The organism is Parvimonas sp. M20 (assembly GCF_035282425.1).
Taxonomy (GTDB): Bacteria; Bacillota; Clostridia; order Tissierellales; family Peptoniphilaceae; genus Parvimonas.
This window is the reverse complement of record NZ_JAYKBQ010000010.1, coordinates 1-57,671: the sequence shown is the minus strand read 5'-3', so window position 1 is coordinate 57,671 and position 57,671 is coordinate 1. Positions and strand designations below refer to the sequence as shown.

Annotated in this window: 52 protein-coding genes (1 of these 52 running past the window's edge); all 52 read right to left on the bottom strand. The window is 26.1% G+C overall.

Features of this window, described 5'->3' with window-relative positions:
• Positions 1 to 570 carry the 5' portion of a V-type ATP synthase subunit B gene (locus VJI93_RS05655; protein WP_323999783.1) on the bottom strand. Its footprint begins 801 nt before the window's first position, so only the first 570 of its 1,371 coding nucleotides appear in the window; the start codon lies at positions 568 to 570; its stop codon lies beyond the left edge, outside the window.
• Between the two features lie 9 nt (positions 571 to 579).
• Positions 580 to 2,355: a V-type ATP synthase subunit A gene (locus tag VJI93_RS05650; RefSeq protein ID WP_323999784.1), complete on the bottom strand. Its 1,776-nt coding sequence runs from the start codon at positions 2,353 to 2,355 to the stop codon at positions 580 to 582.
• 27 nt (positions 2,356 to 2,382) lie between these two features.
• On the bottom strand, positions 2,383 to 2,985 hold the full coding sequence (locus VJI93_RS05645) for a V-type ATP synthase subunit E (protein ID WP_323999785.1): 603 nt from the start codon (positions 2,983 to 2,985) through the stop codon (positions 2,383 to 2,385).
• Positions 2,986 to 2,996: 11 nt separating this feature from the next.
• Positions 2,997 to 3,305 carry a V-type ATP synthase subunit F gene (locus VJI93_RS05640; RefSeq protein ID WP_009448490.1) on the bottom strand — a complete coding sequence of 103 codons (309 nt, stop codon included), beginning with the start codon at positions 3,303 to 3,305 and terminating at the stop codon, positions 2,997 to 2,999.
• Between the two features lie 9 nt (positions 3,306 to 3,314).
• A complete protein-coding gene (locus VJI93_RS05635; RefSeq protein ID WP_323999786.1) occupies positions 3,315 to 3,737 on the bottom strand; it encodes an ATP synthase subunit C in 423 nt (140 codons plus the stop codon).
• 10 nt (positions 3,738 to 3,747) lie between these two features.
• Positions 3,748 to 5,730: a V-type ATP synthase subunit I gene (locus tag VJI93_RS05630; RefSeq protein ID WP_323999787.1), complete on the bottom strand. Its 1,983-nt coding sequence runs from the start codon at positions 5,728 to 5,730 to the stop codon at positions 3,748 to 3,750.
• Positions 5,731 to 5,750: 20 nt separating this feature from the next.
• Complete coding sequence (locus VJI93_RS05625; RefSeq protein WP_323999788.1) at positions 5,751 to 6,791, bottom strand: V-type ATPase subunit; 1,041 nt, start codon at positions 6,789 to 6,791, stop codon at positions 5,751 to 5,753.
• Positions 6,781 to 7,107 carry a hypothetical protein gene (locus tag VJI93_RS05620; protein ID WP_323999789.1) on the bottom strand — a complete coding sequence of 109 codons (327 nt, stop codon included), beginning with the start codon at positions 7,105 to 7,107 and terminating at the stop codon, positions 6,781 to 6,783. Before VJI93_RS05620 ends, VJI93_RS05625 begins: the two co-directional genes overlap by 11 nt.
• 302 nt (positions 7,108 to 7,409) lie before the next feature.
• A complete protein-coding gene (locus VJI93_RS05615; protein ID WP_323999790.1) occupies positions 7,410 to 7,667 on the bottom strand; it encodes a zinc-ribbon domain-containing protein in 258 nt (85 codons plus the stop codon).
• Between the two features lie 187 nt (positions 7,668 to 7,854).
• Entirely contained in the window at positions 7,855 to 8,334 is a 480-nt protein-coding gene (locus VJI93_RS05610; protein ID WP_323999791.1) for a hypothetical protein, read from the bottom strand.
• A gap of 37 nt (positions 8,335 to 8,371) precedes the next feature.
• The gene (locus VJI93_RS05605) at positions 8,372 to 10,084 is read right to left on the bottom strand and encodes an ATP-binding cassette domain-containing protein (protein ID WP_323999838.1); all 1,713 of its coding nucleotides are present in this window, start codon (positions 10,082 to 10,084) and stop codon (positions 8,372 to 8,374) included.
• Positions 10,056 to 11,744, bottom strand: coding sequence for an ABC transporter ATP-binding protein (locus VJI93_RS05600; protein ID WP_323999792.1), 1,689 nt, complete (start codon positions 11,742 to 11,744; stop codon positions 10,056 to 10,058). Before VJI93_RS05600 ends, VJI93_RS05605 begins: the two co-directional genes overlap by 29 nt.
• 181 nt (positions 11,745 to 11,925) lie before the next feature.
• Entirely contained in the window at positions 11,926 to 15,711 is a 3,786-nt protein-coding gene (gene addA / locus VJI93_RS05595; RefSeq protein ID WP_323999793.1) for a helicase-exonuclease AddAB subunit AddA, read from the bottom strand.
• Positions 15,711 to 19,187: a PD-(D/E)XK nuclease family protein gene (locus tag VJI93_RS05590; RefSeq protein ID WP_324009215.1), complete on the bottom strand. Its 3,477-nt coding sequence runs from the start codon at positions 19,185 to 19,187 to the stop codon at positions 15,711 to 15,713. Before VJI93_RS05590 ends, addA begins: the two co-directional genes overlap by 1 nt.
• Positions 19,188 to 19,369: 182 nt before the next feature.
• Entirely contained in the window at positions 19,370 to 20,926 is a 1,557-nt protein-coding gene (locus tag VJI93_RS05585) for an ABC transporter ATP-binding protein (protein WP_323999795.1), read from the bottom strand.
• A 250-nt stretch (positions 20,927 to 21,176) separates the two neighbouring features.
• Positions 21,177 to 21,488, bottom strand: a complete 312-nt coding sequence (locus VJI93_RS05580) for a hypothetical protein (RefSeq protein ID WP_323999796.1) — start codon at positions 21,486 to 21,488, stop codon at positions 21,177 to 21,179.
• Between the two features lie 36 nt (positions 21,489 to 21,524).
• A complete protein-coding gene (locus tag VJI93_RS05575) occupies positions 21,525 to 22,433 on the bottom strand; it encodes a hypothetical protein (protein ID WP_323999798.1) in 909 nt (302 codons plus the stop codon).
• Positions 22,434 to 22,581: 148 nt separating this feature from the next.
• Positions 22,582 to 24,414: an ABC transporter ATP-binding protein gene (locus tag VJI93_RS05570; RefSeq protein WP_323999799.1), complete on the bottom strand. Its 1,833-nt coding sequence runs from the start codon at positions 24,412 to 24,414 to the stop codon at positions 22,582 to 22,584.
• A complete protein-coding gene (locus VJI93_RS05565; protein ID WP_323999800.1) occupies positions 24,404 to 26,143 on the bottom strand; it encodes an ABC transporter ATP-binding protein in 1,740 nt (579 codons plus the stop codon). Before VJI93_RS05565 ends, VJI93_RS05570 begins: the two co-directional genes overlap by 11 nt.
• Before the next feature lie 141 nt (positions 26,144 to 26,284).
• Positions 26,285 to 26,848 carry an ATP-binding cassette domain-containing protein gene (locus tag VJI93_RS05560; protein WP_323999801.1) on the bottom strand — a complete coding sequence of 188 codons (564 nt, stop codon included), beginning with the start codon at positions 26,846 to 26,848 and terminating at the stop codon, positions 26,285 to 26,287.
• 20 nt (positions 26,849 to 26,868) lie between these two features.
• The gene (locus VJI93_RS05555; RefSeq protein WP_323999802.1) at positions 26,869 to 28,236 is read right to left on the bottom strand and encodes a hypothetical protein; all 1,368 of its coding nucleotides are present in this window, start codon (positions 28,234 to 28,236) and stop codon (positions 26,869 to 26,871) included.
• Between the two features lie 92 nt (positions 28,237 to 28,328).
• Positions 28,329 to 28,982: an HAD family hydrolase gene (locus VJI93_RS05550; RefSeq protein WP_323999803.1), complete on the bottom strand. Its 654-nt coding sequence runs from the start codon at positions 28,980 to 28,982 to the stop codon at positions 28,329 to 28,331.
• A 1-nt stretch (position 28,983) separates the two neighbouring features.
• A complete protein-coding gene (locus tag VJI93_RS05545) occupies positions 28,984 to 30,063 on the bottom strand; it encodes a hypothetical protein (RefSeq protein ID WP_004832074.1) in 1,080 nt (359 codons plus the stop codon).
• A 4-nt stretch (positions 30,064 to 30,067) separates the two neighbouring features.
• Positions 30,068 to 31,207 carry a radical SAM family heme chaperone HemW gene (gene hemW, locus VJI93_RS05540; RefSeq protein ID WP_323999805.1) on the bottom strand — a complete coding sequence of 380 codons (1,140 nt, stop codon included), beginning with the start codon at positions 31,205 to 31,207 and terminating at the stop codon, positions 30,068 to 30,070.
• A 47-nt stretch (positions 31,208 to 31,254) separates the two neighbouring features.
• The gene (lepA, locus tag VJI93_RS05535) at positions 31,255 to 33,063 is read right to left on the bottom strand and encodes a translation elongation factor 4 (RefSeq protein WP_323999806.1); all 1,809 of its coding nucleotides are present in this window, start codon (positions 33,061 to 33,063) and stop codon (positions 31,255 to 31,257) included.
• Between the two features lie 3 nt (positions 33,064 to 33,066).
• Positions 33,067 to 33,621, bottom strand: a complete 555-nt coding sequence (gene lepB, locus VJI93_RS05530; RefSeq protein WP_323999807.1) for a signal peptidase I — start codon at positions 33,619 to 33,621, stop codon at positions 33,067 to 33,069.
• 41 nt (positions 33,622 to 33,662) lie between these two features.
• Positions 33,663 to 34,199, bottom strand: a complete 537-nt coding sequence (locus tag VJI93_RS05525; RefSeq protein WP_323999808.1) for a chromate transporter — start codon at positions 34,197 to 34,199, stop codon at positions 33,663 to 33,665.
• A gap of 9 nt (positions 34,200 to 34,208) precedes the next feature.
• Positions 34,209 to 34,730, bottom strand: coding sequence for a chromate transporter (locus tag VJI93_RS05520; RefSeq protein ID WP_323999810.1), 522 nt, complete (start codon positions 34,728 to 34,730; stop codon positions 34,209 to 34,211).
• A 1-nt stretch (position 34,731) separates the two neighbouring features.
• Positions 34,732 to 35,532, bottom strand: coding sequence for a peptide chain release factor N(5)-glutamine methyltransferase (gene prmC, locus VJI93_RS05515; protein ID WP_323999812.1), 801 nt, complete (start codon positions 35,530 to 35,532; stop codon positions 34,732 to 34,734).
• 14 nt (positions 35,533 to 35,546) lie between these two features.
• The gene (locus VJI93_RS05510) at positions 35,547 to 36,038 is read right to left on the bottom strand and encodes a hypothetical protein (RefSeq protein ID WP_323999813.1); all 492 of its coding nucleotides are present in this window, start codon (positions 36,036 to 36,038) and stop codon (positions 35,547 to 35,549) included.
• A 191-nt stretch (positions 36,039 to 36,229) separates the two neighbouring features.
• Complete coding sequence (nrdR, locus tag VJI93_RS05505; protein WP_323999814.1) at positions 36,230 to 36,676, bottom strand: transcriptional regulator NrdR; 447 nt, start codon at positions 36,674 to 36,676, stop codon at positions 36,230 to 36,232.
• The gene (ftsZ, locus tag VJI93_RS05500) at positions 36,676 to 37,725 is read right to left on the bottom strand and encodes a cell division protein FtsZ (protein ID WP_323999815.1); all 1,050 of its coding nucleotides are present in this window, start codon (positions 37,723 to 37,725) and stop codon (positions 36,676 to 36,678) included. The genes nrdR and ftsZ overlap by 1 nt, the downstream gene beginning before the upstream one ends.
• A gap of 82 nt (positions 37,726 to 37,807) precedes the next feature.
• A complete protein-coding gene (locus tag VJI93_RS05495; protein ID WP_323999816.1) occupies positions 37,808 to 39,265 on the bottom strand; it encodes a cell division protein FtsQ/DivIB in 1,458 nt (485 codons plus the stop codon).
• Between the two features lie 2 nt (positions 39,266 to 39,267).
• Positions 39,268 to 40,377, bottom strand: a complete 1,110-nt coding sequence (gene murG / locus VJI93_RS05490) for an undecaprenyldiphospho-muramoylpentapeptide beta-N-acetylglucosaminyltransferase (RefSeq protein ID WP_323999817.1) — start codon at positions 40,375 to 40,377, stop codon at positions 39,268 to 39,270.
• 1 nt (position 40,378) lies between these two features.
• The gene (locus VJI93_RS05485; protein WP_323999818.1) at positions 40,379 to 41,410 is read right to left on the bottom strand and encodes an FtsW/RodA/SpoVE family cell cycle protein; all 1,032 of its coding nucleotides are present in this window, start codon (positions 41,408 to 41,410) and stop codon (positions 40,379 to 40,381) included.
• 71 nt (positions 41,411 to 41,481) lie between these two features.
• A complete protein-coding gene (murD, locus tag VJI93_RS05480) occupies positions 41,482 to 42,807 on the bottom strand; it encodes a UDP-N-acetylmuramoyl-L-alanine--D-glutamate ligase (RefSeq protein WP_323999819.1) in 1,326 nt (441 codons plus the stop codon).
• A gap of 13 nt (positions 42,808 to 42,820) precedes the next feature.
• Positions 42,821 to 43,792, bottom strand: coding sequence for a phospho-N-acetylmuramoyl-pentapeptide-transferase (mraY, locus tag VJI93_RS05475; RefSeq protein WP_323999820.1), 972 nt, complete (start codon positions 43,790 to 43,792; stop codon positions 42,821 to 42,823).
• Between the two features lie 17 nt (positions 43,793 to 43,809).
• Positions 43,810 to 46,233 carry a penicillin-binding transpeptidase domain-containing protein gene (locus VJI93_RS05470; RefSeq protein WP_323999822.1) on the bottom strand — a complete coding sequence of 808 codons (2,424 nt, stop codon included), beginning with the start codon at positions 46,231 to 46,233 and terminating at the stop codon, positions 43,810 to 43,812.
• A 29-nt stretch (positions 46,234 to 46,262) separates the two neighbouring features.
• Entirely contained in the window at positions 46,263 to 46,631 is a 369-nt protein-coding gene (locus VJI93_RS05465; protein WP_323999823.1) for a septum formation initiator family protein, read from the bottom strand.
• Positions 46,632 to 46,644: 13 nt separating this feature from the next.
• Entirely contained in the window at positions 46,645 to 47,577 is a 933-nt protein-coding gene (gene rsmH / locus VJI93_RS05460) for a 16S rRNA (cytosine(1402)-N(4))-methyltransferase RsmH (RefSeq protein WP_323999824.1), read from the bottom strand.
• Positions 47,578 to 47,588: 11 nt separating this feature from the next.
• On the bottom strand, positions 47,589 to 48,026 hold the full coding sequence (mraZ, locus tag VJI93_RS05455; protein ID WP_416384091.1) for a division/cell wall cluster transcriptional repressor MraZ: 438 nt from the start codon (positions 48,024 to 48,026) through the stop codon (positions 47,589 to 47,591).
• Between the two features lie 296 nt (positions 48,027 to 48,322).
• Positions 48,323 to 49,072, bottom strand: coding sequence for a prolipoprotein diacylglyceryl transferase (gene lgt / locus VJI93_RS05450; protein ID WP_323999825.1), 750 nt, complete (start codon positions 49,070 to 49,072; stop codon positions 48,323 to 48,325).
• An 8-nt stretch (positions 49,073 to 49,080) separates the two neighbouring features.
• On the bottom strand, positions 49,081 to 49,713 hold the full coding sequence (locus tag VJI93_RS05445; RefSeq protein WP_323999827.1) for a TIGR01906 family membrane protein: 633 nt from the start codon (positions 49,711 to 49,713) through the stop codon (positions 49,081 to 49,083).
• Between the two features lies 1 nt (position 49,714).
• On the bottom strand, positions 49,715 to 50,458 hold the full coding sequence (locus tag VJI93_RS05440; RefSeq protein WP_323999828.1) for a YebC/PmpR family DNA-binding transcriptional regulator: 744 nt from the start codon (positions 50,456 to 50,458) through the stop codon (positions 49,715 to 49,717).
• A 2-nt stretch (positions 50,459 to 50,460) separates the two neighbouring features.
• On the bottom strand, positions 50,461 to 51,168 hold the full coding sequence (gene nadE / locus VJI93_RS05435; protein WP_323999829.1) for an NAD(+) synthase: 708 nt from the start codon (positions 51,166 to 51,168) through the stop codon (positions 50,461 to 50,463).
• A gap of 154 nt (positions 51,169 to 51,322) precedes the next feature.
• Positions 51,323 to 52,213 (bottom strand): LicD family protein, encoded by an 891-nt coding sequence (locus tag VJI93_RS05430; protein WP_323999830.1) that lies wholly within the window; start codon positions 52,211 to 52,213, stop codon positions 51,323 to 51,325.
• A complete protein-coding gene (locus VJI93_RS05425; RefSeq protein WP_323999831.1) occupies positions 52,213 to 53,433 on the bottom strand; it encodes an MFS transporter in 1,221 nt (406 codons plus the stop codon). Before VJI93_RS05425 ends, VJI93_RS05430 begins: the two co-directional genes overlap by 1 nt.
• Before the next feature lie 260 nt (positions 53,434 to 53,693).
• The gene (locus tag VJI93_RS05420; RefSeq protein WP_324009214.1) at positions 53,694 to 54,644 is read right to left on the bottom strand and encodes a hypothetical protein; all 951 of its coding nucleotides are present in this window, start codon (positions 54,642 to 54,644) and stop codon (positions 53,694 to 53,696) included.
• A gap of 21 nt (positions 54,645 to 54,665) precedes the next feature.
• Entirely contained in the window at positions 54,666 to 55,226 is a 561-nt protein-coding gene (locus tag VJI93_RS05415; RefSeq protein WP_323999833.1) for an SMI1/KNR4 family protein, read from the bottom strand.
• Positions 55,227 to 55,330: 104 nt separating this feature from the next.
• Positions 55,331 to 55,843 carry a hypothetical protein gene (locus VJI93_RS05410; RefSeq protein ID WP_323999834.1) on the bottom strand — a complete coding sequence of 171 codons (513 nt, stop codon included), beginning with the start codon at positions 55,841 to 55,843 and terminating at the stop codon, positions 55,331 to 55,333.
• 26 nt (positions 55,844 to 55,869) lie between these two features.
• On the bottom strand, positions 55,870 to 56,802 hold the full coding sequence (locus tag VJI93_RS05405) for a hypothetical protein (protein WP_323999835.1): 933 nt from the start codon (positions 56,800 to 56,802) through the stop codon (positions 55,870 to 55,872).
• Positions 56,803 to 56,880: 78 nt separating this feature from the next.
• Complete coding sequence (locus VJI93_RS05400) at positions 56,881 to 57,441, bottom strand: SMI1/KNR4 family protein (RefSeq protein ID WP_323999836.1); 561 nt, start codon at positions 57,439 to 57,441, stop codon at positions 56,881 to 56,883.
• Positions 57,442 to 57,671: the final 230 nt, after the last annotated feature.

The window sequence follows — 57,671 nt, the reverse complement described above, 5'->3', positions numbered from 1 at the left end:
ATCATCATATTTAATTCCCATTCCTGCAAATACTATTGCAAATTTATCGTCAGAATTTTTTAATTTAGATTGTCTAACTATTTGAGCCGCCAATGCATTATGTGTCAAACCATTTGATGAAAATATTGGAAGTTTTTGTCCCCTAATTAAAGTAGTAAGGGTATCAATTGCAGAAATTCCAGTTTCCAAATAATCTCTTGGATATTCTCTTGCAACAGGATTCATAGGTCTTCCATTTACATTATATTTTTTCTCTGAAATAATATAATCCCCATTGTCAATTGGTTCTCCCACGCCATTAAAAGTTCTTCCTAAAATATCTTTACTAAGACAAATTTCAAGTGGAGTTCCTGTGAAAGTAACAGCAGAATTTTGTGTTGAAATTCCGGTTGTGCCTTCAAAAACTTGAGCAATTACCTTATCTCCTTGAATTCTAACAACCTTGGCTCTTCTTCTTTCACTTCCATCTATTACTATATCCATCATTTCATCATAGCTGACATTATCTACACCTTTAAGCACAATCAAAGGTCCATCTATTTTTTCTAGTTTTAAATATTGTCTTTGCATAATTATCACCTACTCTCCCTGATTTTCGTCTATCAAAGCAGTATAATAGCTATTGATTTTTGCATTTAACTTTTCAAATGCTTCATCGTAGTTTTCATTTGGAATATTATATTTCATCTTAATAACTTCTTCAAATAAATCATCATTTTTTATTTGAGTAAGGGCAACTTGTTGTTTTACTGCTAAAGTACAATTCATATATAAATTATCTATTACTTTTAACATTTCAAATTGTTTTTTCAAAGGAACATAACTGTCTGTTTCATGCATTGCATTTTGTTGTAAAAATCCCTTTTTCAAAACTTTTGCAATTTCTATAACAATTCTTTGATCATTTGGTAAAACATCTTCACCAACTAATTGAACAATTTGATTCAATTTATTATCTTCTGAAAGAAGTTCCATCATCTTTGCTCTTAATTTTAAAAGTTCAGGAGATACATTTTCATCATAATATTCTTTAATCAATGTAGTATAACCACTATAACTTGTTAGATAGTTTACAGCAGGATAGTGTCTTATATATGCTAAATTCTTATCCAAACCTATAAAGGCTGAAACAAATCTTTTAGTATTTTCAGTTACCGGTTCTGAGAAGTCTCCACCTGGTGGAGAAACAGCACCAATTACAGTAATTGATCCCTCTTTTTTGGAAAGAGTTTCTACATAACCCGCTCTTTCATAAAATTGTGCAATTCTTGAAGGAAGATATGCAGGATAGCCTTCTTCTGCAGGCATTTCTTCAAGTCTTCCTGAAATTTCTCTTAGAGCTTCTGCCCATCTTGAAGTAGAGTCAGCCATTATTGCAACATGGTAACCCATATCTCTATAATACTCCGCAATAGTTATTCCGGTATATATTGACGCTTCACGAGCAGCAACCGGCATATTTGAAGTATTTGCTATTAAAATAGTTCTTTCCATAAGCGGTTTTGAAGTTCTTGGGTCTATTAACTTTGGAAATTCCTCAAGAACATCTGTCATTTCATTACCACGTTCTCCACAGCCGATATAAACTATAATATCAGCATCAGACCATTTTGCAAGTTGATGTTGAGTCATAGTTTTTCCTGTACCGAATCCACCCGGAAGTGCTGAAGTTCCTCCCTTTGCTATTGGAAAGAAAACATCAAGTACTCTTTGCCCTGTTACTAAAGGTCTTGAAATTGGCATTCTCACATCTATTGGACGTGGAATTCTTACAGGCCATTGATGATACATTTTTAATTTATGAATTTTTCCATCTTCATCTTTTATTGTTACTAAATCAGTCTCTAAATTATATTTTCCTGATGGTAAAGCTTCAATTACTTCACCACTAATAGTTGGTGGAACTAAAATTTTATGTTCAATAAAACTGGTTTCTTGAGTTGTTGCAAAAATTTCTCCTGCAGATAATTTATCCCCAACTTTAACAAGAATTTCAACATCCCATTGTTTTTCTTTATCAATAGACACAAGACCTATTCCTTCTGCAATAAATTCTCCTGTCATTGAATATATTTTTTCAAGCGGTCTTTGAATACCGTCAAATATATTTCCTATAATTCCAGGGCCTAATGTTACTGATAGTGGAACATTTGTACTTTCTATAGTTTCTCCAACTTTTAGCCCTTGTGTTTCTTCATAAACTTGTATAGTCGCTACATCTTCATCAATAGATATGATTTCTCCGATTAATTTTTTATCCCCAACCAAAACCATATCTCTAACCTTGTAAATTTCCATACAGTCTGCTTTAACAACAGGACCATTTATATCAATTATTTTAGGTATATTACGCATTACCTTTCTCCTCATTACAATTATTAATTAATTGTTTATTCCAATTTCTTTTTTTAACTTTGCTAAAATCTTTTGGTATTTTGTTGTTAATAGAAAATCAAGAGAATAGTTTAATCTATAAGTTCTTTCCACATTTTCTATTTCAAAACCTCCAACTTTTATATCAAGACTTTTTTCAACCTTGATATCTCCTAAGACATTTTTTATTATTTCATTATCTCTTTCAAAACTTTTTTCATAAACATAAATAATATCATTAGAATTTATTTCTGATTTTACATTTTTTAAAGTATTTTTTAAATATGATACACCTTTTTCAGTCATATATGAGTTATTCAATTCTTCTTTAAGAGCTTTAAAAAATTCATCATAAATTTCTTTATTAGTATTTAAAATGATATCTTGTCCTTCTTTTAAAGTTTTTGAACGAATTTTATCTGACTTATTATCAAGTTTTGTCCTATATTCTCTCTTTAATTTTTCAATTTCTTCGTATTTTTTAGCTTTATATTCTGTCATTAATCTTTCAGTTTCCGAAGCAATTTTTTTCAATTCTTCATCATACTTTTCGTCAATTTCTTCATTTAGTATTCTTTTAAATGACTCTATCTTATCTTCAATTGTTATCATAAGATTTCTCCTTAAATATTAATTCCTATTGATTCGTTTATATAGTTTGTAATGAAATTTGGATCTCTTTTCAAACCTGTTCTATCTGGTATCTCAACTATAAGTGGAAAAATATTTTTCAACTTAACTGCCATAACCTCTTCACTAATAAGATTAAAAATATTTTCAGTTAAAATTAAAATTCCAATTTCCTTATTATTTAGACAATCATTAAATTCTTCCAACGCCTCTTCTCTAGTCTTTAAAACAACTCCAGTTATACCAGCTAATCTCATTCCTACAAGTGTATCTGTATTATCAGATATAAGATAACTTATCATAGAATTCTCCTAAACTCTTTGTAAAATCATAATTGAAATTATAAGTCCGTAAATAGCAATACCTTCTGCAAGTCCAAGAATAATAAGTGTTTTACCTAAAATTGAAGAATCTTCTGAAACGGCACCAATTGCTGCTGAACCAGCTTGACCAACACCTATTCCAGTACCAATTGCTGCAAGACCAGTTGATAAAGCAGCTGCTAAATATCCCATTCCACTTGCTGAACTTGCTGTACTTTGTGTAGTTTCAGCTGCAAATGCAATATCTGGAACAAGTCCCATTAAAAATAAAGCTAAAATTGAAATGACATTAATAGCTATTGCCTTTTTTAATCCTGATTTTGTTGTTTTCTTTTCTTTTCTTAAATAAGATATACCTGTTAAAATAGTTGTTCCTATTCCTAATGTTATTAATAATAAAGTAATTTTCATAATTTTCCTCCTAAATTTCTTCTTTTAATTCTACTTTTAATGGTTCATAATTTATTCCTTCACCATTAAAATATTTACTGAATAATTCATAATATTCTAATCTTATTGCTTGAATGAAAACTATAAGTCCTTCAAGACAAACAATAAATATATTTCCTAAAACAATCATAAATATATTTCCAAAACTTGAACCTAGCATTTGTCCTAAAGCGTGAAACGCCATAAAAAGTCCAACGTGATTAATCGCAAAAGCTCCAACTCTTATAAAAGAAAGAGTATTTGAAAAGAATCCCATAACAGTTTCAAACATTTCAAATCCGCTTTCAACAGGAGAAAAGTCTTCCTTTTCCTCTATTTTACTAATCATCGGAACAAGTTTAGGTTTCATAAACATCAATGTTGAAGTTACAACCAAAATTACAACACTTATTATTGTAATTATTGAAGATACATTTACACTTACATACTTTTTCAACAAAACAGTATTTAAAACTATTACTATAAATGAGATATAGAATAAAAATCCTGATAAACCATTTTTATCTAAAAATAATTTTCCAAATTCTTTTCTCATCTTTAAGTTTCTAAAATTGATAAAATATGCAATTAATATCATTAAAATACCAAGTCCAATAGTTGCAACCAGTATTGTATTAATATCATTCATCGGTCTTATAATTAATGCTGGAATTAAATCCTCAATTCCAAAAACACTTCCATAAATAAATCCAAAAAACATTGATGAAAAACCAATTCTTTGAATAATCTTTGCTATTACACCAAGTTTTTTAGAGAATAACATTCCAGCGATTACAAAAATCAAACCCTGCCCTACATCTCCAAACATCATTCCAAACAAAAGCAAATATGTTATTGCAAAAAACGGCGTCGGATCTGTTTCCTTATAATCTGGAATTGAATACATCTTTACCAAAGCTTCAAAAGGTCTTAAAATAAAATTATTTTTTAACTTTGTAGGTATTTTAAATCTTGAAGGAATTTCATTATCATCTTCAAAATATATCAAAGCACTTTCTGAAACTTTTTCAACTGCATTCTTTATACTTTCAACTTTAGATTCCGGAACAAAAGCACTTAATAAAATAAAATTTTTACTTTCTGCAATATGTCCTTCAAGTTCCTCAATCTTTTCAATAATTTTATATCTGTAATAGAAACCTAAAATTTCTTGTAAATATTTATCCTTAAATTCAGCTTTTTCCTTTAAAATTTCATCTTGTTCTCTTTCTAAACTTTCCAATTCAGCATTTTTATTCTTTATAAAATCCTTAAAAGAAATATCTAAATTAGGAAGCTCAATTCTATCAAAGGACAAAGAACGAATAAAATATTTTGTATCTTTTGCATAAACGGAAGGAGTGAAGATTATAACAGTTTCTCCATAACTACTAGTTCCTAAATGCACAACTATTCCCTTAATATTTTCATAATTTGCCTTTAATTTTATCCAAGAATTCTTTGAAATTTCTCCCATATCAAAATTAATATGTTTTAAATTATAAAACTCAGATATTTTCATATCACTATCGGAAAAATATTCAACAGCATTTAATAAAATTTTAATTTCTGCTCTCTTTTTCCTATTCTCATCTTCCCTAGTTTTTATTGAAGAAGATTTCACAGAAATATCCTCTAATATTTTAAGCTTTTCACTATAATTTAAATTTTGTAAATCATTTAAAGTAACATCATCTTCTTTAATGTTAAAGAAGGCAAACATCTGATCTAAAAGTTCTTTATACTTTCTCTTTTTAAAAACTTTTTCTCTATGATATGGTCTTATCTTATCAACAGCAACACCCATATCATTAAAAATCCCTATTTGAGAATCCATATACTTCATTGTGAAATTTTCTGAATTTCCAGCATTTGTAATATGAATCGAGCCATTCAAAACAATTTCTCTAAGAATACTGTGAGCATCCTGTTTTAAAGCAACGAGATTCATCATTTTCATTTTTTCGACAGCCAATTTAGCACCCCCTAACTAAATCAATGAATATTAATTAAATATTCTTTTACTTCACTTTTACTAAGTTTATACTTATTCGCTTCTGCTATTCTAATTAAATTTTCATTTTGAATATTCAACTGAATAATAAACTTGAGTAAAGTAGAAATTGAATTATCATAGTCTTTAAGTTTCTTTAAATGGCTAAGATAAACATATTCGTTAATATTTCTATTTGAGACAATAGTATTTCCATTAGCATCTTCAAGAGTATGTCTTAATTTAGTTTTCTTTATCTTCTCAACAATAGCCTCAACACTATCACTATATATCAAGTCCTTTAAAAAATCTCCTTTAATATATTTACCATATCGTAAACTATAACTGTAAATTTCCTCATTCGGTAAATCATAATATTTTTTAGCTCTGATTATCCATTGAAGATTGATTGTATCTATTAAAGTAGAAAAATAATCATTAAAAATAGCCTGACTCGACTTTGATAATTTATCAATAGCATTTTTCATTGATTGAAAATATAAACTATCTAATTTCATTTCAACATGAAAATGAAGTCTAAATATATCTTCATCAGTAAGAGAAGCAATTGCCTTTTTATAAACTGTACCTTTCAAAACATCTAAAGCCTGATTAAAAGTTTCACAATTTACTAGTTTAGAATAATCAATATGTTTATTTTTCCTATACATTATTGTATCTCTTTCCAAGTCTATCTTTTCATTTTCAACAATGCTTCTAAGAATTATTTTTAAATCTTTAAATTCATACTTCATAAGCATAACTTCCATAATCTTTTTATCCTCACCAAAGAGGAAAAATTTTAATCTGCCAAGTAAATCAGCTTCAATCTTATTGAGCATAAATTCTGTATCGTATCTATTTCTCATAGATCTTTCTTCATACAAAGGAATCTCATATTTATATAATATATTATTCTTTAAATAATCAACTATTTCATGCCTTTGTTCAAAAGATAAAATTTTATCATAATCGGATTCTTTTAAAATTCCCTTTCTTAAAACTCCGATTTTTGCATTAATTGAATGAAAATTATTCCCCATAAAACTCACCGCTTTCTAAAAGAGAATCAGCAAAATTTTTAATTAAGATTTCTTTTTTATCTTTAAAAATATTCTTTATAGCTTCAGCCTTTTTACTATATTCCACTAATTTATCCTTATCTTCACTCTCTATTGAAGAAAGATGTAATTTAAGATTTTCCTGTTCTTCTTCCAAAACCTTATTATACTCGTCATCTATAACTTTCATCTTTTCTTTTCTATCTTTAAGTAATCTTTGTTTCTCAACTTCTAATCTTTGTTGATAATCCTCAGCACCTTTATCAATATCAAATATATTTTTTATAAAACTTTCCATAAATGCCTCCTTTCTAAAAATTTTAAATTATTAAATTTTCTCCAAAACAAAAGCGCATTCGTAAAAATGCACTTCCAATTTTGCGATAAAAAATTAGAAAATTGTTCACATAATGGCAAGCTCAATTATTGTAAACAATTTTGAAATTTTATTCTCTAATATAATATTTAAATTTAATTTACAATAAGTTCATATAAAATAAATTTCATCTCGCCATAATCAACAATTATCAATATAAAAATTTTAATTGTTCAATCAGTTATTCTTTACTCTATTTATTTAAAATATAATTTAGCATACAATTATTTATCATAAAACTCTACTAAGGGCATTATTAAATCGGAATTTTTATTATCTACTTTAATTCCCCATCCACAAACTGGACATTCCAAAAACTTCGTTGATGATAACGGAAAAATTGGAATAAAAAATAGTGTAAACCATCTTCTATTATTATAAAGCGTCCATATTGAAGTGTTATTACAATGACCACAACTACATACTTCTTTAGTTTGTCCTATTTCTTTACTCTTTACCTTTGTTCCGTATAATATTATCATTCTTCCTACTAAATACCAAATTTTATATCCAGTATTTTTATCATGCCTCAAACTAAAAGTTCATTGCTAAAATTATAATATACTTTTCAAGAATTATTTTCATTCTCCTTGAAAACATATATATTATACACCTATGTTTTTATAAAATCAAGCACTCAAATAAAATTTTTTACAATTTAAAAAAACACTAGTTTCTTTGTTTTAACTTCTTATAATTACTGTCTTCTTTATAATTTTTACAAAATTTTTCATATAATTTAATTAAACTCTTTTCAGAAATATCTTTTCTCTTATAGTTAAGCAAATAATATTTATTTTTAAGATTAAAATCAATCCTTGAAGTTTTAGAAAACACGAAAAGAAATATCTCATTTCCATTAAATTCAGTTTCTACAGAAGGCGAAGATTTTTCTGTATCTTCCATTGTAATTTTAAATCTAAATTTACAATCAGAAATTAGATTAAAAAACTCTTTTTTATCCTCATCAGACTCTATATTTGCTGTGTATCCACTTCCCTCAAAATATACTTTAATTACTTTATTATTTACAATTTCATTTTTTAAAGAATGTAATTCATATTTATATCTTAAAAATACTGATAAAAATATTATACATACTATAACTAAAATGATTGATATAATCTTTAAAATTTTTTTATTTTTCATAAATGAAACTTCTCCTTTAAAGTATATAAGATATTAATTATAAATAATTTTGCTTTTGTGCATCCCACATTTTCTTATAATAATCGCAATTTTTTAATAAATTGATATGAGTATCATAAGCTAAAATTTCTCCTTCATCTAATATTAAAATCTTATCTGAAAATTTTATGCTACCCAATCTATGAGTTATAATTACACCTGTTTTGTCAGATAAAATTTTTTTAAAAATATCGTAAATGTCTTTTTCAAAAATAGGGTCTATTTCTGCTGTTGGTTCGTCTAAAACTAAAAAATTACTATCTTTATAAATTCCTCTACAAATAGCAAGTTTTTGCCACTGTCCTCCTGATAGTTCCAGTCCTCCTATTTCTTTTCCTAATAGTTTTTCGTAATATTCACTTTTAAATCCCATTGATTTCATAATAGCAAAAGAATCCGCACTAGATTCACTGCCTAGCTCAATATTATTTCTAACATCTAAAGGATATTTGCAAAAATCTTGAAAGACAACTGAATTTTTTGCAATTAATTTGTTAGATTCGGACTCACTTGGCTTATATAATCCAAGTAAAATCTTTGCCAGAGTACTTTTCCCAGAACCATTTTTGCCAACTATAGCAATAATCTCTCCTCTATTTATCTTCAAATTTATATTTTTTAAACAATATTTTTTAGCATTTGGATATTTGAACTTCAAATTAGATAATTCTACAGAATTATCATTATGCAAGCTTTCTTTTTCAAATTCTAAGCTCATAAATTCAAAGTATGGTACAGATAATTTTGAGAACATCATAATATATCCTTGTAGCGAAAAAATTTCTTCAATAAATTTTGAAATTATATTTACACCCACTATAACGATAATCAAATTACCGATATCATTGGTATTTATATAATCGAATGTAGCCAGTAGATATATTGATATTTTTCCTAAATATATTAATAATTTCGAAATTAATTCTATGATATATATCTTCTTATTCAAAATAGAAAACTTCTTATTGTGTTCATTAAATACATTATTTAATTTTTTTAAAACAAAATCTAAAGTATTATATATTTTAAATTCTGCATAAGTTGAATCTTCTAAAATACTATTCTCAATCTCTTTTTTTCTTCTTTCATATAAATTCAAGTCTAAACGATATTTAGTAATGTACCTTCCTTTAAAATAATTTTCTAAAATTAAAGGAAATAATATTAGTATCAAAAAAAATAGATATTTTATATTAATAAAAATAATAAAATTTGAAATTAATACAATATTTAAAATTAAACCAAAGTATGAAATAACAGTCTCTACAAGTCTAAATATATTTGTGCTACAAACTGTTGCTTCATGAATTTTTTCATTTATATTATTTTTTTCATATTCTATAATTTCAATTTCAGAGCACTTTTTTTGAATTTTTGTTTTTAAAATTTTTTCAAAATTTGGAATTAAGATATATTGTATATAGTATCTATCAAAGTAAATTTTCTTTATAGCTATTATAAATAAAAATGTAACATATGGAAGAAATGAAAACACAATATTCTTAAAAAAAATATTAAAATCCTCATTTTTAAAAATAACTATCCCTTTAAAAAATTCTCTAGTATAAATCATACCAAACATATAAGTCAAAGCAGTTATTACTGTAACTAATATCATAATAAATAGCTCTTTTCTATATGTACTATAAAATAGATTAATACACCTAGATATCATCTTTATATTAGTCAAAAATTGATTTTTGAATTTCATACATTTCAAAATATTTTCCTCCATAAGAAATTAATTCATTATGTGTTCCTGATTCAATCAAATTTCCATCTTCAATCAATAAAATTATATCAGTATATTTAACAATTCCAAGTCTATGAGAAATAAATATATTTAAGCTTCCAGAAATTTTATCTTGTATATTTTTATAATATTCTAATTCTAAAAAAAGATCTAAATTAGAAGTAGGTTCATCAAAAATAAAAACTTTTGATTTTCTCAAAAAAACTCTATTAAAAAATATATTTTTCCACTGACCCCCTGAAAGATTAACATTATTCTTGTAATTAATACTGGTGTATGAATCTATTCCATCATTAAAATTTTCAACAAATTCAACAATGCTCTTATCTATGTCTAAATCTCCTTTTTGAGATTCTTCTAAAGTTATATTTTCAAAAATAGTAAATGGATACTTTTTAGGATGTTGAAAAAGCACAGAAAATATTTTTGACTTCTGTTCTAATGATATATCATTTATATCAACACCACCTATTCTTATATTACCTTTTTCAACTCTATACAATCCTAATAGTAACTTAATTAAAGTACTTTTTCCTGAACCATTTCTACCTAAAATTGAATAATTCTTTCCAAACTCAAAGGTAAATGAAAAATTCTTAATTATATATTCATCTGAATTAGGATATCTAAAGAAAACTCTATCAAATTCTATATTATAATTACTTAATTTTACATCTTTTTTTACTAATTTTTTCTTTGTAATAAATTCGTGATATAAATTAATACCATTTGTAAAATTAAAATAATCTGATATTTTATTTAACTCAGTACCAATTATTTCAGTTATTATAATTAATCCGCTATTTAACAAGTAAAAATAGGAAATATTAATGCTTCCCAAATCATATAAATATAAACTTGCAATCAGCATAAATAATACAAGAAAATAATTTGAAACTTCATACAAAAAATCAAATTTCAGACGATTTCTAGCATCCTTTAAATTTTCATCAATGGCATCGTCATACTTATGTAAAAATATCTTATTGTAAAAATTAAAAACATTAAATATTTTTCTTTCATTAGAATGTTTTTTATCTATCAATATATTATTTATTATATTGTGTTCCTTACAATTTTCCATATATTTAATCCAAATATCTTTAGACGCTTTTAGTTGATTATTCTTTAAATACAAAACAAAAGCAATTACGAATAAATAAATTATAAACATATATACATTAATATAAAAAATAATAAGCAACACAAAAAGAGCTAAAAACAAATTTATAATAGTTTTATAGCAATCTTTAGAAATTTTTATATAATTTTCCATATAATTATTTACTACAAATATTTTATTCTTAAAATCTACACTTTCAAATTCTTTAAGCTCAATATTTTCAAAAGATTTTAACATATTTAATTTCAGGACTTTTTTATGTTTTTCTCCATCCTTTTCCAAACTGTAATTTACAAAAATATTAAAAAATTCTCCGAAAATAAAAAACAATAAAACATATAATAAAACGATTATATCTTCTTTTCTCTTTATTGTTATAATTAATGGAAACATTGAAATTAAAATTAATCTGTCTAGTGATACAATCAAAGAAGCAAATATAACAATTATTTTTTTATTGATACAATTCTTAAAAACTTGAATGAATGACTTCATTAATTCCCCCAACTCCCTATTATATTATTTCCATATAATTATATTTAAGTAAAATATTATAATTATTTTCTCAATTATATAATACATTTTCCTGAAATTAATCTAATTTTACCTATTTCTAATATGTAATTATATTTTATCTCATTAAAAAATCAAAGTCAAGTTTTGACTTTGATTTTTCCTAAATTTCAACAAATTCATTTATTCCAAATAGATATAATCCCTTTTTGGCAACTTTTTTGCCAGAAATATCTTCAATTGCAGATTTATACAAATCCAATTGTACTTTATATCTTTCCTTTACTTCTTCAAGATTTTCTTTTGTTACATAATCTGTCTTGTAATCCAATAAAATTATTTCCCCATTTTCATTTTCAAAGAAAAGGTCAATTATTCCGACTACCATAATTTTTTCGTCTTCTGAAATATTTTCATCTTTAAATAGATTTTTCAATTTTATATTATAGTCAATGGCTTTTTCTTTAAATAATTTTTCAGATTTATTTGCAATGTAAATTTCTTTAAAAATATCAGACTGAATAAATTTTACAATCCAATTTATTTTTATCGTTTCTATTTCGTCCAAGCTCATAATATTTTTTTCTACAAATGAGTTTATTTGCGACTTAACTTCTTCTCTTATTTTTGAAATATCTTCTGTATCAAATTTTGAAAAGTCTAAAAGTTGCAAAGCCAAATGGAAAATAGTTCCTTTTTCTGCAGAATTAAAACCGACTTTTTCCTCACCCTGATGAATAAATGACGGAGTTTTTAAAACAAAATTTTCTTTATAAAATTTTTGATGTTTTTCCTCATCTTCTTCCTGAATCATCTTTTTAATTTCAGAAACAGTAATACTTGAAGGCTTGTTTAAAACATTTTTATAAACATATTCTTTGTTAAATCTATCTTCTAAGAATTCTTTAACAGTTCGCATTTCTTGTTTAACTTCAATATCATCTTCTTCAGAAATTATTTCATTGGTTTTAATTTCTTCTTTAATTCTTTGATATTCTATAAATTCCTCTGTTTTAGTATTTACATTTAATTGAAATTTCAAGTCTTCATTTCCCAAAAAGTTTTCTTCTCTTCCCAGACAATTCAAACTCTTTCCATAAACACTAAGATTATCAATAGAGCTTAATATCCAATCAAGATAATTATTTATTTTTAGAATTTTATAATTACTTATATTGCCTATTTCATCAATTCCGGAGCTTATTTCTTCTCTTAAATTCTCATAATCTTTTACTCTTCCGGTTATTATAAGTTTTTCCTTTGCTCTTGTCATTGCAACATAAAGAAGTCTCATTTCTTCAGCAATTTGTTCATTCTTTTTAAATTTTTCAATTTTTTTCTTCATAATGCTGTTAAAAGAAGTTTTTTTATCCATATCATAAACAACTGCACCAAAACCAAGTTTTTGATGTAAAACCAAATTGCTGTCATCAGCTCTGAAATTAAATTTCTTATTCATATTTGCAAGAAATACGATAGGAAATTCCAAGCCTTTGCTCTTATGAATGCTTATAATTTTAACTACATTAGCATCTTCAGAAATTAATTTTGCCTCAGAAATATCACTTTTTAAACTGATTTTTTGAATATAATTTACAAAATTGAATAATCCCTTATAAGAATTTTTTTCATAATTTTTCGCCTTTTCGAAAAGTAACATCAGATTAGTTTTTCTCTGTTCTCCCATATCCAAAAGTCCGACATAATTATAGTATCCTGTATATTTATATAAAAACCATATTAATTCATCAGCAGAAACTAAAGATTTTTTTTCTATAAATAATTTTAAATCGGAAATAAATTTTGTAATTTTTTCCTTTAAACTCACTCTAATTTCGATGTCTTTATCTTCTAAAATTTTTATTAAGAGCTCATAAAATTTTAGTTCCCTATCTACAAGTCTTATTTGGCTTAATTCTGTTGATGTAAAATTATAAATTGGAGAATACATTACAGAAATTAAAGGAATATCCTGCATAGGATTATCTATAATTTTAAGTAAATTAATTATTGTATCAACTTCAAAAGTATCAAAATATCCACCCGTACTCTCTGCATAAATCGGAATATTATATTCTAAAAACACTTCTTCTAAAATTTTTGTATTACTGCTTGGAGAACGCATCAAAATAACAATATCTTTGTAATCAACTTTCCTATAATCATCCAAATTTTTATCATAAACCTTAAAAGGATTTTCTATATTGTTCATCATATTGTAAATTGTATTTGCAATTTTTATACATTCAAGTTTAAAAGATTTCATCTCTTCAAAATCTTCTGAATATTCATCAGTTAAAATTATCTCATCTTCGTCCTCATCATCAGATTTTTCATCGACTAAAAGAATTTCAACCGCACCCCCGACATTTTCATCAATTTCTTTAAAACTTGCCATAGGATTTAATCTTTCGTCAATAGTATAATCAAGTTCTCCCGTTTCTTTTTTCATTATTTTTGAAAAAACTAGATTCGTTCCCTCAAGGATTTCTTTTCTACTTCTAAAATTCGCATAGAGCATTATTTTTTTATTAAAACTGTCAACATCGTCCTCTACTCTGTAATAATTTTCATATTTTTCCATAAAAATACTCGGATCTGCCTGTCTAAATCTATAAATACTCTGTTTAACATCTCCAACCATAAATCTGTTATTTTCTTTTGCAACTGCTGATAAAAGAATTTCTTGAACTAGGTTGCTGTCTTGATATTCGTCAATAAAAACTTCAGCATATTTTTCTTGATATTCCAAAGCAGTTTTTGACGGTTTAATATTTCCATCTTCATCAATATCTACAAGTATCTCTAATGCCAAATGTTCAATATCGGCAAAATCTACATAATTAAATTTTTGCTTTCTCTCCCAAAACTTTTCCTTAAATTTAATTACAACATCGGAAATTGAACGAACATAAGGATAGATTAAATCACTTTCTTTTTTTATATTTTCTAAATCTAAATTTAAAGCTCCAAGTGATTCTGAAATTTCCGACTTTATACTATCCAATTCTTTTTTAACTTTATTATATATTTCTTTTACTTCTTCATCACATTTTGAAATTCTAAAACTTCCAAAGTTTGAATTTAAAAATTCATAAGATGATTTTTTAAGCTCATCAAATTTTGTATTATCCTTCAAAAAGTCTTTTAAACTTTCCTTTACAACAGATAAAGCATCCAACAAAGTATTATAAATATCTATATATTTTTCAAGTTCAGGATAATTTTCTATTTTTTTCAAATTATTTTTAATACTAAGTTCAAAAAATTCTAAATCCATATCTACATCTTTTGCAATATCCAAGATGTAATTTTCTAAATAAAAATCATCATCCTTAGTACTCGTATTAAAAAATTCTGCCTTTTCATTTAGCCAAATTTTTGGAAAAGGATGAGAATTCACAAAATTATTTACATTCAGTAAAAGTTGTAAAAGTCCTTCATCCGTATTTTTCTTGGCATACCAATCAACTAATCTCAAAAAGCTCTCATCATTATTTTCATAAAGCTCTTCAAATAATTCTTCCATAACTTCTTTGGCTAAAACTTCATTTTCGCTAGGATCTATAACTTTTATATTGCTATCTAAATTTACCAAATGAGCATAAGAAATCAAAACATCTTTACAAAAAGAGTCAATAGTTGTGATGTCAGCACCGCTAAGGAGCAGTAATTGTTTTTGAAGATGTTCATTTTCCGGATTTTCTTCAAGTTTTTTTTCAATGGCCTTACTTACTCTTTCTCTCATTTCAGATGCAGCCAATTTTGTAAATGTTACAACAAGTAATTTGTTGATATCAATTGGATTTTTTTCATCTAACACAAGCTCTATAATTCTTTCGATAAGTACAGCTGTTTTTCCGGAACCAGCCGCCGCAGACACAATTAAATTTGTATTTCTACTTTCAATTACCTGTCTTTGCTCTTTAGTCCACTTTACTTCACTCACTATTTCTCACCTCTTTTCTCTTTATTTTCCGAATTCATTTTTTCAAAAACCTCATTTGGTTTATCTTTAGTCAATAAGTTCTTAATATTATTATATTTATTATGCTTAATATCAAATCTGCAAATGGATTTATATTTACAATAATCACAAGGCTTTTTATTCTTATATCTGAAAGGCCTTATATCAATATTTCCTGAATAAATTTCTTCGCAAATATCCTTAGTCTTATTTAAAACAAATTCATTTACAATATCAAATTCATCAGTAGTTAAGCCCAATGTACTTGCCCCAATTTCTTGTCCTTTTGATTTTAATTTAATAGGTAGTATTTCAGAATTCAAATTATCCGCATCCAAAGTCCTATCTAAATTCTTCAAAAGTTCCATATCCTTTATAACAAAACCGGTAAGTTTATTTTTCTTAAGTTTTTCACTATGATAACTTTCGTCGTTCATATCAAGCATTTTCGAATAAGTTTCAAATCCGACAAAATTTGTTGTAAAATCACTATAAAATAGTCCTGCAGGTTTATATCTTTCTTTATTGGAAGATAAAATTGCATTCATATAGACAAAAAGTTGTAGCTGAAGCCCTGCATAAACTTGATTTAAATCAATATCTCTTTTTGAAGATTTATAATCAATAATTCTTAAAAAGTCAAAATTTTCTCCTTTAAAAACATCAATTCTGTCAATCTTACCGACTAATTTAATCTCTTTTCCATTCTTTAAAGTATAAGTAATAGGTTTTATTGACTCATCTCCAAATTCTGTTTCAAAACCTGTTGGAACAAAGTTTCCACGTCTTACTTGTTCAGCCATAATTTCTATGCTTTCAACAATATTTTTGTGTGTAATAGTTGAAAAATATTTATATTTTGGAGAGCTTTCAAGAATAAAATTAGACTTTTCAGCCATTTTTGCTGTTAATTTTTCGACTTCCCTTTGGATAAATTCTCTATCAATTATATTCCAATCAATATTATTTTCAAAAATTCCCTTAAAAAAGTCGTCAAAAATCTTATGGCAATAAGTTCCATAATCTGCAGGAGAAAAATCATACACTTCTCTTTCCTTTGCTCTAAGTCCATAGTTTATAAAATATGAAAAAGGACAACGCATAAAGTTTTCAAGTTTTGAAATGCTTACATTTCCACTTTCATAAAGAAATGAAGTATAATCTTTAATATTTTCAGTTTCTTTCTTGTAATTTAATTTATCCTTTAAAATTTCAATTTTATATTTATAATCTTCATCCTCAATCAAGAAATCAATTATTTCTCTAAAATTGAATTTATCATTTTCGCTCAATTTATTTGAATTTAAAGCCTCAATATTGGAAACTAAAATTTGATATAATCTCTCTTTAGAAAAAGTTTCAAAAATATCCATAATAGAAAAATCTTTTCTATAATCTATACTTTCAACTTCTAAATTTCCAAAAATGAATTTAATTTTTTTCACAAATCTTGAAACTAAAAGACTCTTTCCCTCCAAATCGGAAACAGGAAAAGTTATATACAATTTTTCTTTAGCAATGCTGAAAGTTTTATAACTTAAAAATTGTTCATCCGTAGTTTTTAGTAAATTATTATTGGAAAAATTAAAGCCCAAAGTTTTTAAACTTTCTTTTTCATTTTCGCTAATTAAGTCATTATCCACTATATTTTTTGGGAAGTTCCCGTCATTAACTCCCAATACAAAAGCTATTTTTGTAGAAGGTTTTTTCATTCTGTCAACAGTTGTAATAAAGACTTCATCCTTTGAAGGAGGAACAATTCCAAGCTCAATATTTTCCAGTTCAGTTTTAATTAAATTTATAAATTTTGAGTAGGCAATCTTCTCCTCTCCCATAAATTCAACCATTTCATCCAAAACTGCTGTAAAACTTCCCCAAACTTGAGAATACTCTTTCGCCTTATATAAATTTCCTTCATTTTGAAAATTAGTTACAAGTTCATTAATTCTATCAAAAAGTCCAATTTTCAAAGTGAACTCATATAAATATTTACAAATATCCTTTACGGTATTTCTACCTTTTAACTTAGCATGTAAATTTTTTATCGGAGTTATCACCATATTTTTTATCTCATTTATCTTTACAAGTTTTTCATCATCACTTTCTTCCTCAACACTATGAACGATGGACTTGTTCCAAGATTCGTCAAACCAGCGATTACCTTTTATACCATTTGCAATTACATAATTTTCCAAAAGGAAAATATCCTCATTAGAAACTCCTGTAAGTCCGCTCTTCAAATATCTAAAAACAGAATCATAGGAATAATTTTTATCCTTCATATCCAAAATGGATAAAATTAGAATAATAATTGGATTTTCCATAATTGAAATCTTTTCGTCCAAGAAATAATCTATATTGTAATCGTCAAAAACTCTTTCTATTATATAAGAATATTCATCCAAACTTCTCATACATAGAGTTATATCATTGTATCTATAGCCTTTAGTTTTAACTAATTTAGAAATTTCTTCTGCAACAAAAGAAACTTCATCATATATATTTTTAAATTTTAAAATTCTAATATTTTCAGAATCTTTAGAATATGGTTTTGGAGAAAAAGTACCGATATTTTTTTCTAAAAAAGATAAATCTTCCGAATTATAATAACTTTCATTTGAAAGTGAAATATTTTCAAACAATGGAATATTATACTTTTCGCAAATATTTTTAATATTTAAAATTGTTGAGTTACTTCTTAAAAACATATTCATTTTTGAATGTAAATTTTTAAAATCAGTTAAAAGAGAAAAATAAATATTTTTTGAAAAATAGATTAACTTTTCAATTACCAAGTATTGAGCGGGAGTAAAGTCCATATATTCGTCAACGAAAATAGTTGCTCCTTTAATACTTTCAAAATCATCAAGTTTTTCAGCAAAAATATTTAAAGTATCTTCAGTATCAGAGTATTTTTTATCAATCAAATTTTCATAAGATTTATAAATATTATATAAATCTTGCATTTTAAATTTCAAAGACTCATTTTTAACATTTTCTTTAAGCGAAAAAACATCCGTAACCGAAAAATCATTTTGCTTAAACTCTATTATCATATCCATAATATTGTTTACAAAACCCATTTTAAAATCGTCAGATTTAAAAGTAATCAAATCTTTTGAAACCATGTCCATAGCCTTAAAAGTTAAAAGACTTCTAGCACTTGTCGTAAGTCTTCTCTCCTTAAGTCCACCGACATTGGTAAAAACAATTTTACTTAAAGTTGAAAAACTTACAACTCTAATTCTAAAATTAGGATCAATATTTTTTTCATCTTCAAGCTTTTCACTTAATCTTTTTTCCATTTCATATGTAAATTTTTCCGGAACTAAAATATAAATAGGCTTTTTATCTTCTCTTTTAGCCTCTTCAAAACAAAGCTCTAAAATCTTATCAGTCCTATCTGCTCCAAATCTTCCTGTTATAAATCCAACTGCCACAATAATTACCTCTTTCAATCTGATATGATTATTTTATCATATTTTGATATAACAAAAAAGAGTTAGCCAGATGTATTGCTCACTTTTCTTATATCCTAGATTTTATGTGCAATGCATTGAATAACTCTATTTTTTAATTCATAATTAATGATTTGTCTAAGTAGAAACTTCATAATTCTTAATTTATAGCAGACTAATAGTTAAATTTTAATAATTTTATCAAACTTATCCAAATAATTTTTATCCCAATTATGAGTTATAACAATTACTATTTTATTTTCAATACTAAAAATTAAGTCGTTTATCATCTTGGAATTAATAGGGTCAACAGCAGAAGTTGGTTCATCATAAATAACAACGTTAAATTTTCTTATTAATGTACGTGCAATAGCAATTCTACTTGCCTCTCCACCAGATACATTATCATTATTAATTATTTTTTTAGAAAGAGATGTTAAATTTAAAGTTTTTATTAGATATTCCATATACTTTTCATCATATTCTTGAAACATAGAGATATTTTCTTCTAAAGTTGAAGTATATATAAATGGTTTTTGAGGCGTATATGCAATATTTTTATACACTTCATTATAAGATATATCCTTTAATTCTATCTCATCAATAAGTATATGACCATTGTAATTGATTAATTGCATCAAAATTTTACACAATGTACTTTTTCCACTACCACTTTCTCCAACAATTGCAATTTTTTCTCCTTTGTTCATTTCTACATTAAAACTCTTTAATATTCTTTTATTCATTTCTACACTTACATTTTCGAATTTTATAGTACTAAATGGAATATTTTTTAGTTTTACATCTTTTGAATTAAAATTTAATATATTATTTATATCTTTAAATATATACTTTACACCTTTAATAATTATAACTTTAGAATGTAATAAATTCAAAGATGGAAATATATAATTTAAAATTTGAGTACTCATCACAATACCACCAACTGATATTTCTCCTATAGCTACAAAAAAAGCTGCTACTAACATACAAAATATTTGTGTACTCATTCCTAAAAATTTTATAATAGCAATAATACTCTGATCATTATTGATTGTACAATATCTAGAATGTTCAAAATCCTCTTCTATTTTCATAATGTTATTAAAAAATTTATATTCTGATAAATTTATTCTAATTCCATCTAATCCTTTGATTACTTCTGAACAAAATAGGACTTGCTTTTGTGAATTATCAACATATTGTTTTTTTCTAATTCCTACTCTTTTTTTAAAAATAGGTACAACAAGTATATGAATAACAGAAATCAAAGACATAATTATAAATAATTTATAATTATAAAATAATAATACTATAGAACCTAATAATATTTTTATTAAATATCCTAAAATGAGAACTATATTTTCAAAATAATCACTTCTCAATATGTTTAGTTCATTTAAAATTAAATTTATATATTTTGAAGATGAATATTTGAGTAGATTTTCATTATTAGCATTAAATATGCTATCATATATATCTCTTTTTAAACATATAATAATATGTTCTAAATATTTATTTCTAACACGACATTCAAAAACGTCGATAATACATATAAATAACAATACGATAATACAAAAAATTCCATATTTAAACAAATCATATATGTTAAAGTTCATAGCACTATTAACAAAATTTCCCATGCAAAATGATAATAAAATACCACTAATAGCTGATGACAAATAAAATAAAAACAAAATTATCAATCTAAATCTATTTTTAAAAATATATCTTATCATTTAATTCTCCTTAATACTTTTTTCCATTTCATATGTAAATTTTTCCAGAACTAAAATATAAATAGGCTTTTTATCTTCTCTTTTAGTTTATTCAAAACAAAGATCTAATATTTTATCAGTCCTATCCCCTCCAAATCTTCCTGTTATAAATCCAACTGCCACAATAATTACCTCTTTCAATCTGATATGATTATTTTATCATATTTTTATATAACAAAAAAGAGTTACCACTTAAGTAACTCTTTGTAAACTATTCTTTTCTATAAACTGAAAATATTTTTGATTTTGTTCCGCTAGCATTTTCAATTTGCATATTATATCTAGTATATTTCTCTCCATTTTTGTCCTTAACTTTTTTGTGAGAAACAACTACCATTTTTTTATCTTTTACATCTTTATTGGCATTATCGACATATTCTTTAATAGTCTTTTCTTTTTCTAATATTACAGATTCTGTTTTTGAAATTTCTTCATCCACTTCAACTTTAAAATGATTATAAGCAAGTATTGAAACTAAAAACAAAAATAGTATTAATACCAACTTAAAAGGTTTATTTTTCATAATTTGTCTCCTTTAAATTTTTTTATCTTTACAAAATTATTTTTCTACATATTTTTCTTCATATAAAAAAATTATAGATTTCTTCACATCAAAAATAACTTCTATTTCATAACGATTATAAAATTTACCATCTTGATGAATAAATTCAGTTTTAATTACCTTCAATTTTTCTCCGGTTTTATCTTCTCTATATTTTAAATATCTATCTATTCCAAATTTTGAAAGAGCATCATCAACTTTTATATCAAATTTTTTATTCTCAACTTTTGTAACTTTAAATCTATTATCTTTAACGACTATTTCGTAACCATCTAATAATTTTGCACCTTTATATTTTTTATATAGATGGTAAATTGTTTTTCCGTCAATATCCTCTTTATCTTCTATATATGAATTGACATCAAAACTTCTATAATTTTCTCTTATTTGTTTATAAACATCAGAAATATTTGAAAACTCACCCTCAAAAGTATGAAACTCCTTTTTTCCATATTTTTCAAACAACTTATTTAAAGACTCTTCTTTTAAATACCTTCCTCCAACAGAATAATTAATTAACCTAAATCCACTAAAACTAAAATAATAATCATAGCATTCATAAGCATTTACATAATAACTATCTGTAGAAATTTCTACTCTAGGTAAGCATTTATAAGGTGCAAAATAAATTCTTTCACTTTTATTAGAAAAATCAGTTATCAGGTCAATAATTTCTTTTTTTTCTTCAATAGTATCTATCTTATATACAATTCCATCAACTTCAAATACTAATTTTTTACCATATAAAAATTCTTGTTTAAATATATATACATTATACATAAAAAATACAGCTAATATCAGCTTAAAAATTAAATATATTAATATAATCTTAATAATTTTTTTAAAAGTATTATGATATAATCTATTTTCTAAACTAAAATCTAAACTTAAATTATTCTTTTTCATAAATATCAATTCCATCTTTGAATTATTTATTATATGTTTTGCAGAATACAAAGTATAAAATTTCTACACTCTATATTGGTAATGTATAATACCATTATATAACATAAAAAAATCAAAGTCAAATTACAGACTTTGATTTTTAATCTCATTAATCCAATTCAAATTTTCCTGTATATAATTGATAGTATCTTCCTTGTTTTTCAATCAACTCATCGTGAGTTCCCATTTCTAAAATTTCTCCATTATCCAGAACAATTATTCTATCAGAGTTTGAAATTGTAGAAAGTCTATGAGCAATTATAAATACAGTTCTACCTTCCATTAAGACATACATAGCTTTTTGAACAACATTTTCTGTTTTTGTATCTATTGAAGAAGTAGCTTCATCTAAAATAAGAACAGGTTTATTTTCAAGTAATGCTCTTGAAATTCCAAGCAACTGTCTTTGACCTTGAGATAAATTTTCTCCACCACTTCTTAATACTGTATCATATTGTTCTGGAAGTTTTATTATAAATTCGTGAGCACCTGTTTTTTTACAAGCCTCGATACATTCTTCTCTTGTAGCTTCTAAATGTCCGTATCTAAGATTTTCTAAAACTGTTCCAGTAAATAGATTTGTTTCTTGTAAAACAACACCTACATTTTTTCTAAGGTCAGCTTTTTTTATTGAATTTACATTTATTCCGTCAAATAAAATTTCTCCACTATTTACATCATAAAATCTGTTTATAAGGTTGGCAATTGTAGTTTTACCACTTCCAGTTGCCCCTACAAGTGCAATCTTTTCTCCTTGTTTTGCAGTAATATTTATATTTTTTAAAACTGTTTTTTCCTTATTATATCCAAAAACAATATTTTTTATATCAATATTTCCTAGAACTTCTACTTTTTCTCCATTTTCTTTTACAAATTCATATTTGTCATTTTCTTGTTCTATTTCAACTTTACCCTCATCTACTTCAGGCTCTTGGTCAATTAGAGCAAAAACTCTTTCAACACCCGCTAAACCCATAATAATTGAATTTAATTGCATTGAAACTTGGTTGATATTTCCTGAAAATTGCTTTGTCATATTTAAAAATGGAACTACTATACTTATACTAATTGCCATTCCTGAAAAACTTAAATTATATACATTAAAATAAATTAAAAGTCCTCCTACTATGGCTACGACAACATATAGAATATTTCCTATATTATTTAAAATTGGTCCAAGTATATTAGCATAAGAGTTTGCTTTTTGAGAATCATCAAATAATTTATCATTTACTTCATTAAATTTTTTCATTGACTCATCTTCATAATTAAAAACTTTTACAACTTTTTGTCCATAAATCATTTCTTCTAAGTAACCTTCAGTTTTACCTAATGATTTTTGTTGCTCAATGAAGTATTTTCTTGAATGTTTACCAACATATTTTGTTACAAAATACATGGCTACAACACCTAGTAGAACGGTAAGTGTCATCCAGAAACTAAAATATAACATTATGCCAAAAACTGTTACAACAACAACTAATGATGCCAAGACATTCGGTAAACTTTGAGAAATCATCTGTCTTAAGGCGTCAACATCATTTGTATAATAACTCATTATATCGCCATGACCTTCAGTATCAAAATACTTTAAAGGAAGAGTTTGCATTTTTACAAACATCTTTTTTCGCATATGATAAAGAGTTCCTTGTGTTATAGTTGCCATTGCAAGATTATATACGGCTGTTAGTATCAAAGAAAGTATATCTACTCCAATTAATATCAAGATTAAAGTAATCATTTCTTTTGAAAAAACAGACCATGAAACTGAAGGATCTCTAGCTTCAAGTAAACTTACAATTTTTTGAATAAATAAACTTGGAATTGAGCTAACCCCGGCAGTAAAAACAATACCAACTAAAACTAATGGAAACAGTACAGGATAAGCTGTAAATACTTCTTTTATTACTCTGAATAAAATTGATTTTTTACTATTTTTCATCTACAACTCCTCCTTGTGTTGAATATAAATCACGATATAATCCCTCTTGTCTTACTAGAGTTTCATGATTTCCACTAGCAACTACTTTGCCCTTTTCAATTACCAAAATTATATCTGCATTTTGTACGGATAATATTCTTTGAGCGATTATAATTTTTGTAGTTTCAGGCATATAGGATTGTAAACCTCTTCTTATCAATTCATCTGTTTTTGTATCAACAGCTGAAGTGGAGTCGTCAAAAATTAAAATTTTTGGTTTCTTAAGTAATGCTCTTGCAATACAAAGTCTTTGTTTTTGACCACCTGATAGATTTGCTCCACCTTGTTCAATATACTCATCGTATCCATTAGGCATTTTATTTAAAATTTCACTTGCTTGAGCAATATTACAAACTAAATCAAGATCTTCATCAGTTGCATTTTCGTTTCCCCATTTTAAATTTTCTCGAATTGTTCCGGAGAATAAAGTATTTTTTTGAAGAACCATACCTACTTCTTCTCTTAATAATTCAATGTCAATATTTTCGATATTAATATTGTCAATTAAAATTTCTCCAGAATTTATATTGTAAAGTCTTGGAATTAATTGAACTAATGTACTCTTTCCAGAACCGGTAGCTCCTATTATTCCAACTGTACTTCCAGAAGGAATTTTAAATGAAACATCATTAATTACATTTTCTTTTGCGTCCTCTGAATATCTAAAAACGACATTTTTAAATTCAATTTCTCCACTATTTAATACTTTATGTAGTGATTTTTCGTCTGTTATAGTTGATTCTGTATTTAAAACTTCTGAGATTCTCTTTGAAGATTCCATTGCCATTGTTAACATAACAAGAACCATTGAAAACATCATTAGACTGCTCAAAATCATAAAACTGTAAGTCATAAGTGCAGACATTTGCCCAACATTAAAACTTGGATTAATTCCAGCTACTATAACATAGGAACCTAAAAACAAAATCAAAACAGTATCTACATACAAACAAAATTGCATTAAAGGTGCATACAATGATATTATTTTTTCTGCAAAAGTAAAATTATCTTTTACTTCAGTTGCAACTTTATCAAATTTCTTAATTTCAAAATCTTCACGAACTAGTGATTTTACAAGTCTTATAGCCTTTATATTTTCTTGAATAGTATTATTCATATCATCATATTTATAAAATATTTGTTTGAAAATTTTCATGGCTTTTATAATAATAAATGCAAGTCCAATTAAAAGTATTGGAACAACTATAACAAAAATAAATGCAAGTTTTCCACCCATAATAAATGACATAACAAAAGAGAAAACAAACATAAATGGACTTCTGATTGCCATTCTTATTGTCATCATATATGCATTTTGAACATTTGTAACATCAGTTGTAAGTCTTGTAAGCAATGACGAATTAGAAAAAGAATCTATATTTTCAAAAGAAAATCCTTGAACTTTTTCAAAAATATCTTTTCTTAAATTTCTAGCGAAACCTGCAGATGCAACTGCACTTTTTTTACCTGCCAAAATTCCAAAAGCTAAAGATAACATTGCCATTACTACAAGAATTAAACCCTGTTTAAACAAATCTTCAATTGGAATATTTGATCTTATTCCATTTACCAAATTTGCAAGAATAAAAGGAATTATACATTCCATAATAACCTCAAAGATAATATAAACAACAGACATAATCGAGTCTTTTTTATATTCTCTTATACTCTTACTCAATGTTTTTACCATAAACTTCCTCCGTATAATATGTACCAATGAAAAAAACTTAAATATAAAAATACTTAAGTTTTATAAATTTCTGAACTAAAAATCTTGCTTGCATATTATACCCAAATAAAGTAAAATTTTAACTTTTTTATTTCTAATTTTTTAAACCAATTTTTTATTTTCTATTCTAATTATTCTATCTGCAAGTCTATTTGCTTGTTTTTCATTATGAGTTGAAATTATTATAGTATATTTTTTTGAAAGTTCTTTTATTAGAGATTCAATTATTATGGAATTTTTTTCATCCAAAGAAGAACAAGGTTCATCAAAAATCAAAACTTCAGGGCAAGTTGTAAGCATCCTTGCAATACAAAGTCTTTGTCTTTGCCCACCTGATAATTTTGAAGGAGAAAGGCTTAAATTGTCTTTTACCTCATCATATAAATTTACACTTTCCAATAAATTTTTAACTTTCTCTTTTTTATTTTTAACTTTTCCCTCATAAAATTCCATTGCATAGGTAATATTTTTTTCTATTGAAAAGTCAAAAGGTTTAGAATCTTGAAAAAGTGTAGAAATCTTTCTTTTTAACTCAATCGGTTTGATGTTTTTAATATTTTCTCCTCTAAAAAATACATCTCCCGTATAATTTCCACCATTTTCTGTTAAAAATCCATTCAAGCAAGAAAGTAGAGTTGATTTTATTAATGGATATTTATTATTCATAAGGAATTCTTATTAAACTTTTACTCCATTTTTGATTCTAAAAATTCTAACACTTCTTTTAAATCGGAAAAATATTTATCTTCAAAATCAACAAACTCTAATTTGATTTCTTCTTCACTTTCACTTATTATAAATTTTTCATTTGAAGAAATTCCTAATTTTTCAGATAATATTTGATAAAATTCATTATCAACTCCTATATCTTTCATATTCTTTTCTATTTTTATTTTCTCAATCTCTTTTTTATCTAGAATAGTATAATCATAACTGAATAAATTACAATTTCTTAAACACTTTTCTATATCATTTCTTTCAATTTCATTCGAACAAAATATTATTTGGATTCCATTTTCTTCTAAAAATTTTATTGTATCTTTTAATTCTTCCTGTTGAATTAATTTATTACTATATTCTATAATAATAGTAGTTAAATAGTATTTATTATAGAATTCATCTTGTAAACATAATTGTTTTATATTATGTTTTTCAGATAAAACATCATAATTTTCAATTACATAATCAAGTATCTTTAAATATATTTTTTTTGTTTTATAATATGTATAATTTATATAATTTATAAAAATTATATATATTGCAATCATAAATAATAATAGCGTATATTCACTAGTAATAAAATATTTAAATTTATCTTCCAAAAATTTAATAGTATTCTCCTTATACGTTGCTATAATTAAAGTTACTACTATGGATAATATGGTAATCACATTCCCTATTAATACAGAAGCAATACTTATTAACTTTATTTTTTCAAAAAAATATACTTTTTTTGAAATTAAAAATTTTTCCCTAATTAAATTTTCATTAGTTTTAAACTTGTTTAATATTCTTTTTTCTATATTTCTTAAAGTATAATGATTCTGATATAACTTGTCTTTAGATATTATACTATTTAATTCTTGATTTAAATAAAAACCATAACCCTCATAATCGCCACTAAACCACTTATTTAACGAAAATTTAGACTCCTTATTTTTAATATAATAGAGAAATAATATTTGAATTATCCTAAATAATATAATTCCTAAAATAATATAATATATTAAATTATCATTTATACAATCCCAAAAATATTCAATAAAAAGAACAATGTATGATAAAATTTCAATTAGTTGTCCACAAAACAAAATAATATATATTTTATGATATTTAAAATCTAAATCTTTAAATCTAGAACTAAAATAACTAGATGGTAATAAGAAACTAAAAGAAATTAAGATAAAAAATATAATTAACAAATAAATTAGAATAAAGTCCTGATTTTTTACAAAAGTAATATAATACATACCTAAAAAAACTAAAAGCAAAGTAAAGCTTAAAAGATTATAAGTAAAATGAACTATTTTTCTACATTTTCTAAATATTTCCACTGTATAGTCCTCCTATTTTTATATAGTATCATTATATCATATTTCAATTTATTTATCATAAAAATAGGGCTAGAATAATATCTAACCCTATTTTATAATTTATTAATTTCTCCTTTTAAAAACTCCAAAACTTCGCCTAAGTTTTCAAATATATAATCTGCTTTTGTTTGATCTTGTCCGAAGAATTTATCTTCTATTGCTATCACTTTTATATTTGCATTTTTCCCAGCTTCTATTCCCCTTGTTGAGTCCTCTATTACAAAAGCATCTTCCTTAGAAACTTTTAAAAATTCACAGGCTTTTAGATAGACATCCGGATTTGGTTTGCTTTTCTTGACTTCATCCGAACTCACTATGAAGCCAAAGTATTCTAAAATTTCACAATCTTTTAGTGCCTTTTCAATTGTCTTTTTAGGACTTGATGAGCAAACAGCAGTTTTTATTTTATGTTCTTTTAAAAATACTAAAATTTCTTTTACATAAGGCTTTAGAATTGCTTTATAGTCAATAGGATGTTCTAAAAAATACTTTCTATTTTCTTCTTCTATCTCAGAAATTGTATATTTTTTATTGAGCATTTCATACAGCAAATTATATGTTCCTTCCATATTCGTACCGATAAGTCTAAAAGTATCTTCGAGTTTTCCTTTAAAACCCCTTTTAGAAATCCAATCATAAGTTCCCTTCATATAAAACATTTCTGAATCTATAAGGACTCCATCCATATCAAAAAGTACAGCTTTCATATTATTTACCTCTATTTTTTAAACAATCATAATTATCACATATATATCTTACTAGCTTTAAATAGTTTTCTTTATATTTTCTATTCTTTTTATTTTTTATTGAATTTTTAATAATAAGATTTAAATTATCCAAAGCCAATATTAAAATCATAATTAAAAAAACTAAAAATCCTACCTTTAGATATGTTTTCAAATCTTCTGCTTTTGTAATATTGTTTTTTCCTATAAATAGAGAAATTTTAACTGCTATTGATGTCAAAATTAATCTTATAGTTGCAAAAACTGCAGAAATAAATGATGAAATGATAATTGTAGATATTAAGCCTGTTTTTATTATAAATGCTATTGCTATAGTTACGCCTTTATTTATAGCTTTTGAAATCAACTCAAATGAATTTATATCAATATTTTTATTTTTTTCAAGTAAAAATTTCTCTCTTATCAAATCATTTTCAGTTGGAAATTTACTAAAAATAAATTCTTCTAAAAATTTTAAATTATCGTGATTCGTCTTAATATAGTCTTTTACATCTCTATTAAGAAACTCTTTAAGTTGTAAACTATAACCGAAATATTCGTTGTCAAACCATTTATTTACATCATTATTTTTTGGAAATTCATTATCCTTAATTTTAAATTTTACATCATTAATATTATATAAGATAAAGAATAACTCAAAACTTAAAAATATAATATATGAATAATTAAATAAAGTTAAAAAGTGATTGTAAAATAAAAACTCAGATTTAAAAATAGAAATATATAATAGTAAATTCATATTTAAAAAAGCTAAAATTTTTACTAATATATTTAATGGATTTATAAAACTAAGTTTAAATTTAGTATATCTAATTAACATAAAATAAATCATATTCATACTGTTAAATATAAAAATAAATCCTAATAAAATTTGTAAAAAATCAAAAACATAGGATAATTGAAAATCCAATAAGTAAAATGAAATTATAAAATAAATTGAATATACCAAAACCCATAAAATATTAAATATGGTATTAATAATTCTTAGTATTTTTTCATATTTTAAATTGATATTTTCTAATTTTTTTCTAAGTAATACCATTTTATCACCTTGTTTCCTTTAAATTACAATTTACAAAAAAGCTATCCATTATGTCAAAACCTCTTTTTGTAAAATATATTCTATCATCTTTAATTTCGACTACATTATTTTCTAATCCTATTTTTACAGCTTTTTTATTCTCTTCTAAAAAGTCAGACTCAAAAAGTCTATTATAATCTGAAATTAAAAACCCCTCTTTTAAACGCATATTCATTATGATATATTCAAATTTTTTTGTAGGCATATCCAATTTTTCTCTAAAATCTACAGGAATATTTCCATTATATAATTCTTTTATGTATTTTGAAAGATTAACTGTATTAGAAAATCTTTCATCGTTTAAACAGGAATGAGCAGAAATCCCAAGTCCTAAATACTCTTTACAATTCCAATACTTTTTATTATGAACAGATTCTTTCCCGACTTTAGCAAAATTTGAAACTTCATATTGATTCATTCCCATTTCTTCTAATTTTTCTACGATTAGATGATACATTTTTCTTTCAGTTTCTTCATCTAAAAAATCCAATTTTCCTGCATTTTGTAATGCCTTAAATTTCGTCTTTTCTTCAATAATCAAACCGTAATAAGAGATATGATCAGGATTTATATTTTTTACCATTTCCAAGTCATACAAAATATCCTCTATTGTTTGACTTTGATAGCCAAAAATTAAATCTAAATTTATATCAAAGCCAATTTTTTTTACCAATTCAATGCTCTCCAAGGCTTCTTTTGAATTGTGATTTCTTCCAAGTTCTTTTAAAATTTTATCATTAAAACTTTGAACTCCTATTGATACTCTGTTTATTTTTGCTTTTTTATAGTATTCTAATTTTTTTTTATCAAAAGTTTTCGGATTTGTTTCAATGGATATTTCAATATTATCCAGAACTGTAAAATTCTCTCTTACTTTTTCTAAAATTTTAAAAATATATTCTCCGTCAATAAAGCTTGGAGTTCCACCTCCAATAAAAATAGAATCAATTAAAAAGTCTTTATTTCCTTTTAACTCTATTTCCTTATTCAGAGCCTCAACATATTCTTCAATTTTAGAATTTGCACCTTGAAATGCAGTAAAGTCGCAATAATTACATATTTTATCACAAAAAGGAATGTGAATATATAATCCTAATTTTTTCATTTTTTCTCCTATTAAGCAAAAAGCCTATCATACAATAGGCTTTTAATCTATTTTTCATCATATTTTAATACAGCTAAGAAGGCTTGTTGTGGTACTTCTACGCTACCAATTTGTTGCATTTTCTTCTTACCTTCTTTTTGTTTTTCAAGCAATTTTCTCTTTCTTGAAATATCTCCACCATAACATTTTGCAAGTACGTCTTTTCTCAAAGCTCTTACAGTTTCTCTGGCGATTACTTTAGAACCTATTGAAGCTTGAATAGGTACTGCAAATTGATGTCTAGGAATTTCATCTTTAAGTCTTTCAACTATATTTCTCGCTCTCTCGTAAGATTTTTCACGATGAACTATTATTGAAAAGGCATCAACTAAATCTCCATTAATTAAAATATCCAATTTAGCTAAATCTGAACGTTGATATCCTTTTAATTCGTAATCAAGTGAGGCATATCCCTTAGTTTTTGATTTTAATGCATCAAAAAAGTCATAAATAACTTCATTCAATGGCAAAATATATCTTAGACTTACTCTATGTTGATCGAGATATTCCATATTTTCAAAAACACCTCTTTTATTTTGACATAAGTCCATAATGGTTCCAACATAGTCTTTTGGAGTCATAATATTTGCCTCAACAATCGGCTCTTCCATATATTCTATTTCAGTTTCTTTAGGTAAATTACTTGGGTTTTGAATTTCAAGGATTTCTCCTGTTTTTTTAGCAACTTTATAGATTACTGATGGAGCTGTTGTGATTATGTTCAAATCAAATTCTCTATCAAGTCTTTCTTGAATAATCTCCATATGCAAAAGTCCCAAAAATCCACATCTAAATCCGAAACCTAGTGCAACAGAGCTTTCAGGTTCAAAAGATAGAGATGCATCATTTACTTGAAGTTTTTCTAAAGCTTCTCTTACACTATTAAAATCTTCTCCTTCTGCCGGATAAATTCCACAATAAACCATAGGAATAACCTTTTTATATCCTGGTAATGCAGAGTCAGTCATATTTTCAAAATCTGTAATAGTATCCCCAACTCTTGCATCTTTTACATTCTTTATACTTGCAACTACATATCCTACATCACCTGCTTTTAGCTCTCCCGTTTGAACATTTCCTGATGCAGTATAACCAACTTCGGTTACTTCAAATTTTCCTTTAGTTGCCATCATATAAATTGTCATTCCCTCTCTTAAAGTTCCTTCAACTACACGAACATAGGAAACAACGCCTTTATATGAATCATAATATGAATCAAAAATAAGTGCTTTAAGTGGTGCATTTTCATCTCCAGTAGGAGCAGGAACATTATTTACAATATCTTCTAGTACATCTTCAATATTGAGTCCCTCTTTTGCAGAAACCAGAGGAATTCCATCCGTATCAAATCCTGTTATCTCTTCAATTTCTTCTTTTACTTCATCTATTCTCGCAGATGGTAAATCTATTTTATTTATAACCGGTAAAATTTCCAAATCTTGTTCTAGTGCTAAATATACATTTCCCAGAGTCTGAGCTTCAACACCTTGAGTTGCATCTACAACTAAAATAGCTCCTTCACAAGCAGCAAGACTTCTTGATACTTCATAAGTAAAATCTACATGCCCTGGCGTGTCAATAAGATTTAAAACATAAGTTTCTCCGTCTTTTGCTTTGTAGAAAAGTTTTACAGCTTTTAACTTTATAGTAATTCCTCTTTCTCTTTCAAGATCCATACTATCTAAAACCTGTTCTTCCATTTCTCTTTTAGTCATCATTCCTGTTTTTTCTATTAATCTGTCAGCAAGTGTAGATTTACCATGATCTATATGCGCAATTATAGAAAAATTTCTAATATTCTTCTGTTCTATTTTCATAAATTATTTTAGCCCTCCCAAATTATTAAAAGGATAATATCTAAATATAACCTTCCCAACAATATCAGATCTCGAAACGACTCCTAAATCTCTACTATCTCTACTATTTGATCTATTATCCCCCAAAACGAAAACATAACCCTTAGGTATTTCCCATTTTGTATTGTCATTATGTGGAGAAGTAACTTTTGTACTTACATAGTTCTCTTCCAGCATTTTTCCATTTAAGTAAATTCTATCATTAATTATTTCAACAGTATCACCTTCAACTGCAATAACTCTCTTTAAATAGTATTTTTTTGCATCAGGAACATAAAAGTCAATAATATCCCCACGAGTTATATTCTTCTTCATAAAAAACAATTTATTAACCATAAGTCTATCCCCATGATTTACAGTTGGATTCATACTTCTTCCATCAACAACTGTACTTGTAACAACAAATGTTTTTATTCCAAAACTTATCAAAAGTGCAATAATTACAACTTTTGCATAATCCCAAAAAATTTTTAAAAAATTTTTTTCATTTTTTTCTTCATTATATCTATCATCAATCATAATTTCCTCCAAATTCAGATACAATTATTTTAACATATTTATTAATGTCTATCCACTAAAAACTTGCAATACAAAACATAACCAAATCCACCTAAAAATATTACAAGAAACGGACTTAATTTAAAATAACTGACTAAAATTAAAACTATTAGGCTAATTAAATAATGGACAGCCTTTGACCTTGTCTTTTTCCCAAGTATTATAACTGCTGATGCTAAAACTGCGACTAAAGCAGGTTTCACCGCTACAAAAAATTTACTTACATAGTGGTTTGTACTCATGTCTTTAAAAAATATTGCTATTATAAGAATTGATATAAAAGCAGGAAAAATTGAGCAAAATAAGCAAACTAAAGCTCCTGCTAATCCCTTTATCTTATACCCTACGATAATACTGATATTACAGCCCAAAACTCCTGGAACACTTTGTGCAATACCAAGTGCATCTAAGAACTCTTCTTGAGTCATATATTTCCGTTTTTCTACAATTTCTTTATTTATAACCGGAATCATAGCTGCTCCACCACCAACAGTCAGAGTGCTTATCCACAAAAATGTCTTAAATAATTGAAATAACATAATTGCCTCCTAAACAATCCACATTCCGATTAAGCCTGTTAAAAAAATTGCAATTATCGGATGTAATTTTCTATAAGTAGTTAGGTAAAATATTATTCCAAAAGTAATAATTGAATATATTGTATAAAAATCAGAATCAACAACAGCTACACAACTAGATGCAATTAATCCAAGTACAATTGGTCTAATTCCAACAAAAAAATTTTTTATATGTATATTATCTTTAAATTTTTTCATAAAAAAAACAATTAAAGTTATTAAAACAAAGCTTGGTAAAACAACTGCCATCGTTGTAAGTATAGAGCCTAAAACCCCATTACCAACTGTATATCCAACAAATGTTGCAAGATTTATAGCGATTGGCCCCGGCGTAACTTGAGAAATTGTAACAAAATTTATAAAGTCAGACATTCCAATCCAGGCATATTTATCTACAACCATAGATATAATCAGAGGAATCATTGCATATCCTCCGCCAAAATTATATGTTCCTATAAATAAAAACACTAAAAATAAGCTAATTAAACTCATTTCATCTCCTCTTAGCTATTATTATTCTATCAAAACCTGCAAAATCCTTTTTTTGAAGCAAAATCTCAAAACCTTTTTCAATCAATAAATTAGAAATAATTTCCATTTGATTATATCCAATTTCAAAAGCCAAAACTCCTTTCTCGGATAAGAAATACAAAGAGTTATTAATTATTTCCCTATAAAAAAACAATCCGTCTTTTCCACCATATAAGGCATTTTGAGGCTCAAAAGATAATTCTTTTTCTAGAGTTTTCATTTCGACTTCATCAATATAGGGAGGATTTGAGACTATAATATCAAAATTTTGCTCACTTACATTTGAAAAAATATCACTTTCAAAAAAAACCACATTTTGTAAATTTAATTTTTCCTTATTTCTTTTTGATAAAATTATAGCTTCTTTACTTATATCAATACCATAAATATAAGATTTTTCTAAATTTTTTGCCAGTGCAAGGCTTATAGCTCCACTTCCACAGCCTATATCTAAAATTTTATCCTTTTTACAGTCCAATTTTAAAATTTCATCAACCAAAATTTCAGTTTCAAATCTTGGAATTAAAGCTGATTCATCAACAAATAACTCCAAATCATAAAACTCCCATCTTCCAAAAATGTATTGTAATGGATAATTTTGTTTTCTTTTTTCAATTATTTCTAAAAATTCATTATATATAGAATCAACACAAAATCTTAAATCCATCTTTAATTCAAAAGTTTTTTTATCCGTTAAAAATTCTAAAATTAACCAATTTTCGTTATAATCTCCATGTTTTTCAATTAATTCCTTTATATTCATAAAAAACTCCCATTCTAAGAAATTCTAGAATATAACTCATAAATAAAATTATAAAACTCATCTGAAACAGTTATTGTAAACGAATAATCATTATATTTTAAAGTAGCCGTCCTGTCTTCAGCAGATAAGGTAATACTCAAAGTATTATTATTACTTTCAAATGATATTGTTATATCTTCTGTTCCCATATTGAGTTTAGAATTAGAAATAAATTTATTAAAATCTAACTTTGAAATTACATCATCCATTAGTTTTTTTTCTTCAATTATATATTTTTTATCATTTTCAACTTTAGTAATAACAATTTTATTTAATTCCTGAGAAGAAAGATATTTTTTTTCAATTTTTAAAACATCATTATGATTTATATCTGTTACAATGTAGTATTTTTCTCTTTCTTTTCTAATTTTCCCTCTTTCCACACTTGATCTATAAAAAATTAATCCTAAACCTACAAATTCAATAATAAAAACTAAAATAATTACATTTTTAATATTTTTTTTCATAAAATACTCCCCCGACATTTAAGTCAAAAATAAATTAAAATCTTAATCAAAATCCACTATTATTTTATCATAATTTGAAAAAAAAATAAATTAAAATTGACAATAACTAGCTATCTCTTGTTACTTTTAGTAAATATATTTTATAAAATTATATTATTTCAAAAAAAAGAGATGAACTGATAATTCATCTCTTAAAATTCTCTTTGTAAATATTCCATAAATGATTTTATATCTTTAAAATCCTTGTATACTGCGGCAAAACGAACATAAGAAACCTCATCAAGCGATTTTAAATATTTCAAAACCAATTCCCCAATCTGAGTTGACTTAATTTCATTTTTGTAGTTTTGTCTAATATCTTTTTCAATGCTATCTATAACAGATTCAATCTCTTTATCTTGAATATTTCTTTTTTCACAGCATTTTTTTATGCCGGCAAAAACTTTATTTCTAGAAAAGATTTGTCTAGACCCATCTTTTTTTAATACAAAAATTACAAACTCTGGCATTTTCTCATAAGTTGTAAACTTATAATTACAAGCCTCACAAACTCTTCTTCTCTTAACATAAGTTTTATCGTTCGAATTTCTTGAGTCTAAAACTCTTGTAGTTTCTGCTCCGCAATTAGGACATTTCATTATCTTAAGAAACTTGGAATATCTAATCCATCATCTTTTTTATCTGCCGAAGTCTTTTTTTCCATACCTGATGGTTTTCTAATTCCACCAGAAACTAGTGGATCAAATCCTGTTGCAATAACAGTAATTTTGATATCATCTCCAAGTGTTTCATCAATTCCTGTACCAAAGATAACATTAGCTTCTCCATCTATAGATTCTCTAATTAATTCTGCAGCTTCATGAGCTTCAAAAAGTCCAACATTAGCAGCAGTAACATTAAGAAGAACTGCTTTAGCTCCATCAATTGTAGTTTCAAGTAATGGACTGTTAACTGCCATTTTTGCGGCTTCAATAGCTCTATTTTCTCCACTTGCTCTACCGATACCCATATGAGCAACGCCTTGATCTTCCATTACAGACTTAACATCAGCAAAGTCTAAATTAATTATACTTGGAACAGCTATTAAATCTGAAATACCTTGAATACCATTCATTAAAACTTCATCAGCCATAGCGAATGCTTCTAACATTGTTGTTCTCTTTTCAGAAATTTGAATTAATTTATCATTAGGAATAGTGATTAATGTATCAACTTTTTCTTTAAGAGCTTCAATACCTTGTTCAGCTTGAATAGCTCTTTTTTTCCCTTCAAAAGTAAATGGTTTTGTAACTACACCAACTGTTAAGATTCCCATTTCTTTAGCAATGCCCGCAACTACTGGAGCAGCACCTGTTCCTGTTCCACCACCCATTCCAGCAGTTATAAATACCATATCAGTTCCTTCAAGAGATTGTTTTATCTCGTCCTTACTTTCTTCTGCTGCTTTTTCTCCAATAGCTGGATTTGCACCAGCTCCAAGTCCTCTTGTTAATTTTTCTCCAATTTGAATTTTTGTTTCTATATCAATAGAATTCAAAATTTGTTTATCAGTATTTACTGCAACAAAGTCTACTCCTCTTAAACCAGATTCCTTCATTCTTGAGACAGCGTTGTTTCCACCACCACCTACACCAAATACTTTAATTTTAGCTAAACCATTTGTACATATTTCCATTTCAAATGCCATTTTTAATTTCCTCCTATATTCTTTTCTACTTATTTTTTTAGGTAACCATTGTTATTATACTAAATTTTTAAATAAAATTCCACTATTTTTTTACAATTATTGGATTTTCTCCAACATTTAATATAATTTCTTTTGCATTTATACCCTCAAGTTGAATTTTTTTAATTAAAATTCCAATAATTTGGGTCTTTTTAGCATAATCATTTAAATCACCAAAAGTTACTTTTAAATCGTTTTTAAATTCTATTATTATTTCTTTATCATTTGTAAAGTCAATACTAATAATACTATGATAATATTCTTTTTCTAAAATATCTTTCAAAAATTGAACTTTGGTATTATCTTTTGAAAATTCTTCTCCTACTTTTAAGTCTGATTCAGAAATTCCTTTTAATTGAACACCTGATGCTTTAGAATTATCAGCTCCAACCTCTTTAACCTTCCCATAATTGTCTATAGCAGTTAATCCACTAGCAGTATTTATATAAGAGCTAACATAATTTTCTTTTACTTCTATTTCAATTATATTAGGATAATTTTTTCTTACCTTCACATCTTCAATATTAGGAAGTTCTTTTAAGTTTTTCTTAATTTTACTTGAAGATGCTAAAAATATATTATCACCAACCTTGACTCCACTTTTAGAAACTATGAGTTCTTTATTATTTGCAACATTTCCAACTACATTTATGTAATCAACTTTGAATAAATCATGAGTAAGCCCAAAATAAACCATTAATGCTGCACATGCTAATAAAAATACCAATATAAATTTAAAGAATATTCTTATACCGTTTCTTCTTTTCTTTTTATTTCCTTTTTTATCAATATAGTACTCATCATCGTCTTCGTCTTCGTCATATTCTGATTCATCATCAACTTCGTCATAATAATTCGCCTTTTGACTAACATTGATATAAGCAGGCTGTGCCATATTGACTTCATCGTCTAAACTTCCAAAGTCATCATCGTCTTCTAATTCATTCTCAGCTTCCTCATTTTTATAAAATAACGAATCGTAATTTTCTTCTTTTCCTGACTCTTCTGTATTAGATATCCCATATTGATTAAAAATTGAATTCTCTTCATCTTTAATTTCTTCATCTGATAATCCGATTTCAGAATCTTCATTTGAAATATAATCTTTCTCAGAGTCTAAACTTCCAAAATCATCATCGTCTTCGTCAAAGTCGAATTGTTCATCTGAATCATCATTCAAAGTTTCATCATTAAAACTATGGTTTTCATTTTCTTCTGTATCCACAATTTCTTCAGGAATTTCTTGAATAACTTCATCTTCAATAATATCATCAGATGAAAAAATCTCATCATCCATTTCTTCAGAAACCGGATGTTCTTTTTCATAATTCAATTTTTCAAAATCTACACTTTTGAAATCTTCAAAAAAAGACTCATCTAAAACATTATTATTAGCTTTTAATTTATCATATTCGTAAAATTCGTCGTTCATTGAACTGTCAGAATTGTTACTTTTTACAAATATTTTAGGCTTCTTTCCTTTTTTGTTATCATCAGACATATCTATCTCCCTTTAAATTTATCATAAAATATTGAAACAAAATCATTAACTGCATTTGGCATTGCCAACTTTTTAGTATTTTCTTTCATTTGCTCAAGTTTATTATCGTCAAAAATTATTTTTTCTATATTTTCCCACAATAAATCAGAATTTAATTCTTTTTCAAGTATAAGCTCAGCAGCACCAATATCCTTATATGCCCTTGCATTAAATTCTTGATGATTTTCTGTAGTATATGCTTTTGGAATTAAAATACTTGCCAAACCTATTTTTGATATTTCAGCTAATGTAATTGCTCCAGAACTTGTTATAACTAAATCTGAAACCCCATAAGCCTTATCCATCTCAATCATATAGGGCAAAATTTTTACATTCTTCCCTATTTTTATATTTTTGTTTTTTATTTCTTCTAAAAATTTATCATAATTGCTTTTTCCTGTTACATGAATTAAAGAAATTTGAGTATTTTCATAAAATTTATCTAAAATACCCAAAACAGCTTTATTAAGTTCTTCACTTCCATTACTTCCTCCAAAGGAAAAAATATTTTGGGAATTTTCATCAAGTTCAAAAAACTTTAAAGAGTCTTTTCTATCTAGATTTTGAAATCTGTTTCTAATAGGATTTCCTGTAACAACACATTTTTCATTATTTTTAAAAAAATTAATTGATTCCTTAAAAGTAACAGCCATAGAATCTACATATCTTGATAAAATTCTATTTGTGATTCCAGGATAACTATTTTGTTCGTGAAAAATTGTATAAATACCAAGTTTATGTGCTTTATACAAAACAGGTCCTGTTACAAAACCACCGGTTCCAATAACAACATCAGGCTTAAATTCTTTTAAGATTTTTTTCGCTTGTGATAATCCCTTAAACAGAACAAAAATCGATTTAAAAAACTTCCTATTAATTTTTCTTGGAAGCCCCATAACCTCAATAGATTTAAAATTTATATTTAAACTTGGAATTAACTCACTTTCCATACTATTTTTAGAACCTATATATAAAATTTCTACATTTTCATCTAGTCTTTTTAATTCTTCAATTATTGCAACAGCAGGATATATATGTCCTCCTGTACCTCCTCCTGATATTACGACTTTCATATTATCTCCCTTTAGTATCATGTCTAACTATTCCCAAAATAATTCCAATCATTATTGAAGTCATAACCAATGATGATCCACCATAACTCACAAAAGGTAAAGTTACTCCTGTTGGAGGAATTGACCCAGTAGCCGTTCCAATATTAACTAATGTTTGTAATCCAATTGAGAATGTTATACCAAGTATTACCATCTTTCCATATAAATTCTTAACATTTCTTGAAATCATTATTCCTAAATATGCTAAGTAAATGTATACTCCAATTAAAAATACAGATCCTACAAATCCAAATTCTTCTGCAATGGTTGCGAAAATAAAATCATTATGTGCTTCTGATAAAGTATATTTTTGCCTTCCATTACCAAGACCAACTCCCCAAAAAGAACCATTTGTAATAGCAAAAAGTGATTTTATCAGTTGCCATGATTTTGAATCTCTATACTTTAAAGGATTTATAAAGGCTTGAATTCTACTAGTCCTACTATATCCTGAATTTAATAAATATATTACCCCAAAACTTGCAATAGATATTCCAAGTCCAGAAAACATTATTGCCTTTTTATCCATCCCGGCTATTATATACATAGCTGTAATAGTTCCAATAATTATCAACGTATTTGAAAAATCAGGTTGAATCATAACAGAGAATGATGCTAAACCGACAATAACTAAATATTTAAAAAACACATTTTTAAAAGTAAACTTGTTCTTATATTTATCAATAATATAAGCCATTAACATTATAGATACAATTTTCATAAAGTCAGAAGGCATAAATGTTAAAGGCCCTACTTTTATCCATCTTCTCGCATTATAAACATTAACTCCTATTGGAGAATACACTAAAAAACCCACCAAAAAAACTAATATAAAAATTATTTTGCTATATTTTTTTAGTTTTAAAATATTCACTTGTGAAAAAATAAATATAGATATAATAGATAAAGCTACAAATAATGCATGCTTTTTTATTATTTCTATTTCATTTCCCTTTAGTCTGTAGCTATAAGGCCAACTTGTACTAAATACCATTACACCTCCAAACAGAAGGAGAAATAGTACAACCATGACTAATTTTTTAGTGTATTTATCATATCTATTCATTACAACTCATTTACCAACTTTTTAAATAAATTTCCTCTTTCTTCATAACTTTTAAACATGTCCCAACTTGCAGATGCTGGTGAAAGTAAAATATTATCTCCACTTTCTGCAATTTCAAAACATTTTTTTACAACTTCATTATAATCTTCAACCATTATATTATTTTCGAATTCATTTTTCTTTGCTGTATCATAAAATTTATATTTTGTGTCTCCAACTAAAATTAGTGCCTTTACCTTGCCATTAAAACTTTCAAATAATGGATTAAAATCCACATTTTTATCATATCCACCTAAAATTAGTATAATAGGTTTTTCTAAAGCTTCTATGGCTTTTATAGTTGAATCCACATTTGTTCCTTTCGAGTCATTATAAAACTTTATCCCATTTAATTCTCTAACAAATTCAATTCTATGTTCAACGCCACCAAAATTTTTACATGCAAAAATTATGGTATCCATAATTATACCATAATTATAACAGATTGCCAAAGAAATTAAAACATTTTGAGCATTGTGCTCTCCTAAAATTTTTAAATCTTTCATAGAAAATAGCTTTTTATCATAATGATAAAAATTATTTTCACTTAAATAAAAATCTGCATTTTTATCTTTTAAAGAAATTTTTGTTACATTAGTATTCTCTACATCAATCTTACTTAAAATTTCATCATCAATATTTAAAATAAGATTCCCGTTTTTATCCATATTTTTAAATATTTTTAATTTATCGTCTATATAATTATCAAAACTTCCATGCCAATCAATATGATCAGGAGTTATATTTCCAATAGAAGCTATAAAAGGTTTAAATTTTTCGACATTATGCAGTTGAAAACTACTAACTTCTATGATATTTACAGTTTCATCATCTGAATTAAAAATTTCCCAAAGCATTCCAACTCCAATATTTCCAACTACTTTTGATTTTATATTTGCAGTTTTGAAAATCTCTCCAACTAAACTTGTCGTAGTAGTTTTCCCATTAGTTCCAGTTATAGCAATAATTTTTCTTTTTGGAAATAGAGTATAGGCTAATTCCAAATCCGTATAGATTGGAACTTTTTTATTATAAAAATATTCAATTATTTCATTAGTAGGTTTAATTCCTGGACTTTTAACTATAAAATTAAAATTATAATCTTTATAATTTTTTATAAATTGAAAATTATAATTTTCAAGCTTTTCAAAAACATTTTGTAATTCTGTTTTTTCTTTATCATCATAACAATATACATCAGCTTTTAAAGAGCTAAGAGTTTTTATAGTTGAAATTCCAGATAATCCTAATCCAATAACTAAAATCTTCTTGTTTACAACTTCCATAAAATACTCCTATCTATATATTATAGTACAAATATACGGATATAATTGACAAGATTCCACTAATTACAGCAAAAGCTGTAACGATTTGAGGTTCTTTATACCCTTTTAATTCATAATGATGATGTATAGGACTCATCAAGAAAACTCTTTTTTTATTTCTGGTTTTATAACTAATAACTTGAATAATTACAGATAATGCTTCCATAACATATATTCCACCAATAATAGGCAAGTAAAAAATCATTCCATTTAATATACATATTGTTGCTATTGCACCACCTAAAGCCATTGAGCCAGTATCTCCCATAAATACTCTAGCCGGATATGAGTTAAACATAACAAAACCCATTAAACTTGCCATAAATACTAAAGAGAAAACTCCAACACTTGGAAATCTTGATGCATTTATAATACCAAGACCTAAAAATACAGGTATTGAAACAGAGGATGAAAGTCCGTCCAATCCATCTGTTAAATTCGTTGCATTTGCAGTTCCAATCATTACAAAAATTAGTATAGGATATATAAACCAACTAAAATTAACTGCTCCTTTTACAAAAGGAATTAATTGATATCTTAAATCTGTTCCTACTACTTTTTCTATAAATAAAATTACAACTATACTGATTATAAATTGAATTATCAATTTTTGAATTTCAGTTAAACCCAAAGATCTTTTCATAACAAGTTTGAAAAAGTCATCTAAAAATCCAATTAAAGCAAAACCTAACATTCCAATTAATACTGCAAATACTTCTTTAGAAAAGTTTCCTAAACAAAATGTTGTAATAATTATTGCAATTACAAAGAATACCCCACCCATTGTTGGTGTTCCAGCTTTAGATAAATGACTTTGTGGCCCGTCATCTCTGATATTTTGTCCTAAGTTAAATTTTCTTAAATAAGGAATAGAATATTTTGCTATTATAATCGTTAGAAAAAAGCTAAATAAAATACTCCCTATTGTAAAATTTGATATTCTCATTTATTTCATCTCCCAAATTAATCCTCAAAGGTTAGTACTAACTCCTCATCTTTTGAAATATAACTTCCTATTTCTTTATTCGAAGATACAAATTTTCCTTTACCTCCCGAAGTTTTATATTTATACCCCATTTTATTTACAACATCCATGGCTTGCTGGTATGTCATTTTCGAAAAATCAACAACTAATAATTTTTCATTTTCATCATCTGATAAAGTTAATTTAACTGTACTTCCCTCAACTAAATTCTTTTGAGGTTCTTCACTTTGTCCGGTAACCACTGATTTTGGAGAACTAGCCCCTTCTACACTGTAATTTAAAAATTGACCTTTTAAAACATCAGCAGCATATTCTAAAGTTAGCCCTCTAACATCTGGAACTTTAGTTTTTCTAACTATTCCATTTTCGTTGTTTGTTTTAGCTATTTGTTTATACTCAGCTATTTTTTCTGCTAGTTTTTTAGCTAATGGAGCACAAACACTAGTCCCACCTACATTTGCTTTGGGTTCATCAAATACAATTAAAATACTGTATTTTGGATTTTCAATAGGGAAAGCTATATAAAGTGAAGCAATAGTTTTTTTGTCATCATATTTACCATTTACTGCTTTTATTGTTGTCCCGGATTTTCCACCAATTCTTACATTATTAGAATAAACTTTTTTAACAATACCATCTGTTACACCATGCTCCATAAGTGCTCTCATTTTATCACTTGTTTCCTTTGAGATAATTTGATTTTTAACAATAGCTTCATTTTCTTTTATTTTAAGTTTATTATCTTTATCTTTTTCAACGTTTTTAATATCAATTTGAGGCTCTAATAAATTGCCTCCATTTACAACTGCATTTGCAGCCATAATCATTTGAATAGGAGTTACAGAAATACCATGTCCATAACTCATTGTTGCAAGTTCTGCAGCTCCTATATCGGATATAGATTTTGGAATTTGTCCATTTGATTCTCCCGGTAAATTTATTCCAGTTTTATTTCCAAAACCAAAACCATTTATATATCTATAAAATTTTTCTTTTCCCAAATGTCTAACCATTTGAACGAAAGCAGGGTTACAACTATTGTCTAAAGCATCAGTAAAAGTTTCCTTCCCATGTGGATTTTGCCAGTTAAAACATCTAAGAGTAACTCCTGGAATATCTCTTATAAATCCATTACAAAAGAAAGTTGAATCTAAAGTATCTGTCTTTTCTTCCAAAGATGAAGATGCTGTTATAAGTTTAAATACAGAACCAGGTTCGTAAGCATCACTTACAGCAGGATTTCTCCACATGGAAAATATTTTTTTCAACTTTTCTTTTTCATCTAAATTTTCGAATTCTTTAAGTGCATTGTCATCAAGAGGAACATTAGGATTATTAGTATCATATTTTGGAAAACTATCCATAGCAAGTATATCACCATTTGTAACATCTGAAACAATAACACTCATCTTAATTGGTTTTTCTTCATCATAATATTGCTTTGCATATTCTGAAACATACTTTTGAATAGTACTATCAATAGTTAAATATATATCTTTACCATTTTTTGCCTCAACAACATCTTCAACTGACTTATTAAGATTTTCTCTTATAACTCTTTTAGATCCATTTGTTCCTGAAAGAGAATCATTTAGATAATTTTCAATTCCACTTTGTCCTCCGTTTTCATTTGCATGACCAACAACAAAAGGAGCTAAAGTTCCATCTATATAGTTTCTACTTTGTTCAATTTCAACACTGATTATAGAGGAATTTATCTCTTTAATTTCTTTGGCTAATTCGGGACTAATACTCTTTTTTATTTTAAAATTAGTTCCTCTATCAGCTCTGTCAAATATTTTTTTCTTATCAATTTCAAGAGCTGAAAAAATTTCATCTAGTTTTTTTTCTTCAGCCTCTTTGGCTTTTTGAGAATAAAGTTTAAATTTTTCATATTCTAGAACAGAAAAATATACTTCTTTATTGTTAGTAACACTTACTATAAGTGAATTTTTTGATTTAATAACAGCATTTTGTTCTTCTGTTATATCTTTTTTTATTAATAAATTGTTATATTGATCAGCTTTTTCAAAAATTTCTTCTTTATTCAACTGCAATATATCAAAAATTTTGTCTAACTTTTGTGTTTCAGCATCTTTAACCTTACCACTAGATTTTTTATAACGATTATAATCAAGAGTAGAAAAATATCCATTATAAACACTAATACTCTTAGCTAGGATATTTCCGTTTCTATCAAAAATAGAACCTCTTTTTGCTTCAAGTGGTGTATAATTGACCGAATCTTTAAATTGTTCAACACTATATTTGTTTTTTGAATATAGCTGTAAATATGCCAGTTTAGCAACTATCACACTAAAAAGTATGATAAAAATAAAAAATAAAACAGCCGAACGAGAAGAGACTGTTTTATTTTTGATAGTATATTTCTTATTTTTCATTTAAACTCCCCTTGTCTAAGTTTAATAAATTAATCAATCTTATCCAAATATTTTACTTGTTCCTTTTTAGGAAAATCCATATTGTAATTAAGTCTTGCAATCCTTGCAATTCTATCTACAGATTTATAAGGCTCAAGTTTCATATAATTATCATCTCTTTCTGTTTCTAACGAGCGAATTTCAGAGTTTAGTGTATTTATCATTCTATTTTGTTGAGCAATATTTAGATATCCATATAAAATTACTACACTAAAAGTTAATGTAATAAAAGTAAATATAAAAAGTGTAATATTTTTATATAAACTGGATTCTCTGGTAATTCCGTAGGCTTTTTTTCTGTTTTTTTCTGAAATTCTCTCGCCTGAAACATTCATATATTTTACTTGAGCCATACTCATATAAATCATCCTCCTAAATTTTTGAACAAACCCTCAATTTTGAACTTTTTGATCTTGGATTTTCATTCATTTCTTCTTTGGAAGGTACTAAAGGTTTCTTAGTTAAGATTTTTATTTTTGGTTTATTATTACAAACACAAACATATAATTCTTTCGGGCAAATACAACCTCTTGCCAACTCTTTAAACGAATCTTTAACAATCCTATCTTCCAAAGAATGAAAAGTTATAATACATAATCTACCATCTTCATTTAGTTTTTCTATAATGTCTGGAATCACCTTTTTAATAACTTCCAGTTCTCTATTAACCTCAATCCTTATAGCTTGGAAGACTCTCTTTGCAGGATGTCCCCCCTTAGCTCTAACCGATTTCGGAATAGCTCTTTCAATGATATCAACTAATTCAAAGGTAGTTTCTATCAACTTTTCCTTTCTATAATTAACAATAAATTCTACAATTCTTTTTGTCCATTTTTCTTCGCCATAGTTATAAAAAACATATTCTAAATTCTCAGAACTATAATAATTTACAACATCAAAGGCACTTTTTTTAAGCTCCCTGTCCATTCTCATATCCAATGGAGCATCTATCATATAAGAAAAGCCTCTTTGACCATTATCTATTTGATATGAAGAAACACCGATATCTAATAAAACACCATCAACCTTATCAATTTCAAAGTAATCTAGTATTTCTTTAAAATTTTCAAAATTACTTTTATAAAATAAAACATTATCTGAAATTTTTAAAAGTCTCTCTTTGGCAACTGCCAAAGCTTCTTCATCCTGATCAACACAAATGAGTTTTCCATTTTTTATTCTTTTTAATATTTCTGTTGAATGGCCAGCACCACCAACAGTTAAATCAACATATATTCCGTTAGGTTTAATATCTAAATTATCTATTACTTCATCTAACATTATCGGTATATGATTAAATTCCATAAATAAATTCCTTAAAAATCAAGACCATCAAATATTTCAGACATAATAGCATCATCACTATATTCTGCTTCGCTGTATTTATCCCATTTTTCTTTGGACCAAATTTCAATTCTGTCAGAAACTCCAATAATCATTACATCTCTTTCAATTTCAGCAAATTCACGTAAATTTTTATTTACTAAAAATCTTCCTTGTTTATCTAAATCTGCATTCATTGCACAACTACAAAAAAATCTTGTAATTGAACGAACATCTTTTTTGCTGAATCCTTTTGAGTTAAGTTGTTCCGTAAATTCAGCCCACTTTTTTTCTGTAAAGACAAATAAGCAACCTTCAAGTCCACGAGTTACTACAAAATTAGTTCCTAACTCATATCTAAATTTTGATGGCATAATCAATCTGCCTTTATCATCTAAAGTATGTGGAAAATCTCCAATAAACAATGCCATCACCTCCTAAAAAACTAACTCCATTTCACTCCATATTGAACCACATTTTTTATCACACTTATATTTTATACTATTTTTGCATATTTTGCAACCCTTTTTGTTAAAAAATTTTTTATTTATTTTTTTAATAAACTTGTAATTTTCAATGTTATTAAAAATAATTATAAAAAGTGGAGGGATTTTTCAAAAAAACTTTAAAAATTTAAAAAAATTTAATATTTTTTATAAAAAAAAACTACATAGATTAAATCCATGTAGTTAACATTTTTAAAATAAAAGTATTAAATTATAAATTTTTAAATATCTTTTCCATATTTTCTATTAAAAAAGAAAAGAATAGTTCCAACGAGCACACCTACAAGTGATAAAACTTGTGAAACTCTAAATCCTAAAAACATAAGGCTGTCCGTTCTCAAGCCTTCAACAAAAAATCTCACAATTCCATACAAAATTGCGTAAAAGAGAATAATTTCTCCTTTTTTCTTTTGGTATTTTCTCATGTATATCATTAAAAATGTAAAAATCAATAAATTCCCAACAGATTCATATAAAAATGTTGGATGATATTTTTTTCCATCTATGATAACTGCCCAAGGCAATGTAGTTTCAGTTCCATGAGCTTCTTGATTTATAAAATTTCCCCATCTTCCAATTGCTTGACCAAGTATTAATCCTGGCGCACAAACATCTGCTAAATCTCTAAAATCAATTTTTTTATATTTACCAAAAAAGTAAACTACAATAACAGCTGCAATTACAGCACCGTATATTGCAAGTCCACCTTCTCTAATATTAATCATAGATAAAAAATTACCTTTATAATTTTCCCATTCAAATACTACATAGTATATTCTTGCTCCAATTACACTAATAGGTAAAGCAAAGAGCAAAAGGTTTGAAATTTCATCCTCTTCTATATTTCTAAGTTTGGAGTTTTTTGTTGCTACAAAAAGTCCAGCCATAATGCCAAAACAAATAATAATGGCATACCACATTATATCTATTCCAAATAGTCTAAAAGCAACCCTATCAATTTTTACTTCCATATTTCCTCCTAATTATATTCATAATCTTTAAATTTAAGAAAAATATAAATTAAAAAAATACATATCGTAGATAATACAAGTACATTTAAAAATAAAACAAAGAAAAATTTTTCCGGTAAAATTCTTATCATTAAGTCTGTTTTATAATCCAAAAGCCATAAATCATTATTAAAAAATAGTTTATGAAAATATATAAAACTTTCAGAAAAGAAAACAGAACATATTCCTAAAAAAGAAACTACAGATATATAAGTTATTAAAATATACTTTCTTATATACCTAAAGAATAAAAAGTCTTTTTTAAATAATTTATATATAACTACCAGCAAAGTAATTATAAACAAAGATGTATAAACTATTCTGTCAAGTTTAAATAGTTTATATACATCTTCCATATGAGAAATTTCTTTTTTATTAAAATGATTTTTTAAAACTTCTTTATTTCCACTTTTAATAAATTCAACCAGTGAATTACTCGCACATTCTATCCATTCTTTAGAAAGCCCTGACTCCTCTTCAATTTTATATTCATTGTGAAAATTATTATAGTAAGAAATATCCTTAGCCATAAAATCTATCGAATATAATAAAACAAATAAAATTATGCTTAGAGAAATCAAAAAAGCAAATATTTTTTTCATACTATTCTACATCTAAATCTTCTGGTATATCCCAATTATGATAAACATTTTGAACATCGTCATTATCTTCAAGCTGGTCTATCATCTTAACCATTTTCTTAATATTTTCAGGATTTGAAATCTGTGAATTATTACTTGGAACATATTCCAAATCACATGCACTAAAAGTATATCCTTTTTCTTGAAGTGCATCTCTTAAAGTAATGAAGTCTGAAACTTCTGAATAAATAGTATAAACTTCTTCGTCAGATTCAAAATCACTAGCTCCGTTTTCTAAAGCAAAGTCCATTAAATCATCTTCCTCTGCTTGATCTCTTGAAATTACAATAACACCTTTTTTCTCAAACATAAACAAAACCGAACCATTTTGTCCTAAATTTCCACCATGTTTATCAAAAGCATGTCTTACATCTGCAGCAGTTCTATTTCTATTATCTGTTAAACATTCAACTACAACCGCAATCCCTTCAGGTCCATAACCTTCATAGATTATAGTTTCATAGTTACTGGAATCTCCATCTCCAGCACCTTTTTTTAATGCTCTTTCAATATTATCATTAGGCATGTTTTCAGCTTTAGCTTTTTCTATTGCAGTTTTTAAAGCAGGGTTATATTCAGGATCTGCTCCCCCTTCTTTAACTGCAACAATTATATAACGAGCAAGTTTTGTAAATATTTTTCCCCTTCTTGCATCTTCTTTTCCTTTTTTATGTTTAATCGTACTCCACTTATTATGTCCTGACATAATTACCTCCTAAATCCTTTGGCGAAATTTCTCTTATGTTCTGAAATTTTTACCATTCTTTTTATTTTTTCCTCTATTTTTTTATCTAATTTTTCATTATTAATAAACTTTTCTAAATCATCATAAGAAAAGCCCATTTCATCTTCATCTGTTTGATTTTCAAAAAGTCCTGCACTTGGTGGTTTTTGAATTATTTTTTCGGGAACTTTCAAAAATCTTGCAAGTTCAAAAATTTCCTTCTTTGTAAAATCTATAAGTGGCATAAGATCAGAACCGCTATCCCCATATTTAGTAAAATATCCAACAGTAAATTCTGATTTATTACTTGTTCCAACTACTAAATATCTTTTTAATTGTGCATAATAATACAAAGTTGTCATTCTAAGTCTTGGCTTAACATTTGCATAAGCCATTAAATTATCTCCCTTTTCCACAGAGTCTGTAAAAACAGAATATGCTTTAGACAAATCAACTTTTATTACATTAAGTTTAAATTTATCAATAACCAATTTAGCATCTTTTTCATCTTCTTTGGAACTATTTATTGGCATCATTATAGCTAAAGATTCGTCATTAAAGGCAAGTTTTGAAAGTGCTGCAATAACAGCTGAATCAACTCCACCGCTAAGCCCATATACTATCCCCTTACAATCAGCTTCCTTAACGGAATTTCTAAGCCATTCAACAAGTTTATCAACAACTTCTTTCATAATACACCTCCTTATAACTTTCGTTTTTAAAAACTATTTTACACTATTTTTAACTCAAAAAATTAGTAAATAGTGCAAAACTGTAACTATTATATCAAAAAATTCAAAAAAATTCTACAAAACAATCAAAAAAAGCTATGTTTTTACTCATAGCTTAAATTTTTTCTTGATATTCTCTGAAACTTTTATTTACATCTGCCAAATGAAAATTATGATGATTTTCTCTTTGGGATTCTGGAGGCAATTTCATATAATCTCCATATAAAACCCTTAAATATTCATCGTAATTTTCAGGAGCATTAGCTTTGATATTTTCGAAATCAACCTTTATTCCTTTTCCTAATAAAGCTCTTTTGAAAGGAATTATATAAAAACTGTCAACCAAACATGCCACATATTCACAGTCCTCAAATTTAGGATTATCTTTTGGGATAGAATTTTTTGAAAGATCAATCTTTAATTTGTTAGGTATAGTTTCACTTAATTTATACACAAATTTCTTGCTAAAACCACTTAATGCATTTGAAAAAGCATTAGTATCTGCCTCTTCAAAAACAGGTTTTTCTTTAACTCTTAAATCCAAAACTTTATTTTGACCTTTAATATATCCATCAACAGGAAAAATATCAATAAATACTCCATGATTAATATCTACATCTAATACATGTTTTTCAAAAAGAGCTGTGTTACTATCACGAAGTTTTGCAAAATTTAATGCATATTTCGGGTCTGACTCCATCGTTTGAATAAAATAATTTTCAGGTAAATATTCACTACCCTCTTTTATAAATCTATCATAATCTCCTCTTGGCATACATACATCTATATCATCATCCCAAGGAATAAAACCTTTATGTCTAATTGCACCAAGTAGAGTTCCATAGCTTATATAATAAGTCAAATTCATTTTTTCACAGCAAGAAATAAAATTTTTCAAAATTTCTAATTCTTTTTTCTTTAAAGCTTCAAAATCAATATCAAACTTACCTTTTTTAAATTCACTTTTAATTTTCCAAGTATTTTTTGAATCAAATTTAAAAATCATTATTTTTCTTCCTTTGGTAATTGTAACATTATTATATAACCAACAACAAATAATGGAATTATACCAAGAATTGAATATCTTGGGTTATGTGTTACTGTAGTTATAAAACTCATAATAAATGGTCCTACTATAGCTGCAAACTTTCCAAATATATTATAGAATCCAAAAAATTCATTTGCATTTTCCTTCGGTATTATCTTTGCATAATAACTTCTACTCAATGCTTGAATTCCACCTTGAGCAGACGCTATAAATGTTGACAGTATAAAAACATGAACTAAATTACTCATAAAATAAGCAAACATTACAGAAACCATATATGTTATAATTCCTACTTTAATCATGGTTCTAGTTCCAAATTTTTCTGCTAATCTTCCATAAATGATAGCAAAAGGGAATGCTATTATTTGAACATAAATCAAAATTCCTAAAAGAAAAAGTATATCAAATTTTTCTGCATCTAAAACTGATTTAGCATAAGGTATTACCATCTTTATAATTGTATCTACTCCATCAATATAAAGGAAGTAAGAACATAAAAAGATAACAACAACTTTGTTCTTTTTAATATTATTTAATGTGTGAAGAATTGTTCCAAAACTTTCCTTAACAGGATTGGGAACAGGCTCTACCCCATATACTTGGTCAACATTTTTATACATTGGAATTGTAAGTACTAACCACCAAAGAGCTGTTATAGCAAAGCCAATTTGATAGCCTAAAGGCTTTTTCATTCCAAAAATCAAAACAGCTCCTAAACAAAACATAAAAGGTATTACACTTGCTATGTATCCATAGGCAAATCCTGCAGTACTAATTTTATCCATTCTATCATCATATGTTACATCAACTAAAAATGCATCGTAAAAGATATTTGATCCTGCAAAAGTTATACATCCTAGAACGTAAAAAACCATTAATAAAGGTAATCCGAATTCTCCTACATAAGATAAAAATAATGTTGAAAAAATTGCAAAAAGTGAAAAAATTGTAAATAATCTTTTCTTCATACCTTTAAAATCAGCTATTGTTCCAAGCACCGGACTAAGAACTGCAATAATAATGCTGGCAAATGAATTATAATATCCTAAATCCATCTCTTTTCCACCGACCATTCCAAAATAAACCGGGAACAATGCGGTAGTAATTGCCATAGAATAAGCAGAATTCGCACAATCATATAAAATCCAACTCAATTCTTTTTTCGAATAACCGAACATATATTTCCTCCAAATAATAAAATAGCAAAAAATAAATTTATCTATATTTTATTTCTAAAAATTTGCTTAAATTTCTAAAAAATTATCTTAAAATATTTATTCTCAATATTATAATAAAATAGATATCTAATCATATTTTTGCCAAAGCTATTATATCATATTTAAAAATCCTTGTCTATTATCTAAATTCAACAAATATTTAATAATATTCAAACAAAAAGAAGAAATCTTTTCAATTTCTTCCTTTAATAATTTCGATTCTATTTTTTAATTACTTTCACTGACTTAACAAATTTTGTAAAGTCTTTCTTTATTTTTTCTTGTAATTCTAATGGAGTATTTACTAAATCAATTTGAAATGTAAGCTCTAAAACTTCTTCGCCATCTTTAAATAAATATGAATGTTTTTCTACTTTATCTGTCTTTCCAAAAATCTGTGCATAATACATTTTATTATTAACATCTTTATACTCATAAGATTTTAAAGGTCCATACCATCTTGTCCATGTTTTTTTTATTTTCTTATTCAAAGTATTATAAAACAACTTTTCACATAATTTTTCTATGACGGAATTAATTACTTTTTCATATCCACTGTCTATCATAAATCCTATATAATTACTTTCATAATCTTCATGAATATATATTTGATAAGCATCTGTATGTCCATCTTCTATATCAATATATTCATCCGGTAAAAGTTTATAACTAATTTTTGAATCATCTGCAGTTTCAAATCCACCATTCTTAAAATTATTTTCATTAACCATAAGTAGCCAGTTTTTTATTTTATTTGTTTCATTATATAAAAATTCTTTTGGACATTCAAAGTAATAATTTTTATCTACTTTGTATCCTCCTGATTTTGTTGCTAACATTAATTTATGACACTTACAAATACCATCATCTACAATAATTTTTACAGATGAAAAATTTTTACTAAAACTTGAAAATGATTTAATCCCAGAAACAGTCCAATACTTAGGCAAAATTTCATTGTTATAAATTGGATTATTAAATGATTTTTCAATTGCCTTATACATATATTTTGATAAATTTTCTATTGAAACAGCAGGTGCCAATATTTCAACCTGATCCAAAGTAGTAGGTATATCAGTTTTTGCTTGCTTAGTATGAGACCCTATTATATATCCAAATTTTTCATTATAAAAAATTGTAATTCCACTCATTATATTAATTCCTTCCAACAAATATATAAAGCTCTTAAAAAACTATAAAATTACCTCTTCTTGAACAATCTTACTAAATTCTTCTATTTGTTCTTTCCAAATAGGACGCAACATTTCAACTTCATCTCCATAACCATTTTCTATAGCTATTTTTTCTCTTTCTTCCATAGTTTTTACATGCCCAATCTCCTCACTCTTTGAATTGTTAATAAATTCAATAAAGTCAGTAGCTACTTTAGTCTTCTTTCCTAGTAAATCATGATAATATAGATATATCTCACCATAATTATTTTCATCTAAACTGATTGAATAGTAGTCTCCTCCACTATTTGTTGCAATAGGAAATAATTTCTTTTTTGATAATCTTTCTATTACTCCATAATGTTCTAATTTTTCAAAACTATGAGTCCCATCAGTTTCTCCTAAACCATAAAATGCTGTAATATCATCTTTTTTTCTTCCAAATTTTACCTTTGTTTTATAAGTATCCCCCCCATTATACTTATCTAAAAATTTAATATAACTCAAAGGTAATTTTATATTAAACTTTTTCTCTACTTGTTCTCCAACATTATTTACTGAATTAAATTTTGATATTAACATATAGCCTCCATTTTAAAAATTATTATCATTTGTGTCAATTCATTTTATTTTTAGAAACTACACTTGCTCCAGCATTTTTAATAAATTCTGTCTTTTCATAAAATTTATCTATTTTGTGAAACATACTTTTTCATCCTTTCATATATACTTTCTCTGTATGGGAGCCCTTCTGCATACTCAATAGGCGTATTATTGAATTTATCTTTATCTAAAAGATTCAAATTATCTTGAGATAAAAACAAATTGTATAATTCTTCCAATTCACTATCACTAAAATTATTCATTCTAATAATATACACAAATGCTACTTGTCCATATTTATCCTTATGGTTTATATCCACTCCTCTTTTTATCAGTTCCTTACATAGCATTGCTGTTTCTTCTATTATATGCAATCGAGCAGACAATAGAACCTGTAAAGCATTATATCCTTCACAATCTATCTCATTAACATTTGCTCCATTCTCAATCAAAAATTTACTTATCTTATATCTATCCTCAGGCTTTGTATTTGACAAAGCATCCAACAATATTTCATCAATTTTTATATCTTCACTTTTAAACTGTTCAAAAAACTCTTCTGCTGTTTTAAGCTTTGCTACTAATTCTATTACCATTTTATGACATCCCTTCTAGTAAATAATTAAATTACTTTCACCGATTCAACAAGTTCAATAAAGTCTTTTCTAATTTTTTCTTGTAAATCTAGTGGCGTATTTACTAAATCAATTTCAAATGTAAGCTCTAAAACTTCTTCTCCATCTTTATATAAGTATGAATGTTTTTCTACTTTATCTGTCTTTCCAAAAATCTGTGCATAATACATTTTATTATTAACATCTTTATACTCATAAGATTTTAAAGATCCATACCATCTTGTCCATGTTTTTTTTATTTTCTTATTCAAAGTATTATAAAACAACTTTTCACATAATTTTTCTATGACAGAATTAATTACTTTTTCATATCCACTGTCTATCATAAATCCTATATAATTACTTTCATAATCTTCATGAATATATATTTGATAAGCATCTGTATGTCCATCTTCTATATCAATATATTCATCCGGTAAAAGTTTATAACTAATTTTTGAATCATCTGCAGTTTCAAATCCACCATATTTAAATTCATTTTCAAAATCTATATCCTTAGAATTTAATGCTAAATTACGTACAGTTTCTCCCAATACTTCCGGATTAATTGGCAATATTAATTCTACAGTGTCATTCGGATTTTCACTTCCACTATAGCCTTTTCCAACATAAACCCAAAGTCTAACCTCAATCTTGTCATCATATTTTGAAATATCTACTAATTTATATTTTTTACTAAATGTATTGTAAGATTTTATTCCTGTTACTGTCCAAAAATCTTTTTTAGAGTTTTTACCTTTTGAATTGTCTTTATATTCTAATTTTGACAATATCTCTTTTCCAAGTTCTGCATTAGACATTGTAAGTGAATAAATTTCATCTTGATATTGAGCTACCCCAAAACCAAATTCACTTCTTAAAAATGGTATTATTAAAATATTTTCGCCCCAAAAAACTGATACACTTGCTTCATTTGTCATCTTCAACATCCTCCAATTATTCTTTTTATTATAATGTTTTTAAACCTTTCATATTAATCGCTAATACTAAAAATTATCCTACAAAATTACCTCTTCTTGGACAATCTTACTAAATTTTTCTATTTCCTTTTTCCAAACTGGACGTAATAATTCAACTTTATACCCATATCCATTTTCTATAGCCATTTTTTCTCTTTCTTCCATTGTTTTTATATGTCCTATTTCTTCACTCTTTATATTATTTATAAATTCGGTAAAACTAGAAAACAACTTTTTCTTTTTTCCTAGTAAATCATGATACAATAAATAGATAGATCCATAATCTTCTGCTTTTAATGATAAACAATAATAATCCCCTAGCATATTATGAGAAAGCGGTAAAAATCCCCTTTCTATATAATTATCTAAGACTCCCATTGATTTCATTGATTCAAAACTATAGTTTTCATTTACTTCCCCTACTCCATTAAATCCACATACATCATCCCAATTTCTTCCAATTTTTACTTTTGATTTATATGTTCTCCCCCCATTATACTTGTCTAAAAATTTAGAATAATCTTCTGGTAATTTAATTTTTAAATCTTCTTCTAATATTTTTGATGCGTTTTGAATCACTTTATTTTTTGATATTAACATATAACCTCCCATTTAAAAATTTCCATTATGTAAATTTACTAAATATATTCTCATAAATTTTTCACTCAACATTTTCACTATTATATCATTATTATAAAAATAATACAAAAAGAGAAGAAATCGTGTGATTTCTTCTCAAAATTTTAAATATATTTGCACCCTACTTATAAAAGTGGACACATTAAATAAATAATAGTATTATATTTATGAACACAAAAAGGAGGTATCTT

What these genes read in the sequence shown, in the direction of transcription:
- VJI93_RS05650 (WP_323999784.1), bottom strand. Translation starts at nt 2,355, where the DNA reads ATGCGTAATATACCTAAAATAATTGATATAAATGGTCCTGTTGTTAAA.
- VJI93_RS05645 (WP_323999785.1), bottom strand. Translation starts at nt 2,985, where the DNA reads ATGATAACAATTGAAGATAAGATAGAGTCATTTAAAAGAATACTAAAT.
- VJI93_RS05640 (WP_009448490.1), bottom strand. Translation starts at nt 3,305, where the DNA reads ATGATAAGTTATCTTATATCTGATAATACAGATACACTTGTAGGAATG.
- VJI93_RS05635 (WP_323999786.1), bottom strand. Translation starts at nt 3,737, where the DNA reads ATGAAAATTACTTTATTATTAATAACATTAGGAATAGGAACAACTATT.
- VJI93_RS05625 (WP_323999788.1), bottom strand. Translation starts at nt 6,791, where the DNA reads ATGGGGAATAATTTTCATTCAATTAATGCAAAAATCGGAGTTTTAAGA.
- VJI93_RS05620 (WP_323999789.1), bottom strand. Translation starts at nt 7,107, where the DNA reads ATGGAAAGTTTTATAAAAAATATATTTGATATTGATAAAGGTGCTGAG.
- VJI93_RS05615 (WP_323999790.1), bottom strand. Translation starts at nt 7,667, where the DNA reads ATGATAATATTATACGGAACAAAGGTAAAGAGTAAAGAAATAGGACAA.
- VJI93_RS05610 (WP_323999791.1), bottom strand. Translation starts at nt 8,334, where the DNA reads ATGAAAAATAAAAAAATTTTAAAGATTATATCAATCATTTTAGTTATA.
- VJI93_RS05605 (WP_323999838.1), bottom strand. Translation starts at nt 10,084, where the DNA reads ATGAAATTCAAAAATCAATTTTTGACTAATATAAAGATGATATCTAGG.
- VJI93_RS05600 (WP_323999792.1), bottom strand. Translation starts at nt 11,744, where the DNA reads ATGAAGTCATTCATTCAAGTTTTTAAGAATTGTATCAATAAAAAAATA.
- VJI93_RS05585 (WP_323999795.1), bottom strand. Translation starts at nt 20,926, where the DNA reads ATGATAAGATATATTTTTAAAAATAGATTTAGATTGATAATTTTGTTT.
- VJI93_RS05580 (WP_323999796.1), bottom strand. Translation starts at nt 21,488, where the DNA reads ATGAAAAATAAACCTTTTAAGTTGGTATTAATACTATTTTTGTTTTTA.
- VJI93_RS05575 (WP_323999798.1), bottom strand. Translation starts at nt 22,433, where the DNA reads ATGAAAAAGAATAATTTAAGTTTAGATTTTAGTTTAGAAAATAGATTA.
- VJI93_RS05570 (WP_323999799.1), bottom strand. Translation starts at nt 24,414, where the DNA reads ATGAAAAATAGTAAAAAATCAATTTTATTCAGAGTAATAAAAGAAGTA.
- VJI93_RS05565 (WP_323999800.1), bottom strand. Translation starts at nt 26,143, where the DNA reads ATGGTAAAAACATTGAGTAAGAGTATAAGAGAATATAAAAAAGACTCG.
- VJI93_RS05560 (WP_323999801.1), bottom strand. Translation starts at nt 26,848, where the DNA reads ATGAATAATAAATATCCATTAATAAAATCAACTCTACTTTCTTGCTTG.
- VJI93_RS05550 (WP_323999803.1), bottom strand. Translation starts at nt 28,982, where the DNA reads ATGAAAGCTGTACTTTTTGATATGGATGGAGTCCTTATAGATTCAGAA.
- VJI93_RS05545 (WP_004832074.1), bottom strand. Translation starts at nt 30,063, where the DNA reads ATGGTATTACTTAGAAAAAAATTAGAAAATATCAATTTAAAATATGAA.
- hemW (WP_323999805.1), bottom strand. Translation starts at nt 31,207, where the DNA reads ATGAAAAAATTAGGATTATATATTCACATTCCTTTTTGTGATAAAATA.
- lepA (WP_323999806.1), bottom strand. Translation starts at nt 33,063, where the DNA reads ATGAAAATAGAACAGAAGAATATTAGAAATTTTTCTATAATTGCGCAT.
- lepB (WP_323999807.1), bottom strand. Translation starts at nt 33,621, where the DNA reads ATGATTGATGATAGATATAATGAAGAAAAAAATGAAAAAAATTTTTTA.
- VJI93_RS05525 (WP_323999808.1), bottom strand. Translation starts at nt 34,199, where the DNA reads ATGTTATTTCAATTATTTAAGACATTTTTGTGGATAAGCACTCTGACT.
- VJI93_RS05520 (WP_323999810.1), bottom strand. Translation starts at nt 34,730, where the DNA reads ATGAGTTTAATTAGCTTATTTTTAGTGTTTTTATTTATAGGAACATAT.
- prmC (WP_323999812.1), bottom strand. Translation starts at nt 35,532, where the DNA reads ATGAATATAAAGGAATTAATTGAAAAACATGGAGATTATAACGAAAAT.
- VJI93_RS05510 (WP_323999813.1), bottom strand. Translation starts at nt 36,038, where the DNA reads ATGAAAAAAAATATTAAAAATGTAATTATTTTAGTTTTTATTATTGAA.
- nrdR (WP_323999814.1), bottom strand. Translation starts at nt 36,676, where the DNA reads ATGAAATGTCCTAATTGCGGAGCAGAAACTACAAGAGTTTTAGACTCA.
- ftsZ (WP_323999815.1), bottom strand. Translation starts at nt 37,725, where the DNA reads ATGGCATTTGAAATGGAAATATGTACAAATGGTTTAGCTAAAATTAAA.
- VJI93_RS05495 (WP_323999816.1), bottom strand. Translation starts at nt 39,265, where the DNA reads ATGTCTGATGATAACAAAAAAGGAAAGAAGCCTAAAATATTTGTAAAA.
- murG (WP_323999817.1), bottom strand. Translation starts at nt 40,377, where the DNA reads ATGAAAGTCGTAATATCAGGAGGAGGTACAGGAGGACATATATATCCT.
- VJI93_RS05485 (WP_323999818.1), bottom strand. Translation starts at nt 41,410, where the DNA reads ATGGTATTTAGTACAAGTTGGCCTTATAGCTACAGACTAAAGGGAAAT.
- murD (WP_323999819.1), bottom strand. Translation starts at nt 42,807, where the DNA reads ATGGAAGTTGTAAACAAGAAGATTTTAGTTATTGGATTAGGATTATCT.
- mraY (WP_323999820.1), bottom strand. Translation starts at nt 43,792, where the DNA reads ATGAGAATATCAAATTTTACAATAGGGAGTATTTTATTTAGCTTTTTT.
- VJI93_RS05470 (WP_323999822.1), bottom strand. Translation starts at nt 46,233, where the DNA reads ATGAAAAATAAGAAATATACTATCAAAAATAAAACAGTCTCTTCTCGT.
- VJI93_RS05465 (WP_323999823.1), bottom strand. Translation starts at nt 46,631, where the DNA reads ATGAGTATGGCTCAAGTAAAATATATGAATGTTTCAGGCGAGAGAATT.
- rsmH (WP_323999824.1), bottom strand. Translation starts at nt 47,577, where the DNA reads ATGGAATTTAATCATATACCGATAATGTTAGATGAAGTAATAGATAAT.
- mraZ (WP_416384091.1), bottom strand. Translation starts at nt 48,026, where the DNA reads ATGGCATTGTTTATTGGAGATTTTCCACATACTTTAGATGATAAAGGC.
- lgt (WP_323999825.1), bottom strand. Translation starts at nt 49,072, where the DNA reads ATGGAAGTAAAAATTGATAGGGTTGCTTTTAGACTATTTGGAATAGAT.
- VJI93_RS05445 (WP_323999827.1), bottom strand. Translation starts at nt 49,713, where the DNA reads ATGAAAAAAATATTTGCTTTTTTGATTTCTCTAAGCATAATTTTATTT.
- VJI93_RS05440 (WP_323999828.1), bottom strand. Translation starts at nt 50,458, where the DNA reads ATGTCAGGACATAATAAGTGGAGTACGATTAAACATAAAAAAGGAAAA.
- nadE (WP_323999829.1), bottom strand. Translation starts at nt 51,168, where the DNA reads ATGAAAGAAGTTGTTGATAAACTTGTTGAATGGCTTAGAAATTCCGTT.
- VJI93_RS05430 (WP_323999830.1), bottom strand. Translation starts at nt 52,213, where the DNA reads ATGATTTTTAAATTTGATTCAAAAAATACTTGGAAAATTAAAAGTGAA.
- VJI93_RS05425 (WP_323999831.1), bottom strand. Translation starts at nt 53,433, where the DNA reads ATGTTCGGTTATTCGAAAAAAGAATTGAGTTGGATTTTATATGATTGT.
- VJI93_RS05415 (WP_323999833.1), bottom strand. Translation starts at nt 55,226, where the DNA reads ATGTTAATATCAAAATTTAATTCAGTAAATAATGTTGGAGAACAAGTA.
- VJI93_RS05410 (WP_323999834.1), bottom strand. Translation starts at nt 55,843, where the DNA reads ATGGTAATAGAATTAGTAGCAAAGCTTAAAACAGCAGAAGAGTTTTTT.
- VJI93_RS05405 (WP_323999835.1), bottom strand. Translation starts at nt 56,802, where the DNA reads ATGACAAATGAAGCAAGTGTATCAGTTTTTTGGGGCGAAAATATTTTA.
- VJI93_RS05400 (WP_323999836.1), bottom strand. Translation starts at nt 57,441, where the DNA reads ATGTTAATATCAAAAAATAAAGTGATTCAAAACGCATCAAAAATATTA.